General features: G+C 57.3%; 70 protein-coding genes and 1 other annotated feature (1 of these 71 only partly in view). Of the genes, 66 read left to right on the top strand and 4 right to left on the bottom strand.

From position 1 onward, the window contains the following. From cysS to tuf, 21 genes are all read left to right on the top strand, one after another. Window positions 1–1332, top strand: the 3' portion of a protein-coding gene (gene cysS, locus G485_RS0107270) for a cysteine--tRNA ligase (protein ID WP_027092021.1). Its footprint begins 78 nt before the window's first position; the window shows 1332 of its 1410 coding nt (coding positions 79–1410); its start codon lies off the left edge, out of view; the stop codon is at window positions 1330–1332. After that, complete coding sequence (locus tag G485_RS0107265) at window positions 1329–1772, top strand: Mini-ribonuclease 3 (RefSeq protein WP_051318088.1); 444 nt, start codon at window positions 1329–1331, stop codon at window positions 1770–1772. The genes cysS and G485_RS0107265 overlap by 4 nt, the downstream gene beginning before the upstream one ends. A gap of 16 nt (window positions 1773–1788) precedes the next feature. Next, complete coding sequence (gene rlmB / locus G485_RS25475) at window positions 1789–2742, top strand: 23S rRNA (guanosine(2251)-2'-O)-methyltransferase RlmB (protein WP_084423180.1); 954 nt, start codon at window positions 1789–1791, stop codon at window positions 2740–2742. Continuing rightward, window positions 2729–3271, top strand: coding sequence for an NYN domain-containing protein (locus G485_RS0107255; RefSeq protein ID WP_027092019.1), 543 nt, complete (start codon window positions 2729–2731; stop codon window positions 3269–3271). Before rlmB ends, G485_RS0107255 begins: the two co-directional genes overlap by 14 nt. A gap of 146 nt (window positions 3272–3417) precedes the next feature. After that, the gene (sigH, locus tag G485_RS0107250) at window positions 3418–4068 is read left to right on the top strand and encodes an RNA polymerase sporulation sigma factor SigH (protein ID WP_027092018.1); all 651 of its coding nucleotides are present in this window, start codon (window positions 3418–3420) and stop codon (window positions 4066–4068) included. Window positions 4069–4511: 443 nt separating this feature from the next. Beyond that, the gene (gene rpmG / locus G485_RS0107245) at window positions 4512–4661 is read left to right on the top strand and encodes a 50S ribosomal protein L33 (protein ID WP_027092017.1); all 150 of its coding nucleotides are present in this window, start codon (window positions 4512–4514) and stop codon (window positions 4659–4661) included. A gap of 18 nt (window positions 4662–4679) precedes the next feature. Further along, entirely contained in the window at window positions 4680–4889 is a 210-nt protein-coding gene (secE, locus tag G485_RS0107240; protein WP_027092016.1) for a preprotein translocase subunit SecE, read from the top strand. A 25-nt stretch (window positions 4890–4914) separates the two neighbouring features. Continuing rightward, window positions 4915–5448: a transcription termination/antitermination protein NusG gene (nusG, locus tag G485_RS0107235; protein ID WP_027092015.1), complete on the top strand. Its 534-nt coding sequence runs from the start codon at window positions 4915–4917 to the stop codon at window positions 5446–5448. A 75-nt stretch (window positions 5449–5523) separates the two neighbouring features. Next, entirely contained in the window at window positions 5524–5949 is a 426-nt protein-coding gene (gene rplK, locus G485_RS0107230) for a 50S ribosomal protein L11 (RefSeq protein WP_027092014.1), read from the top strand. 100 nt (window positions 5950–6049) lie between these two features. After that, window positions 6050–6742: a 50S ribosomal protein L1 gene (gene rplA / locus G485_RS0107225; RefSeq protein ID WP_027092013.1), complete on the top strand. Its 693-nt coding sequence runs from the start codon at window positions 6050–6052 to the stop codon at window positions 6740–6742. A gap of 56 nt (window positions 6743–6798) precedes the next feature. Beyond that, window positions 6799–6954 (top strand) — a sequence feature (ribosomal protein L10 leader region). Window positions 6955–7008: 54 nt separating this feature from the next. Beyond that, window positions 7009–7512, top strand: coding sequence for a 50S ribosomal protein L10 (gene rplJ / locus G485_RS0107220; protein WP_027092012.1), 504 nt, complete (start codon window positions 7009–7011; stop codon window positions 7510–7512). A 74-nt stretch (window positions 7513–7586) separates the two neighbouring features. After that, window positions 7587–7949 (top strand): 50S ribosomal protein L7/L12, encoded by a 363-nt coding sequence (rplL, locus tag G485_RS0107215; RefSeq protein WP_027092011.1) that lies wholly within the window; start codon window positions 7587–7589, stop codon window positions 7947–7949. Window positions 7950–8028: 79 nt separating this feature from the next. After that, on the top strand, window positions 8029–8634 hold the full coding sequence (locus G485_RS0107210) for a class I SAM-dependent methyltransferase (RefSeq protein ID WP_027092010.1): 606 nt from the start codon (window positions 8029–8031) through the stop codon (window positions 8632–8634). Between the two features lie 342 nt (window positions 8635–8976). Then, complete coding sequence (gene rpoB, locus G485_RS0107205) at window positions 8977–12522, top strand: DNA-directed RNA polymerase subunit beta (RefSeq protein WP_027092009.1); 3546 nt, start codon at window positions 8977–8979, stop codon at window positions 12520–12522. Window positions 12523–12665: 143 nt separating this feature from the next. Further along, on the top strand, window positions 12666–16256 hold the full coding sequence (gene rpoC / locus G485_RS0107200) for a DNA-directed RNA polymerase subunit beta' (RefSeq protein ID WP_420805732.1): 3591 nt from the start codon (window positions 12666–12668) through the stop codon (window positions 16254–16256). Window positions 16257–16671: 415 nt separating this feature from the next. Next, the gene (locus G485_RS31415) at window positions 16672–16953 is read left to right on the top strand and encodes an ATP-binding cassette domain-containing protein (protein WP_084423179.1); all 282 of its coding nucleotides are present in this window, start codon (window positions 16672–16674) and stop codon (window positions 16951–16953) included. A gap of 60 nt (window positions 16954–17013) precedes the next feature. Next, the gene (locus G485_RS0107190) at window positions 17014–17265 is read left to right on the top strand and encodes a ribosomal L7Ae/L30e/S12e/Gadd45 family protein (RefSeq protein WP_027092007.1); all 252 of its coding nucleotides are present in this window, start codon (window positions 17014–17016) and stop codon (window positions 17263–17265) included. A gap of 154 nt (window positions 17266–17419) precedes the next feature. Next, window positions 17420–17839, top strand: coding sequence for a 30S ribosomal protein S12 (gene rpsL / locus G485_RS0107185; RefSeq protein WP_027092006.1), 420 nt, complete (start codon window positions 17420–17422; stop codon window positions 17837–17839). Between the two features lie 64 nt (window positions 17840–17903). Continuing rightward, window positions 17904–18374, top strand: a complete 471-nt coding sequence (rpsG, locus tag G485_RS0107180) for a 30S ribosomal protein S7 (protein ID WP_027092005.1) — start codon at window positions 17904–17906, stop codon at window positions 18372–18374. A gap of 45 nt (window positions 18375–18419) precedes the next feature. After that, window positions 18420–20495: an elongation factor G gene (gene fusA, locus G485_RS0107175; RefSeq protein ID WP_027092004.1), complete on the top strand. Its 2076-nt coding sequence runs from the start codon at window positions 18420–18422 to the stop codon at window positions 20493–20495. 98 nt (window positions 20496–20593) lie between these two features. Beyond that, window positions 20594–21784, top strand: coding sequence for an elongation factor Tu (gene tuf, locus G485_RS0107170; RefSeq protein ID WP_027092003.1), 1191 nt, complete (start codon window positions 20594–20596; stop codon window positions 21782–21784). Between the two features lie 81 nt (window positions 21785–21865). Here the strand turns inward: tuf and G485_RS0107165 are convergent, their stop codons facing one another. Continuing rightward, the gene (locus tag G485_RS0107165) at window positions 21866–22558 is read right to left on the bottom strand and encodes a peptidylprolyl isomerase (protein ID WP_027092002.1); all 693 of its coding nucleotides are present in this window, start codon (window positions 22556–22558) and stop codon (window positions 21866–21868) included. Between the two features lie 125 nt (window positions 22559–22683). Then, a complete protein-coding gene (locus G485_RS0107160) occupies window positions 22684–23637 on the bottom strand; it encodes an aldo/keto reductase family protein (RefSeq protein ID WP_027092001.1) in 954 nt (317 codons plus the stop codon). 354 nt (window positions 23638–23991) lie between these two features. Between G485_RS0107160 and rpsJ the strand changes: the two genes are divergently transcribed. The 38 genes from rpsJ to G485_RS0106975 all read left to right on the top strand — a co-directional run bounded on the left by rpsJ (window position 23992) and on the right by G485_RS0106975 (window position 45466). Further along, window positions 23992–24300 (top strand): 30S ribosomal protein S10, encoded by a 309-nt coding sequence (gene rpsJ / locus G485_RS0107155; protein WP_027092000.1) that lies wholly within the window; start codon window positions 23992–23994, stop codon window positions 24298–24300. A gap of 49 nt (window positions 24301–24349) precedes the next feature. Further along, on the top strand, window positions 24350–24967 hold the full coding sequence (gene rplC, locus G485_RS0107150) for a 50S ribosomal protein L3 (RefSeq protein WP_027091999.1): 618 nt from the start codon (window positions 24350–24352) through the stop codon (window positions 24965–24967). A gap of 29 nt (window positions 24968–24996) precedes the next feature. Beyond that, complete coding sequence (gene rplD, locus G485_RS0107145; protein WP_027091998.1) at window positions 24997–25620, top strand: 50S ribosomal protein L4; 624 nt, start codon at window positions 24997–24999, stop codon at window positions 25618–25620. Beyond that, the gene (rplW, locus tag G485_RS0107140) at window positions 25620–25913 is read left to right on the top strand and encodes a 50S ribosomal protein L23 (protein WP_027091997.1); all 294 of its coding nucleotides are present in this window, start codon (window positions 25620–25622) and stop codon (window positions 25911–25913) included. Before rplD ends, rplW begins: the two co-directional genes overlap by 1 nt. A 30-nt stretch (window positions 25914–25943) precedes the next feature. Further along, window positions 25944–26771, top strand: a complete 828-nt coding sequence (rplB, locus tag G485_RS0107135) for a 50S ribosomal protein L2 (protein ID WP_027091996.1) — start codon at window positions 25944–25946, stop codon at window positions 26769–26771. Window positions 26772–26822: 51 nt separating this feature from the next. Then, window positions 26823–27104: a 30S ribosomal protein S19 gene (gene rpsS / locus G485_RS0107130; RefSeq protein ID WP_027091995.1), complete on the top strand. Its 282-nt coding sequence runs from the start codon at window positions 26823–26825 to the stop codon at window positions 27102–27104. 51 nt (window positions 27105–27155) lie between these two features. After that, the gene (rplV, locus tag G485_RS0107125; RefSeq protein WP_027091994.1) at window positions 27156–27494 is read left to right on the top strand and encodes a 50S ribosomal protein L22; all 339 of its coding nucleotides are present in this window, start codon (window positions 27156–27158) and stop codon (window positions 27492–27494) included. Between the two features lie 13 nt (window positions 27495–27507). Continuing rightward, window positions 27508–28173 carry a 30S ribosomal protein S3 gene (gene rpsC / locus G485_RS0107120; RefSeq protein WP_027091993.1) on the top strand — a complete coding sequence of 222 codons (666 nt, stop codon included), beginning with the start codon at window positions 27508–27510 and terminating at the stop codon, window positions 28171–28173. 3 nt (window positions 28174–28176) lie between these two features. Further along, a complete protein-coding gene (gene rplP / locus G485_RS0107115; protein WP_027091992.1) occupies window positions 28177–28614 on the top strand; it encodes a 50S ribosomal protein L16 in 438 nt (145 codons plus the stop codon). Beyond that, window positions 28601–28798 (top strand): 50S ribosomal protein L29, encoded by a 198-nt coding sequence (gene rpmC / locus G485_RS0107110; RefSeq protein WP_027091991.1) that lies wholly within the window; start codon window positions 28601–28603, stop codon window positions 28796–28798. The genes rplP and rpmC overlap by 14 nt, the downstream gene beginning before the upstream one ends. 45 nt (window positions 28799–28843) lie before the next feature. Then, window positions 28844–29107 carry a 30S ribosomal protein S17 gene (rpsQ, locus tag G485_RS0107105; protein ID WP_027091990.1) on the top strand — a complete coding sequence of 88 codons (264 nt, stop codon included), beginning with the start codon at window positions 28844–28846 and terminating at the stop codon, window positions 29105–29107. Window positions 29108–29143: 36 nt separating this feature from the next. Beyond that, the gene (rplN, locus tag G485_RS0107100; RefSeq protein WP_027091989.1) at window positions 29144–29512 is read left to right on the top strand and encodes a 50S ribosomal protein L14; all 369 of its coding nucleotides are present in this window, start codon (window positions 29144–29146) and stop codon (window positions 29510–29512) included. 42 nt (window positions 29513–29554) lie between these two features. Continuing rightward, entirely contained in the window at window positions 29555–29908 is a 354-nt protein-coding gene (rplX, locus tag G485_RS0107095; RefSeq protein WP_084423178.1) for a 50S ribosomal protein L24, read from the top strand. 34 nt (window positions 29909–29942) lie between these two features. After that, window positions 29943–30485, top strand: a complete 543-nt coding sequence (rplE, locus tag G485_RS0107090; protein ID WP_027091987.1) for a 50S ribosomal protein L5 — start codon at window positions 29943–29945, stop codon at window positions 30483–30485. Window positions 30486–30539: 54 nt separating this feature from the next. Beyond that, window positions 30540–30725, top strand: coding sequence for a type Z 30S ribosomal protein S14 (locus G485_RS28850; protein WP_010348808.1), 186 nt, complete (start codon window positions 30540–30542; stop codon window positions 30723–30725). Between the two features lie 30 nt (window positions 30726–30755). After that, window positions 30756–31154, top strand: a complete 399-nt coding sequence (gene rpsH, locus G485_RS0107085) for a 30S ribosomal protein S8 (RefSeq protein ID WP_027091986.1) — start codon at window positions 30756–30758, stop codon at window positions 31152–31154. 30 nt (window positions 31155–31184) lie between these two features. Further along, the gene (rplF, locus tag G485_RS0107080) at window positions 31185–31727 is read left to right on the top strand and encodes a 50S ribosomal protein L6 (RefSeq protein WP_027091985.1); all 543 of its coding nucleotides are present in this window, start codon (window positions 31185–31187) and stop codon (window positions 31725–31727) included. Between the two features lie 139 nt (window positions 31728–31866). Beyond that, complete coding sequence (gene rplR, locus G485_RS0107075) at window positions 31867–32235, top strand: 50S ribosomal protein L18 (RefSeq protein ID WP_027091984.1); 369 nt, start codon at window positions 31867–31869, stop codon at window positions 32233–32235. A 33-nt stretch (window positions 32236–32268) separates the two neighbouring features. Then, window positions 32269–32766 (top strand): 30S ribosomal protein S5, encoded by a 498-nt coding sequence (gene rpsE / locus G485_RS0107070; protein WP_027091983.1) that lies wholly within the window; start codon window positions 32269–32271, stop codon window positions 32764–32766. A gap of 13 nt (window positions 32767–32779) precedes the next feature. Further along, on the top strand, window positions 32780–32959 hold the full coding sequence (rpmD, locus tag G485_RS0107065; RefSeq protein WP_027091982.1) for a 50S ribosomal protein L30: 180 nt from the start codon (window positions 32780–32782) through the stop codon (window positions 32957–32959). A gap of 44 nt (window positions 32960–33003) precedes the next feature. Beyond that, the gene (gene rplO, locus G485_RS0107060; RefSeq protein ID WP_027091981.1) at window positions 33004–33447 is read left to right on the top strand and encodes a 50S ribosomal protein L15; all 444 of its coding nucleotides are present in this window, start codon (window positions 33004–33006) and stop codon (window positions 33445–33447) included. Continuing rightward, window positions 33447–34748 carry a preprotein translocase subunit SecY gene (gene secY / locus G485_RS0107055; RefSeq protein WP_027091980.1) on the top strand — a complete coding sequence of 434 codons (1302 nt, stop codon included), beginning with the start codon at window positions 33447–33449 and terminating at the stop codon, window positions 34746–34748. The genes rplO and secY overlap by 1 nt, the downstream gene beginning before the upstream one ends. Before the next feature lie 22 nt (window positions 34749–34770). Continuing rightward, window positions 34771–35415, top strand: coding sequence for an adenylate kinase (locus G485_RS0107050; protein ID WP_027091979.1), 645 nt, complete (start codon window positions 34771–34773; stop codon window positions 35413–35415). Window positions 35416–35421: 6 nt separating this feature from the next. After that, window positions 35422–36174 carry a type I methionyl aminopeptidase gene (gene map, locus G485_RS0107045; protein WP_027091978.1) on the top strand — a complete coding sequence of 251 codons (753 nt, stop codon included), beginning with the start codon at window positions 35422–35424 and terminating at the stop codon, window positions 36172–36174. Between the two features lie 11 nt (window positions 36175–36185). After that, window positions 36186–36494, top strand: a complete 309-nt coding sequence (locus G485_RS0107040; protein WP_027091977.1) for a KOW domain-containing RNA-binding protein — start codon at window positions 36186–36188, stop codon at window positions 36492–36494. A gap of 2 nt (window positions 36495–36496) precedes the next feature. After that, entirely contained in the window at window positions 36497–36712 is a 216-nt protein-coding gene (gene infA / locus G485_RS0107035) for a translation initiation factor IF-1 (RefSeq protein WP_015253312.1), read from the top strand. Between the two features lie 89 nt (window positions 36713–36801). Then, window positions 36802–36915 carry a 50S ribosomal protein L36 gene (gene rpmJ / locus G485_RS0107030; RefSeq protein ID WP_003333770.1) on the top strand — a complete coding sequence of 38 codons (114 nt, stop codon included), beginning with the start codon at window positions 36802–36804 and terminating at the stop codon, window positions 36913–36915. Between the two features lie 18 nt (window positions 36916–36933). Next, the gene (gene rpsM / locus G485_RS0107025) at window positions 36934–37302 is read left to right on the top strand and encodes a 30S ribosomal protein S13 (RefSeq protein WP_027091976.1); all 369 of its coding nucleotides are present in this window, start codon (window positions 36934–36936) and stop codon (window positions 37300–37302) included. An 18-nt stretch (window positions 37303–37320) separates the two neighbouring features. After that, complete coding sequence (gene rpsK / locus G485_RS0107020; RefSeq protein WP_027091975.1) at window positions 37321–37719, top strand: 30S ribosomal protein S11; 399 nt, start codon at window positions 37321–37323, stop codon at window positions 37717–37719. A gap of 190 nt (window positions 37720–37909) precedes the next feature. Beyond that, complete coding sequence (locus G485_RS0107015; RefSeq protein WP_027091974.1) at window positions 37910–38854, top strand: DNA-directed RNA polymerase subunit alpha; 945 nt, start codon at window positions 37910–37912, stop codon at window positions 38852–38854. A 33-nt stretch (window positions 38855–38887) separates the two neighbouring features. Beyond that, window positions 38888–39253: a 50S ribosomal protein L17 gene (rplQ, locus tag G485_RS0107010; protein WP_027091973.1), complete on the top strand. Its 366-nt coding sequence runs from the start codon at window positions 38888–38890 to the stop codon at window positions 39251–39253. Between the two features lie 109 nt (window positions 39254–39362). After that, window positions 39363–40175: a tRNA pseudouridine(38-40) synthase TruA gene (truA, locus tag G485_RS0107005; RefSeq protein ID WP_027091972.1), complete on the top strand. Its 813-nt coding sequence runs from the start codon at window positions 39363–39365 to the stop codon at window positions 40173–40175. A gap of 249 nt (window positions 40176–40424) precedes the next feature. After that, the gene (gene rplM, locus G485_RS0107000; RefSeq protein ID WP_027091971.1) at window positions 40425–40862 is read left to right on the top strand and encodes a 50S ribosomal protein L13; all 438 of its coding nucleotides are present in this window, start codon (window positions 40425–40427) and stop codon (window positions 40860–40862) included. A gap of 20 nt (window positions 40863–40882) precedes the next feature. Further along, window positions 40883–41275, top strand: coding sequence for a 30S ribosomal protein S9 (rpsI, locus tag G485_RS0106995; RefSeq protein ID WP_027091970.1), 393 nt, complete (start codon window positions 40883–40885; stop codon window positions 41273–41275). A gap of 190 nt (window positions 41276–41465) precedes the next feature. After that, window positions 41466–42158: a phosphoadenylyl-sulfate reductase gene (locus G485_RS0106990; protein ID WP_027091969.1), complete on the top strand. Its 693-nt coding sequence runs from the start codon at window positions 41466–41468 to the stop codon at window positions 42156–42158. Between the two features lie 27 nt (window positions 42159–42185). Beyond that, window positions 42186–43364, top strand: a complete 1179-nt coding sequence (gene sat, locus G485_RS0106985; protein ID WP_027091968.1) for a sulfate adenylyltransferase — start codon at window positions 42186–42188, stop codon at window positions 43362–43364. A gap of 106 nt (window positions 43365–43470) precedes the next feature. Beyond that, window positions 43471–44268 carry an N-acetylmuramoyl-L-alanine amidase CwlD gene (gene cwlD, locus G485_RS0106980; protein WP_035155156.1) on the top strand — a complete coding sequence of 266 codons (798 nt, stop codon included), beginning with the start codon at window positions 43471–43473 and terminating at the stop codon, window positions 44266–44268. A 61-nt stretch (window positions 44269–44329) separates the two neighbouring features. Then, entirely contained in the window at window positions 44330–45466 is a 1137-nt protein-coding gene (locus G485_RS0106975) for a P-loop NTPase (protein WP_027091966.1), read from the top strand. Between the two features lie 40 nt (window positions 45467–45506). Here the strand turns inward: G485_RS0106975 and gerD are convergent, their stop codons facing one another. Further along, the gene (gerD, locus tag G485_RS0106970; RefSeq protein WP_027091965.1) at window positions 45507–46187 is read right to left on the bottom strand and encodes a spore germination lipoprotein GerD; all 681 of its coding nucleotides are present in this window, start codon (window positions 46185–46187) and stop codon (window positions 45507–45509) included. 133 nt (window positions 46188–46320) lie between these two features. Here gerD and G485_RS0106965 point away from each other — a divergent pair, with 133 nt between their 5' ends. Further along, window positions 46321–46944, top strand: a complete 624-nt coding sequence (locus G485_RS0106965) for a KinB-signaling pathway activation protein (RefSeq protein WP_027091964.1) — start codon at window positions 46321–46323, stop codon at window positions 46942–46944. Here G485_RS0106965 and pdaB read toward each other — a convergent pair. Beyond that, complete coding sequence (gene pdaB, locus G485_RS0106960) at window positions 46936–47727, bottom strand: polysaccharide deacetylase family sporulation protein PdaB (RefSeq protein WP_027091963.1); 792 nt, start codon at window positions 47725–47727, stop codon at window positions 46936–46938. The genes G485_RS0106965 and pdaB overlap by 9 nt on opposite strands. A 122-nt stretch (window positions 47728–47849) precedes the next feature. Between pdaB and G485_RS0106955 the strand changes: the two genes are divergently transcribed. The 6 genes from G485_RS0106955 (at window position 47850) to G485_RS0106930 (ending at window position 54688) form a co-directional block, all read left to right on the top strand. After that, window positions 47850–48461: a stage II sporulation protein M gene (locus G485_RS0106955; RefSeq protein ID WP_051318087.1), complete on the top strand. Its 612-nt coding sequence runs from the start codon at window positions 47850–47852 to the stop codon at window positions 48459–48461. Window positions 48462–48611: 150 nt separating this feature from the next. Beyond that, on the top strand, window positions 48612–48833 hold the full coding sequence (locus tag G485_RS0106950; protein WP_027091961.1) for a hypothetical protein: 222 nt from the start codon (window positions 48612–48614) through the stop codon (window positions 48831–48833). A 400-nt stretch (window positions 48834–49233) separates the two neighbouring features. Continuing rightward, window positions 49234–50928 carry a sensor histidine kinase gene (locus tag G485_RS25470; RefSeq protein ID WP_051318086.1) on the top strand — a complete coding sequence of 565 codons (1695 nt, stop codon included), beginning with the start codon at window positions 49234–49236 and terminating at the stop codon, window positions 50926–50928. After that, a complete protein-coding gene (locus G485_RS0106940; RefSeq protein WP_027091960.1) occupies window positions 50925–51593 on the top strand; it encodes a response regulator in 669 nt (222 codons plus the stop codon). The genes G485_RS25470 and G485_RS0106940 overlap by 4 nt, the downstream gene beginning before the upstream one ends. Before the next feature lie 323 nt (window positions 51594–51916). Next, window positions 51917–53245, top strand: a complete 1329-nt coding sequence (locus tag G485_RS0106935; RefSeq protein ID WP_027091959.1) for a UDP-glucose dehydrogenase family protein — start codon at window positions 51917–51919, stop codon at window positions 53243–53245. Window positions 53246–53317: 72 nt separating this feature from the next. Further along, complete coding sequence (locus G485_RS0106930; protein ID WP_027091958.1) at window positions 53318–54688, top strand: sugar phosphate nucleotidyltransferase; 1371 nt, start codon at window positions 53318–53320, stop codon at window positions 54686–54688. The last annotated feature ends 344 nt before the right edge of the window (window positions 54689–55032 follow it).

Below are 55032 nucleotides of genomic sequence, written 5' to 3'. Positions count from 1 at the left end.
TACGTGTGCGGCCCGACCGTGTACGACTACATCCATATCGGGAACGCGCGGCCCGTCATTTTTTTCGACGTCGTCCGCCGTTATCTCGAATCCGTCGGCTACAAGGTCAACTACGTCGTCAATTTTACCGACGTCGACGACAAGATGATCCGCCGGGCGGGCGAGCTCGGCGTGACCGTTCCGGAGCTGGCGGAGCGCTTCATCGCCGGCTTCAACGAAGACCGCGAAGGGCTGGGCGTGCGTCCCGCCTCGATTAACCCGCGGGTGACCGAGAACATGCCGGAGATCGTCTCGTTTATCGAGACGCTCGTCGACAAAGGCTATGCGTACGAGAGCGGCGGAGACGTTTACTTCCGGACGTCCGCCTTCCCGGAATACGGCAAGCTGTCGCACAAAAATCTCGACGAACTGCAATACGGCATTCGCGTCGAGGTCGACGAGCGCAAGGAGAATCCGCAGGATTTCGTGCTGTGGAAGGCCGCGAAGCCGGGCGAAATTCATTGGCCCAGCCCTTGGGGGGACGGCCGTCCGGGCTGGCACATCGAATGCTCCGCGATGGCCCGCAAATACGCCGGCGAGACGCTGGACATTCACGGCGGCGGCCACGACCTGCAGTTCCCGCACCACGAATGCGAGATCGCGCAGTCGGAATCGCTGACGGGCAAGCCGCTGGCCCGCTACTGGATGCATAACGGCTTCGTCAACATCAATAACGAGAAAATGTCCAAGTCGCTCGGCAACGGGATAAACCCGCGGGAGCTGCTCAAGCGGACGAGCGCGCAGGCGATCCGGTACGTCATGTTGACGACGCATTACCGCAGCCCGCTCAACTTCAGCGAAGAGACGCTGCGGCAGGCGGAGAACAGCGTGGCGCGGCTGACGACGAACCGGGACAACATCAAGCACCGCCTGGCGAGCGCGGACGCGGGATCTTCGGCGGGACCGGATGCCGGGCTGCAAGCCAGGCTGGAGAAGCTGAAGGAAGAGTTCCGGGCGAAAATGAACGACGACTTCAACACGGCGGATGCCGTCACCGTCTGGTTCCAGCTCGTGTCCGAGACGAACGCGTATTTGCAGCGGGAGACGGTCGAGGCGGCGAGCTTGAAGCTCATTCTCGAACTCATCGGGGAGCTGGACGACGTGTTCGGACTGCTGCTGCCGGAAGCCGGCGAGGAGCTGCTCGACGCGGAGATCGAAGGGCTGATCGCCGAGCGGACGGAGGCGCGCAAGAACCGGAACTTCGCCCGCGCGGACGAGATTCGCGATCTGCTCGCGGCGAGAGGCATCCTGCTCGAGGATACGCCGCAGGGCATCCGCTGGCGGCGCGCATGAGCGGGGCGCCGTTGGAACCGGCGGCGCCCGTCATCGCGCCGCTTCTGCCGGCGGGCGTCCCCGTCGGCCAAATCTCGCCGATCGTGCTCGCCTACATCGGGGATGCGGTTTATGAGGTCTATGTGCGGCAGCGGCTGATCGCGAGCGTCGTGCGCAAGCCGCACGAGCTCCATCGCGCGGCGACGCGCTACGTGTCGGCGGGAGCGCAGGCCCGGCTGCTGCAGCGCTGGGTGCCGCTCCTGACCGAGGAGGAGGCGGACGTCGTCCGCCGCGGCCGCAACGCCAAATCCGGGCAGCCTCCCAAAAACGCCGATCCGGCGGAATACCGCCTCGCCACCGGGCTCGAATGCCTGGTCGGCTATCTTTATTACCGCGGGGAGCGGGACAGGCTCGAACAGTTGATCGCTCTTGCCTTTGCCGACGATCCGACGAACGCGTGAGAAAGGAACAACCACCATGAACAATCGTAACCGTCCCCGCCCGTCGTCCGGCCAGGCGCGGCATCCCGCGTCCCGGGGAAGCGAAGCGCGGCGCGGGCCTAAAGAGCGCCCTCCGGTCCGGGAACGCGAGGCGGACCGCCAGCCCGGCTTCGAGCAGGAGGAGGAAGCGGGCGCCTCCGAGCAATATTTGGCCGGCAAGCACCCGGTGCTCGAAGCGCTCAAGGCGGGCCGTGCCCTCAACAAAATCTGGCTGTCCAATCAGGCGCAGCGGAGCCTCGTTCAGCCGATTCTCGAGGAGGCCAAGTCGCGCGGCGTCGTCGTGCAGTTCGCCGATAAGAAGAAGCTGGACGCCCTCGCGCCGGACGTGCCGCACCAAGGTGTCGTCGCTCAGGCGGCGGCCGTCTCATACGCCGAGGTGGACGACCTGCTCGCCCGCGCGGAGGAGCTCGGCGAAGCGCCGCTGCTCGTTCTGCTGGACGAAGTGGAAGACCCGCACAATCTCGGCTCCATTCTGCGTACGGCCGATTGCACGGGGGCTCACGGCGTCGTCGTGCCGAAGCGCCGGAGCGCCGGCCTGACCGCGGTCGTCGCCAAGACTTCCGCCGGAGCGGTCGAATACGTGCCGGTCGCCCGGGTGGCGAATCTGGCGCAGACAATCGACAAGCTGAAGGAAGCGGGCGTATGGATCGCGGGCGCGGACGCCGCCGCGACGCAAGACGTGTACAAGGCGAACCTGACCGGTCCGCTGGCGATCGTCATCGGAAGCGAGGGCAGGGGCATCTCCCGGCTGGTGAAGGACAAATGCGACTTCCTGATCTCGCTGCCGATGTTCGGCAAGATCAACTCCCTGAACGCCTCCGTGGCGGCGGGAGTCATTCTGTACGAGAGCGTCCGCCAGCGCCGGGCGGCGCAAGCTGCGCAAACCGAAGCCGTTCTCCCCGGGCAAGGAGACGGGCATGCTTCGCCGTGAAGACGTCCTGATCGTCGACGGCTACAACATGATCGGAGCGTGGCCCGAACTGGAGAAGCTGAAGCGGGACCGGCTCGAGGACGCCCGCGACCGGCTGCTCGATTTGCTCGCGAATTATCAAAGCTACGCCGGCGTGTCCGTCTCCGTCGTGTTCGACGCCTTCCGGGTTCCCGGCCTGGGCGCCGCCTTCAAGCAGCACCGGGTGAACGTCGTGTTCACCCGGGAGAAGGAGACGGCGGACGAATGCATCGAGCGGCTGGTCGGTGAGACGACGTCGGTCAAGCGCAACGTCTACGTGGCCACGTCGGACCAGACCGAGCAGAGGGTCGCCTTCGGCCGGGGGGCGCTCCGGCTGTCCGCCAGGGAGCTTCGGCTCGCCGTCGAGGAGAGCCGGCGGGAGATCGAGCGGACGATCCGGAAGGAGCCGCCGCCGAAGCGCAATCCGCTCGGGAGCGTGCTCGCCCCCGACATCCAGCTCCGCCTCGAGCGGATGAGGCGAGGGCAAGGAACCGTAGACGGGAACGAATAACCCCCGCATCGTTTGTCGAATCCTGATAATCCGCGTCAAATCAAGTCTTATCGGTTGACGCTGCGGGTATCATCAAGTATATTGGTAGTAGTTTGGTAGATTGAGAGCAGGAAATCCAACACGCCTTGGGGTCGGAGGGATGATTCGTGAGCGTTGACGTGAATGAGCTGGCAACACACGAATACGACTTCAAGACCGACGAGGACATTGTCGAAGCCGTTCGGCTGGGCGATTCCGGGGCGCTGGAGTACTTGATCAACAAATACCGGAACTTCGTCAGGGCGAAGGCCCGGTCTTATTTCCTGATCGGCGCCGAGCGGGAAGATATCGTGCAGGAGGGCATGATCGGCCTGTACAAGTCGATCCGCGACTTCAAGGGAGACAAGCTGGCTTCGTTCAAGGCGTTTGCCGAGCTTTGCGTCACCCGGCAGATCATTACGGCGATCAAGACCGCGACCCGCCAGAAGCACATTCCCCTCAACTCCTACGTTTCGTTGGATAAACCCATTTACGACGAAGATTCCGACCGCACGCTGCTGGACGTCATTTGCGGCTCCCGGGTTTGCGATCCGGAAGAGATGATTATCAACCAGGAAGAGTTTTTCGGCCTTGAGGACAAGATGTCCGAGATTCTGAGCGATCTGGAGCGGAAAGTACTGATGCTTTATCTGGACGGCCGCTCGTACCAGGAGATCGCCGTCGATCTCGACCGGCACGTGAAGTCGATCGACAACGCGCTGCAGCGGGTGAAGCGCAAGCTGGAGAGGTACTTGGAAGTGCGCGATGTCGGCGGTTGAAAGTGAAGCTCGTACATAACGAAGCGGATAACGGCAGGCAGCCCGGGCGGGCTGCTTTTTGACGCTTTGAGCGCGGTGCGCCGGTGCTGTAAGCCGACAATAGCGGCTTACAAGCGGCACTGTCCCATTGCCGCCTGCCGCAGCGTTCTCGAGACCACGTCCCATTTTCGCGAAATCCGAAGGGTTAAATCTTTGAAAATAGAGAAACAATGATGCTAGGCTCTGAGGCTGGGGGCCGCCTCCAAAATCCTTCCAACCGATATTTCGTTGACATCGAATAGGCCGTGTGATAAATTATTTTAGTAACCTTAAGGTGGAGTTGTATGCACTGGCCTTGGATCTCGAGCGAAACGCCAGGATTCGTTGTCGTGATGCGACGGATCGGCCGTTTGCGCTTGGATTCAATATGTTTATGAAGTTGGCAAGCCCGGGAGGTGGAACACATGCGGGTTATCATTACGCTCGCTTGCACGAGCTGCAAGCAACGGAACTACACGACGAGCAAGAACAAACGGACTCACTCCGATCGCATTGAGCTGAAGAAGTTCTGCAAGTTCTGCAACGCTCATCTTCCTCATCGCGAGACCCGGTAAGTCGTAGGAGGTTTGGACGTGACTTTCCTAGCCAAAATGAAACAGAGCTTTGGGTCCTTTTTCTCGTTCTTCAGCGACAGTTGGGGCGAATTGAAGAAGGTCCGCTGGCCCAAGCGGAAAGAGCTCGTCAGCTACACGATCGTCGTTGTCGTGACCGTGCTGCTGGTGACCGTCTACTTCTGGGTGCTGGACATTATCATTTCGCGCCTCGTCGATCTCGTCATTTGACGCGGGAACCAAAGGTGGCATTTCGATGGAGAAAAGATGGTACGTTGTCCACACGTACTCCGGTTACGAGAACAAGGTAAAGACGAACCTGGAGAAACGCGTGGAATCGATGGGTATGCAGGACAAGATCTTCCGCGTGCTCGTGCCTATGGAAGAGGAGATCGTGAACAAGGACGGCAAGAAGAAGACGGTGATGCGCAAAGTGTATCCCGGCTACGTTCTTGTGGAAATGATCCAGACCGACGACTCCTGGTACGTAGTCCGCAACACGCCCGGCGTTACCGGGTTTGTCGGATCTACGGGCTCCGGATCGAAGCCGACGGCGCTTCTTCCCGAGGAAGCGGAGCAAATTCTCCGCCATATGGGCATGGAAGACCCGAAGCCGGTGATCGATTTCGAGCTCAAGGAGAACGTCCGCGTCAAGGTCGGACCCTTCGCCAATTTTGTCGGCACGGTCGAAGAGATCATGCACGACAAGAGCAAGCTGAAAGTTCACGTCAACATGTTTGGTAGGGAAACCCCGCTGGAGTTGGATTACACTCAAGTGGAAAAGATATAATATCCGGTTTCTATGCAAGAGCGGGAGGGGCTCGTGTCCCGTTGAACCGCATTATGGGGCAAGGAGGTGTGCATCATGGCAAAAAAAGTCATCAAGCTTGTTAAGCTTCAAGTTCCCGCCGGCAAAGCGAACCCTGCGCCGCCTATCGGTCCTGCGCTCGGTCAAGCGGGCGTGAACATCATGGCTTTCTGTAAGGAATTCAACGCCCGTACGGCCGATCAAGCCGGTCTGATCATTCCGGTTGTCATCACCGTATTCGAGGACCGTTCCTTCACGTTCGAGACGAAGACGCCGCCGGCTGCCGTATTGCTGCGCGTTGCCGCCGGAATCCAGAAAGGTTCCGGAGAGCCGAACAAGAAGAAAGTCGCAACCGTTAAACGCGCGAAAGTACGCGAGATCGCCGAGCAGAAGCTGGTCGACCTGAACGCGGCTTCCGTCGAAGCGGCTATGCGCATGATCGAGGGTACCGCCCGCAGCATGGGCGTTGTCGTCGAAGACTAATCCGGACGGCGAACGATCGCCGAACCGGACGCGCCGGACGCTTAAGTCCGGAGCATGTGGGAGGAGACTTCCGTTACTACCACGCAAGGAGGAGAACAACATGGCCAAACACGGCAAGAAATACGCAGAAGCCGCAAAGCTGATCGACCGTGACGCTACCTACGAAGCGTTGGAAGCCATCGAGCTCGTGAAGAAAGCGGCCACGGCCAAATTCGACGAATCCGTCGAAGTTGCCGTCCGTCTCGGCGTCGATCCGAGGAAGCAAGACCAGAACGTCCGCGGCGTCGTTGTTCTGCCGCACGGCACGGGCAAGACGAAGCGCGTGCTCGTATTCGCCAAAGGCGACAAGCTCAAGGAAGCGGAAGCGGCCGGAGCGGACTACGTCGGCGATACGGACCTCATCAACAAGATCCAGCAAGGCTGGTTCGAGTTCGACGTGTGCGTCGCCACTCCGGACATGATGAGCGAAGTTGGTAAACTCGGTCGTATTCTCGGCGGTAAAGGCTTGATGCCGAACCCCAAAGCCGGCACGGTAACGAACGACGTTGCCAAAGCCGTGCAAGAGATCAAAGCCGGTAAGATCGAATACCGTCTGGACAAAGCCGGACAAATTCACGCTCCGATCGGCAAGGTATCGTTCGACGCCGAGAAGCTGAACGAGAACCTGAAGGCGCTGATCGACGCGTTGAACCGCGCGAAGCCGGCGGCTGCCAAAGGCGTCTACCTGAAGAACATCTCGATCTCTTCGACGATGGGACCGGGCGTGCGTCTGAACGTAGCTTCTTACCGTTAATACTAGCGGGTCTCGTACCTGCGATTGACAGGCTTTGTACGATCGTGGTAAGCTCTCAAAGTTGAATATGGATACCGTAGACCGTAGGTGCCGAGAGGCTTAATTTCCTACCGAGGTGTGTGCATAGAATCGCGAAGTTCCCGAGAGGGTCTTCGTTTCGATCGAACACGTCATGCCTCCGTAGAATCTGCGGAGGCATTGCTTATGTTTCCGCCGATTCTGCGCGATTCCGATACGGTTGAATCATGATTCAGGAGGTGTACGAAATGGCAAATGCGAAAATTATCGAAGCGAAGCAGCGGGAAGTGGAAGCGATCGCGACGAAGCTGCGCGAGAGCGCGAGCTCGGTCGTGGCCGACTACCGCGGACTGAACGTGGCTCAAGTGACCGAGCTGCGCAAAGCGCTTCGCGAAGCCGGCGTGGAATTCCAAGTGCTGAAGAACTCCTTGGTCAGCCGCGCTGCAGCCAGCATCGAACTTTCCGAACTCGACTCCGTTCTGACCGGACCGACGGCGGTTGCTTTCAGCAAGAACGACGCCGTTGCTGCCGCGAAGATTCTGAGCGATTTCGCGAAGAAGAACGAGGCGCTCAAGCTGAAAGGCGGCGTCGTCGAAGGCCGCTTCGTCGACAGCGCGCAAGTGAAGGCTCTGGCCGAACTGCCGTCCCGCGAAGGCTTGCTCTCCATGCTGCTCAGCGTCCTGCAAGCTCCGATCCGCAACCTGGCGCTCGCGGTCAAAGCGGTTGCCGAGAAGAACGAAGCAAGCGCGTAACTCGTACGTGTTATATCTGCAAGCAACGGCCTGACGGCCGAACCAACTTAAATTATATTGGAGGGTAACATTCCATGAGCAAAGAGCAAATCTTGGAAGCCATCAAAGGCATGAGCGTTCTGGAACTGAACGATCTCGTCAAAGCAATCGAAGAAGAATTCGGCGTAACCGCTGCAGCTCCGGTTGCAGTTGTCGCTGGCGGCGCTGCTCCGGAAGCGGCTGAACAAACGGAATTCGACGTCGTCCTCGTTGACGCCGGCGCTTCCAAAATCAACGTTATCAAAGTCGTTCGCGAAATTACGGGTCTCGGCCTGAAAGAAGCGAAAGACGTTGTCGACAACGCTCCGAAGGCACTCAAAGAGAAAGTGTCCAAGGAAGAAGCCGAAGCTGTTAAAGCTAAGCTCGAAGAAGCAGGCGCTAAAGTCGAAGTTAAGTAATCGGACCGCATAGGTGCAAACCCCTTGAAGATGCTTTTTTCTTCGAGGGGTTTGTTCATGAAGGCAAGGAGGAACGCCGTTGAGCGAGCATTATTATTCGAAAAAGCCGCAAACCGCAAGCGATCGGCGGACGATCGAGGCCGAGCTGAGAGGCTATCGCTTTCGTCTTACCTCCGACGCCGGCGTGTTCTCGCGGGACGGGGTGGACTACGGAAGCCGCGTGTTGATCGGAATGATGGAATTCGCCGAAGATGCCGAAGTGCTCGATCTGGGATGCGGATACGGCCCGATCGGACTGGCCGCAGCCCGCCTTGCGCCGCGAGGACATGTGACCATGCTGGACATTAACGAACGCGCGGTGGCGCTGGCCCGCGAGAATGCGGCCGCGAACGGCATCGTCAACGCGACCGTGAAGCAAAGCGATCTCTACGAGGCCGTAGCCGGAAGGCGGTTCGACGTCATTTTGTCCAATCCGCCGATTCGCGCGGGCAAAGCCGTCGTGCATCGGATTTTGTCGGAAGCAAGAGACCATTTGCGGCCGGGAGGCGCGCTCTGGATCGTGATCCAGAACAAGCAAGGGGCTCCTTCGGCCAAAGCGAAGCTGCAAGAAGTGTTCGGCGAGGACGCGGTCGCGGAAATCGGGAAGGACAAAGGCTACCGGATTTATCGCGCAGAAATGGTTTGACTTGACTTTCACTATGTGATATTATTGAAAAATGTCAGTATTAAGATGGGCTCATTGTCTTTAGTGGACTAAAAAGTCAAGCCCAATTCGCGGTTTTCGCGAATAAGTTTTGGCCAAATGGCGTATAATGGGTTTGTTTTGGGCAAATGACTGGATAACGGGTGCCATTGTGCCGCCTACCGGCGCATAAGGGCTTTTCTTTATTTGCGCTATCCGGCCGTTTGCCTTGCGATTTGGCTTGCTTACGAGCGCGTACGCCCGCGGAACGGCTGCCTCTGCTAGTGCTGGAGAGAGGATCTCGTTCTCGCTTGCATTGAAGTAGACTGAAGGGGTGAGGTTAAGTTGGCAGGACATCTTGTTCAGTATGGCCGCCGCTCGCGGCGCAGCTACGCCCGCATTAACGAGGTGCTGGAAGTTCCGAACCTGATCGAAATCCAACAGCAGTCTTATCAGAAGTTTCTTGATGAAGGACTGCGCGAGATTTTCCAAGACATCTCGCCAATCACGGATTTCACGGGCAATCTGGTGCTGGAGTTTATCGACTACAGTCTCGGAGAGCCAAAGTATTCCGTCGACGAGTCGAAGGAGCGCGACGTCACGTACGCGGCTCCGCTTCGCGTCAAAGTCAGACTGCTTAACAAGGAAACCGGCGAAGTCAAGGAACAGGAAGTGTTCATGGGCGATTTCCCGCTTATGACGGAGACCGGCACTTTCATTATCAACGGCGCGGAACGGGTTATCGTCAGCCAGTTGGTCCGTTCGCCAAGCGTATATTACAGCACGAAGGTAGACAAGAACGGCAAGAAAACTTATACCGCCACCGTCATCCCGAACCGCGGCGCCTGGCTGGAGCTGGAGACGGACGCGAAGGATATCGTGTACGTGCGGATTGACCGGACCCGCAAAATTCCGGTCACCGTTCTGCTCCGCGCGCTCGGATTCGGCACAGACGCCGAAATTCTCGACTTGCTCGGACACGACGAATTTATCCGCAACACGCTTGAGAAAGACAATACCGATTCGACCGAGAAGGCGCTCATCGAGATTTACGAGCGTCTGCGTCCGGGCGAACCGCCGACGCTGGAGAACGCGCGGAGTTTGCTCATCGCCCGCTTCTTCGATCCGAAGCGCTACGACCTTGCGAACGTAGGCCGCTACAAGATTAACAAGAAGCTGCATATCAAGAACCGCTTATTCAACCAGCGCCTGGCCGAGACGCTTGTCGATCCTTCCACGGGCGAAATTATCGCCGAAGCCGGACAGATGATCGACCGCCGTCTGCTCGACCAGATTCTTCCGGCACTCGAGAAGAATGTCGGGTTCAAAACGTACCGTGTGACGGGTGGAGTGAACGAGTCCGAGGATATTCCGCTGCAAAGCATAAACGTCTATTCCCCGGACGAAGACGGCAAAGTCGTCAAAGTCATCTCCAACGGCATTATCGACAAGTCGGTGAAGCATATCACACCAGCGGATATTATCGCCGCAATCAATTATTTTATGAATCTGCTGCACAACATCGGCAGCACGGACGATATCGACCATCTGGGCAACCGCCGTCTGCGTTCCGTAGGCGAGCTGCTGCAGAATCAGTTCCGCATCGGCCTGTCGCGGATGGAACGAGTCGTTCGCGAACGGATGTCCATTCAGGACCAGAATGCGATCACGCCGCAAGCGCTGATCAACATCCGTCCGGTGATCGCCGCGATCAAGGAGTTTTTCGGCTCCTCGCAGCTGTCCCAGTTCATGGACCAGACGAACCCGCTTGCCGAGCTTACGCACAAGCGCCGTCTGTCCGCGCTCGGGCCGGGCGGTCTGACGCGGGAACGCGCGGGCATGGAAGTGCGGGACGTGCATCCGTCCCACTACGGACGGATGTGCCCGATCGAGACGCCGGAAGGTCCGAACATCGGCTTGATCAACTCGCTGTCGACCTACGCTCGGATCAACGAGTACGGCTTCATCGAAGCGCCTTACCGCAAGGTCGACCACACGACCGGGCGCGTAACGGACGAGGTCGTCTACATGACGGCCGACGAGGAAGACAACTACATCATCGCCCAGGCGAACGCAAAGCTCAATCCGGACAACACGTTCGCCGAAGACATGGTCATCGTCCGCTATAACAAGCAGGCCGACAACATCCTGACCATGCCTTCCGACCGGGTCGACTTTATGGACGTCTCGCCGAAGCAGGTCGTGTCCGTCGCTACCGCGATGATTCCGTTCCTCGAGAACGACGACTCCAACCGCGCGCTCATGGGATCGAACATGCAGCGGCAGGCCGTTCCGCTGCTCGTTCCGGACGCCCCGTATGTCGGCACCGGCATGGAGCACAAGGCGGCCAAGGATTCCGGGGTCTGCATCGTCTCCAAGTACGACGGCGTGATCGAGCGCGTAACCGCCAACGAAATTTGGCTGCGCCGCACGGAAGTCATCGACGGCAAAGAGGTCAAGGGCGACCTTGTCAAATATAAATTGCAGAAGTTCATGCGTTCCAACCAAGGAACGTGCATTAACCAGCGTCCGCTCGCCCGCAAGGGAGATATCGTCAAGAAGGGCGACATCCTGGCGGACGGACCCTCCACGGAGAACGGCGAATTGGCGCTCGGACGCAACGTCGTCGTCGCGTTCATGACTTGGGAAGGCTACAACTACGAGGATGCGATTCTGCTGTCCGAGAAGCTCGTCCGCGAAGACGTGTACACTTCGATTCACATCGAGGAATACGAGTCCGAAGCGCGCGACACGAAGCTCGGGCCGGAAGAGATTACGCGCGACATCCCGAACGTCGGGGAAGACGCGCTGCGCAATCTCGACGAGCGCGGCATCATCCGCGTAGGCGCCGAGATCGGCGCCGGCGACATTCTCGTCGGCAAAGTTACGCCGAAGGGCGTTACCGAGCTGACGGCGGAAGAGCGGCTGCTGCACGCGATCTTCGGCGAGAAGGCGCGCGAAGTGCGCGACACGAGCTTGCGCGTGCCGCACGGCACCGACGGCATCGTCGTCGACGTCAAGGTGTTCACCCGCGAGAACGGAGACGAGCTCCCGCCGGGCGTCAACCAGCTGGTGCGCGTCTACATCGCGCAGAAGCGGAAAATTTCCGAAGGCGACAAGATGGCCGGACGCCACGGCAACAAAGGGGTCGTCGCCCGCATCCTTCCGGAGGAAGATATGCCGTTCCTGCCGGACGGCACGCCGGTTGAGGTTGTTCTGAACCCGCTGGGCGTTCCTTCCCGGATGAACATCGGCCAGGTGCTTGAAGTGCATCTGGGCATGGCTTGCAAATACCTCGGTATTCGCGCGGCTACCCCGGTATTCGACGGGGCGCACGAGAACGACGTTTTCGATACGATGGAAGAAGCCGGCATGCAGCGCAACGGCAAAACGATTCTGTACGACGGCCGGACGGGCGAACCGTTCGAACGGGAAATTACCGTCGGCGTCATGTACATGATCAAGCTGGCGCACATGGTCGACGACAAGATTCACGCCCGTTCCACCGGTCCGTACTCGCTCGTTACGCAGCAGCCGCTGGGCGGTAAAGCCCAGTTCGGCGGCCAGCGCTTCGGGGAGATGGAAGTGTGGGCGCTCGAAGCTTACGGCGCTGCCTACACGCTGCAAGAAATTTTGACCGTCAAATCCGACGACGTCGTCGGACGCGTCAAAACGTACGAGTCGATCGTCAAGGGTGAGAACGTGCCGGAACCGGGCGTTCCCGAATCGTTCAAAGTTTTGATCAAAGAACTGCAAAGTCTCGGCATGGACGTCAAGATCCTTGCGGGAGACGAGCGGGAGATCGAAATGAAAGAAATGGACGACGAAGACGACGCTGCCGGCGACAAGTTGAACTTGAATCTCGAAGGCTCCGAAGTGGGAGCCGAGTAAGGCGGCGGGGCGATAGCGGCGATTGGGCCGCTATCCCCCTCTTGCGTCCGTCCGATCGTAGAAAAATCGTCTTTCCCGTTCCGAAATCCCAGCAACGATGAAGGAGGGTTTGCTCCTTGTTAGACGTTAACAATTTCGAGTTTATGAAAATCGGTTTGGCTTCTCCGGACAAAATCCGCTCGTGGTCGAGAGGCGAAGTGAAAAAGCCGGAGACGATCAACTACCGTACGCTCAAGCCGGAGAAGGAAGGCCTGTTCTGCGAGAAAATTTTCGGTCCGACGAAGGACTGGGAATGTCATTGCGGCAAATATAAACGCGTTCGCTACAAAGGCGTCGTGTGCGATCGCTGCGGCGTCGAAGTGACCCGCGCGAAAGTGCGCCGCGAACGGATGGGCCACATCGAGCTGGCTGCTCCCGTCTCGCATATCTGGTACTTCAAGGGCATTCCGAGCCGCATGGGTCTCGCGCTCGACATGTCTCCCCGTTCGCTCGAAGAGATCATTTACTTCGCATCGTACGTTGTGACGGATCCGGGCGACACGCCGCTGGAGAAGAAGCAACTGCTGTCCGAGAAGGAATACCGCAGCTACCGCGAGAAGTATGGCTATGCCTTCCAGGCGAGCATGGGCGCCGAAGCGGTCAAGAAGCTGCTGCAGGATATCGATCTGGACCGCGAGCTGGAAGTGCTCAAGGAAGAGCTTCGCACGGCGCAAGGCCAACGCCGCAACCGCGCGATCAAGCGGCTCGAAGTGATCGAATCGTTCCGCAACTCCGGCAACATGCCGGAGTGGATGATTCTCGACGTGCTGCCGGTCATTCCGCCCGAACTGCGCCCGATGGTCCAGCTGGACGGCGGCCGCTTTGCGACGAGCGACTTGAACGACCTGTACCGCCGCGTCATTAACCGGAACAACCGCCTCAAACGGCTGCTCGATCTGGGCGCGCCGGACATCATCGTCCAGAACGAGAAGCGGATGCTTCAGGAAGCGGTGGACGCGCTGATCGACAACGGCCGCCGCGGCCGTCCCGTCACGGGTCCCGGCAACCGTCCGTTGAAGTCCCTCAGTCATATGCTCAAAGGGAAGCAAGGACGTTTCCGTCAGAACCTGCTCGGTAAACGGGTCGACTATTCCGGCCGTTCCGTTATCGTCGTAGGTCCGAGCCTGAAGATGTATCAATGCGGCCTGCCGAAGGAAATGGCGCTTGAGCTGTTCAAGCCTTTCGTCATGAAGGAGCTCGTGCAGAAAGGGCTCGCCCACAATATCAAGAGCGCAAAGCGCAAAGTCGAACGCGTCAGCTCCGAAGTGTGGGACGTGCTCGAAGACGTCATCAAGGAGCATCCCGTTCTGCTGAACCGTGCGCCGACGCTTCACCGTCTCGGGATTCAAGCCTTCGAACCGATTCTGGTCGAAGGCCGCGCGATCAAGCTGCACCCGCTCGTCTGTACGGCGTACAACGCCGACTTCGACGGTGACCAAATGGCCGTGCACGTTCCGCTGTCTTCCGAAGCGCAAGCGGAAGCGCGCCTGCTGATGCTGGCGTCGGGCAACATCCTGAACCCGAAGGACGGCAAGCCTGTCGTTACGCCTTCGCAGGACATGGTTCTCGGCTGTTACTACTTGACGATGGACAACAAGGACGCCAAGGGCTCCGGACTTCGGCTGTCGGAGATCAACGAAGCGGTGTCCGCTTACCATCGCGGCATAGCCGATCTTCACGCGCGCGTCGTCATTCCCGCCAAAGCGCTGAAGAAGAAGTCGTTCACGCCTGAGCAACAAAATGCGCTGCTCGTGACGACCATCGGCAAAATCATTTTCAACGAGATTTTCCCGGATACGTTCCCGTACATCAACGAGCCGACGAAGGAAAATCTGCTGAAGGGTACGCCGGATAAATACTTCATCTACGACAAAGGCGCGGACGTCGACAAGATTATTCAGGAAGTGCCGACGCCGGGCGCGGTAGGCAAGGAGTATCTGGGCCAAATTATCGGCGAGTGCTTCAACCGCTACCAGACGATGATGACTTCCGTCATCCTCGACGACATCAAGCAGCTCGGCTTCACGTACTCGACGCGCGCGGGGATTACCGTCGCCGTGGCCGACGTCATGATTCCGCCGCAAAAGGCGGAAATTCTGAAACGGTCCGACGAGAGCGTCAAGACGATTACGACGCAATACCGCCGCGGCTTGATCACGGACGAAGAACGCTACGACCGCGTCATCGAGATCTGGTCGAAGACGAAGGACGAAATTACGGACGTCCTCATGAAATCGATGGACCGCTACAACTCCATCATGCTCATGGTCGATTCCAAGGCGCGGGGCAACAAATCGCAGATTACGCAGCTCGGCGGCATGCGGGGCCTGATGGCCACCCCGTCCGGCCGAATCTTCGAATTGCCGATCAAATCGAACTTCCGCGAAGGTCTGACCGTCCTGGAGTACTTCATCTCCACCCACGGTGCGCGTAAAGGTCTTGCCGATACCGCGCTGCGGACCGCCGACTCGGGTTACTTGACCCGCCGTCTCGTCGACGTCGCCCAAGACGTCATCGTTCGCGAAGAAGACTGCGGAACCGACAAGGGCATCGTCGTCAGCCGGATCGAAGACGGCAAGGAAATTATCGAGGACCTGTACGACCGGATCGAAGGCCGCTACGCGTTCGAGACAATCCGCCATCCGGAGACGGGCGAGATCATCGTCGGCCGCAACGACCTGATCGATTCCGTCAAAGCGGAGCAGATCGTCCGCGCCGGCGTGCAGAAGCTGCAAATTCGTTCCGTTCTCAGCTGCCGCGCCCGTCATGGCGTGTGCAAGATGTGCTACGGACGCAACCTGGCAACCGGCAAAAAAGTCGAAATCGGCGAAGCCGTCGGCATCATCGCGGCTCAGTCGATCGGCGAACCGGGTACCCAGCTGACGATGCGTACGTTCCACACCGGCGGCGTCGCCGGAGACGACATCACGCAAGGTTTGCCGCGGATCCAGGAGCTGTTCGAAGCCCGGAACCCGAAAGGCCAGGCGGTCATCTCCGAGATCGACGGCGTCGTCAAGGAAATCCGCGAAACGAAGGATCGCCGCGAGATCGAAGTGCAAGGCGACGCCGAGACGAAAGTTTACGCCGTCACCTACGGATCGCGCATCCGCGTTTATGAAGGCCAGCATATCGAAGCCGGCGACGAGCTGACCGACGGCTCCATCGATCCGAAGGAAATTCTCCGGATCAAGGGCGTCCGCGGCGTGCAGAACTACATTCTGCAGGAAGTTCAGCGCGTTTACCGGAATCAGGGCGTTGAAATCAACGACAAGCACATCGAAGTTATGATCAAGCAGATGCTGCGCAAAATCCGGATCGTCGATCCGGGCGATACGAAGCTGCTGCCGGGCTCTTTCGTCGACGTGCACGAATACGAAGCGGCGAACCGCGAAGCGATCATGGCCGGCCTGGAGCCTGCCGTAGCGCGTCCGGTCCTGCTCGGGATTACGAAAGCTTCGCTCGAAACCGACTCCTTCCTGTCGGCCGCGTCGTTCCAAGAGACGACCCGCGTCCTCACCGACGCCGCCATCAAAGGCAAGGTCGACCGTCTGCTCGGCCTGAAGGAGAATGTCATTATCGGCAAGCTCATTCCGGCAGGAACGGGGATGTCCCGTTACCGCAACATCAAGGTCGTCTCTCCTCTGGACGAACCGGAAGACGAGCAAGTCGATCTGGAAGCCGTCACCGTCGAGTAATCGGCAGGCTTCTCTATCTAACCGAGAAGCGGTCCCGTCAGGGGCCGCTTCTTTTTTACCATCGTCTTTGCCTATGGCCAACCGCTCACCCGCAAACTGGCCAGTGCCTGGACGTTACTCGAAAACATCGAACATCTCCTTCCCACGCCGCATAAATCCACATGCGCCTTCGACGTTACTCACATGTGACCAATTCCATTCGGCGGTTCGTTGAGCGGCAACCACGTATCCACATGTGCCTAAATCTCTTTAAGCAACGCCATCAACAATTAAACCCGATAATTATTCACAGTATTTTTAATTTTTCCACAATTATCTGTTGACAGCTGCCGAAGTTATCCCAAATCGCACGAGACACCCTGGCTCGCCTGAACCAATTTGTGGACAATCGCCGGCTGAAAAGGCTTATTAACATGTGACTAACCCAAAAGCAATCGACCGCCGCTCAAAGTCTCAATGGCCCGGTGATTATTCCAATGTGAATAAATCAGTACGACACGAAACTTTACTTCGCAAAGCAGGTATAAATGATCAATGCTTCTGCGTGAGGAGTTCCCGGGACGTGCTTCGGGAGCTTACGCTGGACATTCGGCGGGGCGAACTGGCGGCCGTCATGGGGCCCAACGGTTCGGGGAAAAGCACGGCGAAGCGGCTGCTTTTCTGTGGCGCGATTCTTGACACTGCCCGGTCCAGATGATAAAATATCCTAGTGTGTGCCCGAAGTGCTGAATTTTATGCTGCCGGAGGTCGGATGTCCATGGATTCGCTCGGACGATTACAACCGGGAAGCGTGAAGGTCGGCACCAAGCAGACGACCAAGATGGTGGAGCAAGGCAAAGCCACGATGGTCTATGTGGCGCAAGACGCAGATTCACGCCTGGTCAGCCGTATTGTGCATTTATGCAAGCAACATGACGTAGAAGTCACGTTCGTGGATACGATGCGAAGCTTGGGCAAAGCGTGCGGAATTGATGTCGGCACGGCGGCAGCCGTTGTCGTCGGGGAATAAGAATTTTGGGTTCTAGCCGTTTTCTTCGAGGAAGGAATCGGTCAGACCCTTTCGCATTTCTCAAAATGAACCGCCTGGATCTGTGGGCTTCGCTCCGCCCGGACCGATTGCCGTTATCTTATTAGTTCTGACTCTATGGGAAGGGGGTGGCAACATGCCAACAATCAATCAGCTCGTACGTAAAGGACGCGAACCGAAGGTGGTCAAATCGAAATCCCCTGCTCTGCAGAAGGGCTTCAACGCCTTGAAGCGCGTCGAGACCGATCTGAGCGCCCCGCAGAAGCGCGGCGTATGCACTCGTGTAGGCACGATGACGCCGAAGAAACCGAACTCCGCACTTCGTAAATATGCGCGGGTACGTCTGACGAACCGCGTTGAGGTGACGGCGTACATTCCGGGTATCGGTCACAACCTGCAAGAGCACAGCGTCGTTCTGATCCGCGGCGGCCGGGTTAAAGACCTTCCGGGTGTCCGTTATCACATCGTTCGCGGCGCTCTGGATACCGCAGGCGTCAACAACCGGAAGCAAGGCCGTTCCAAATACGGAACGAAACGCGCGAAAGCGAAGAAATAAGCCGCTCCGCCTAGGTATAGGCTCGGCTAGTTGCAACCAAGAATGAGAAAGGAGGAATTTACCGATGCCACGTAAAGGACCAGTACCGAAGCGGGATGTTCTCCCGGATCCGGTGTACAACAGCAAGCTGGTTACACGGCTCGTTAACCGGATCATGATCGACGGGAAGAAAGGCGTTGCCCAGCAATTGCTGTACAATGCTTTCAACATCATTCGTGAACGTTCCGGCAAAGATCCTATGGAAGTTTTCGAGGCGGCATTGAAGAACATCATGCCGGTTCTCGAAGTTAAAGCCCGTCGCGTCGGCGGCGCCAACTACCAAGTTCCGATCGAAGTCAAACCGGAACGCCGCACGTCCCTTGGACTGCGTTGGCTCGTCAACTACTCCCGCACCCGCGGCGAGAAGACGATGGAAGAGCGTCTCGCAGCCGAGATTCTGGACGCATCCAACAATACGGGAGCTGCCGTGAAGAAGCGCGAAGATACGCACAAAATGGCGGAAGCCAACAAAGCATTCGCTCACTACCGCTGGTAATTTTGCGGATCTGAGGAAGCGAAAAGGTCGAAAGGAGACAAATGCATGGCAAGGGAGTTCTCCTTACAGAACACGCGCAATATCGGCATCATGGCGCATATTGACGCGGGTAAGACGACGACCACCGAACGGATCCTGTTCTATACCGGGCGCGTTCACAAGATCGGCGAAGTGCATGAAGGCGCCGCTACGATGGACTGGATGGAGCAAGAACAAGAACGCGGCATCACGATTACGTCGGCCGCGACGACCGCTCAGTGGAAGGGTCACCGCATCAATATTATCGACACTCCGGGTCACGTTGACTTCACGGTAGAGGTCGAGCGCTCCTTGCGCGTATTGGACGGAGCAGTAGGCGTATTCAGCGCCAAAGAAGGCGTAGAGCCGCAGTCCGAGACGGTATGGCGCCAAGCCGACCGCTACGGGGTTCCGCGTATCGCTTACGTCAACAAGATGGACATCATCGGTGCAGACTTCCTGCAAGTCGTCGAAGACATGCGTACCCGTCTGCAAGCCAATGCTGTCGCGATTCAATTGCCGATCGGCGCCGAGAACGACTTCGTCGGTATGATCGACCTGATCGAACGGGTCGCATATATCTACAAAGACGATCTGGGCAAAGAGCCGATCAAATCCGAAATTCCGGCGGAGCTGGCCGACAAGGCCGAAGAGCTGCGTCTGGAATTGGTTGAGAAGGTAGCCGAGCTTGACGAAGAGCTGATGATGAAGTACCTCGAAGGCGAAGAGCTGACGGTGGACGAAATCAAGAAAGCTCTGCGCAAAGGCGTCTGCGAAGTGAAAATCTTCCCGGTCGTCTGCGGCTCCTCCTACCGCAACAAAGGCGTTCAGCCGATGCTGGACGCGGTCGTCGATTACCTGCCGGCTCCGACGGACGTTCCGGACATCAAGGGGCATCTCGAGGACGGCACGGAGACGACGCGCAAATCCGGCGACGATCAACCGTTTGCCGCGCTTGCGTTCAAGATTATGACCGACCCGTTCGTAGGGAAGCTGACGTTCTTCCGCGTATATTCCGGCGTATTGAGCTCCGGTTCTTACGTCCTGAATGCCACGAAAGGCAAGCGCGAGCGGATCGGCCGCATTCTGCAAATGCACGCGAACAGCCGTCAAGAGATCAGCGAAGTCTACGCGGGCGACATCGCCGCTGCCGTCGGTCTCAAAGACACGACGACGGGCGACACGCTGTGCGACGAGAAGAATCCGGTTATTCTCGAGTCGATGAACTTCCCGGAACCGGTTATCCAGCTTGCGGTCGAGCCGAAAACCAAAGCCGACCAAGACAAGATGGCGATCGCTCTGCAGAAGCTCGCCGAAGAGGATCCGACCTTCCGCGCGCACACCGACGAAGAGACCGGACAGACGATCATTGCCGGCATGGGCGAGCTTCACTTGGAAATTCTCGTTGACCGTATGCTTCGCGAATTCAAGGTCGAGACGAACGTCGGCAAGCCGCAAGTCGCTTACCGCGAGACGTTCCGTCAATCCGCGAAGGTCGAAGGCAAATTCGTTCGCCAATCCGGCGGACGCGGACAATACGGCCACGTCTGGATCGAATTCGAACCGCTCGAACCGGGTTCGGGCTTCGTATTCGAGAACAAGATTGTCGGCGGCGTCGTACCGCGCGAATACATCGCGCCGGTACAAGCGGGTATCGAAGAAGCGATGAAGAACGGCGTCCTCGCGGGCTACCCGATCGTGGACATCAAAGCCACCATCTTCGACGGATCGTACCACGACGTCGACTCCTCCGAAATGGCGTTCAAAATTGCGGGCTCCATGGCGCTCAAAGCGGCGAAGGACAAATGTAATCCCGTGCTGCTCGAGCCGATCATGAAAGTCGAAGTTACCGTTCCCGAGGAATACATGGGCGACGTTATGGGCATGATCAGCTCCCGTCGCGGACGCATCGAAGGAAGCGACTCGCGCCACGGCGCGGTCATCGTTCGGGCGAAAGTGCCGCTGGCTGAAATGTTCGGCTACTCGACCGTTCTTCGTTCCGGTACGCAAGGACGCGGCGTGTTCTCCATGGAACTGTCGCACTACGAAGAAGTGCCGAAATCGATTCAGGACGAGATCGTCTCCAAGAACAAAGGCGCTTAATAAGGTTTGGATTCGGACGGGCCCGGACGGAGGCGCGAGCCTCCGCCGGCCTCTCCACCTCATAAAATTTCCTTTACCTATAAGGAGGAGAACATTCAATGGCAAAGGCTAAGTTTGAACGTACGAAACCGCACGTTAACATCGGCACGATCGGTCACGTCGACCATGGCAAAACGACGCTGACGGCTGCCATCACGACCGTTCTGGCCAAGAAATACGGCGGCGCTGCCGTCGCATTCGACCAAATCGACAAAGCTCCGGAAGAACGCGAACGCGGCATCACGATTTCCACCGCACACGTCGAATACGAAACCCCGAACCGTCACTATGCACACGTTGACTGCCCGGGACACGCCGACTATGTTAAAAACATGATCACCGGCGCCGCTCAAATGGACGGAGCGATCCTGGTCGTATCCGCAGCTGACGGCCCGATGCCGCAAACGCGCGAGCATATCCTGCTCTCCCGCCAAGTAGGCGTTCCTTACATCGTCGTATTCCTGAACAAATGCGACATGGTTGAAGACGAAGAGCTGCTTGAACTGGTCGAAATGGAAGTTCGCGACCTGCTGAACGAGTACGAGTTCCCGGGCGACGACACTCCGATCATCCGTGGCGCCGCTCGCGAAGCTCTGCAAAATCCGGACGGCCCTTGGGCTGACAAGATCGTAGAACTGTTCGAGCAAATCGACAGCTACATCCCGACGCCGGAACGCGACGTATCCAAGCCGTTCCTGATGCCGGTCGAAGACGTGTTCACGATCACGGGCCGCGGTACCGTTGCTACGGGCCGTGTAGAACGCGGTACGGTTAAAGTCGGCGACGAAGTCGAGATCATCGGTCTGCAAGAAGACACCAAGAAATCCGTCGTTACCGGCGTTGAAATGTTCCGCAAGCTGCTCGACTCCGCTCAAGCCGGCGACAACATCGGCGCCCTGCTTCGCGGTATCGACCGCAAAGAAATCGAGCGCGGCCAAGTATTGGCTAAACCGGGTTCCGTTAAGCCTCACACGGAATTCACCGCTCAAATCTACGTCCTGACCAAAGAAGAAGGCGGCCGTCATAAGCCTTTCTTCACGGGCTACCGTCCGCAGTTCTACTTCCGTACGACGGACGTTACGGGCGTTATCAACCTGCCGGAAGGCACGGAAATGGTTATGCCTGGCGACAACATCACCGTTACGGTTCAACTGATCGCTCCGATCGCCGTTGAAGAAGGAACCCGCTTCTCCATCCGCGAAGGCGGCCGTACGGTTGGCGCCGGCGCCGTAGCTTCCATCCTGAAGTAAGATCGTCCCCTATTGAAAAGACCTTGACCGATTGCCGGTCAAGGTCTTTTTACACTTTCGAGAAGCTCATGGATTGGTTGGTTACTGCGTTCCCGTTTTCTGCGGTTCCGGGTAATCGACACCGAGCGTGTCGACCGTTACCTTCTTCATCACCGGCGGCGATTTGGGACGATCGTTCTCATCTCTCGGCAGCTTGACGATCTGGTCGACCGTGTTCATGCCTTCGATCACTTGCCCGAACGCGGCGTATTGGCCGTCCAGGGAAGGGGCATCCGCCACCATGATGAAAAATTGCGAGCCGGCGGAGTTCGGATCCTGCGTCCGTGCCATGGATAGGATACCGCGCGTATGCTTCAAATTATTCGTGAAGCCGTTCGCCGTAAATTCGCCCGGTATGCTGTAGCCCGGTCCGCCCGTACCGTTTCCGTCCGGGTCGCCTCCCTGGATCATAAAGCCGGGGATGACGCGGTGGAAAATCGTTCCGTCGTAAAATCCTTTCTTGACGAGCGAGATAAAATTGTTGACGGTGTTCGGGGCGACTTCCGGATAAAGCTCCAGCTTGATCGTTTGGCCGCTGTCCATCTCAATCGTGACGATCGGGTGCTTGGCGGACGGATCGATGCCCGAAGGGGGCTCCGATGCGCTGGCCGCCGGGGAACTCGCGGCGTTCGCCGCGCCTCCGGCCGATTCGTTCTTGGCCCCGCAGGCCGTAGCGATTAGCATAAGCAATGCCAACACGATCCAAACCGGGAACTTGCTTGCAGTCCTCGACATTGATGGGGTTCCTCCTTGTGCGATGCTTGCGGCGTTTTTTGCTTGCCGCAAAAATCATAGCACAAGGAAGGAGGGCATATCCAATCGGGGGAACTCGGATGTTTTTCTTCTATTATATATAGGGGTTAAGCTTCGTTCAGGATTTGGTCGATGCGGGCGAGAAGCTCTTCATTCAGTTCCACGCCGGAAGCTTTGACGTTCTCCTCGATCTGCTCGGGGGTGCTGGCGCCGACGATGGCGCTGGCGACGTTGCCGAGTCTCAGCGTCCAGCCCAAGGCAAGCTGCGAGGGAGTCAGTCCCCATTCGTTGGCCGTCTGGTGAAGCTTACGGGATTTGAGCAGATAATTCTCGCGCAGCCAGGACCGAACCGCCTGTCCGCCTTCCTTGTCCGAGGCCCGGCTCGCCTGGGGAACCCGGTCGACGTCGGCATACTTGCCCGCCAGCAAGCCCTGGGCAAGAGGGGAGTAAACGACCTGACCGATTCCCAGCTTTTCGCACAGAGGAACGACCTCTTGCTCGATCTCTCTTGCAAACATATTGTACAAGGGCTGATTCGCCACGATCGGATGAAGCCCGTACCGTTCGCTGACGGCTGCCGCCTCCGCAATCTGCCCTGCGCTCACGTTGCTGATCCCGACATACAGCACTTTGCCTTGCCGCACCAGATCGTCCATCGCCCGGAGCGTCTCTTCGATCGGCGTATCGGGATCGGGATAATGGCAGTAGTACAAATCGATGTATTCGACGCCCAGACGGCGAAGGCTGGCTTCGCACTGCTCGATAATATGTTTGCGGGACAATCCCTGGTCGTTCGGCAATTCGCCCATCGGACCTCTGACTTTGGTGGCCAGCACGTAGGAGGAACGGGGATAACGGGACAGCGCTTCGCCGACGATCTGTTCGGCTTCGCCTTGACGGTACACGTTGGCCGTATCAAAAAAATTGACTCCCAGCCGGTAAGCCCGGTCGATCGTATCCAATGCGCTTTGCTTGCTCACGTAGCCGCCGTACGTCAACCAGCTCCCCAAGCTGATCTCGCTCACTTTCAAACCCGAATGGCCAAGTCTCCGATAACGCAAGTTCATCCATCCTTCCAGCATATGATCGATTTCATTCCCATTGTATTTCTCCGGTTTGTTTGTATGCTTCCGGAGAAGGGCCCATATAAAATTACCTCCGGAACGGCTCGTTAAAACGAAGAAATCGACTTGTCAAGCGCGAAATGGAAAGACCGGCGCATAAAATTAAATTTTTGTTGCTTTTGCTTGGGCCGATCGCTATAATAGTGAATGTTGGTCTGTGACTGTGCGATGATGTGGGAGGTTGCCGACACACCCGGCCCCTTTGCCATAGAGAGGGCACACGGGCGCTGTCGGGGTATTCTCGCGGAGTATGTCCGATTCCAAAATTGGGCGAATGAAGGAGGGAATTCTATGGCAAAGCAAAAAATCCGTATCCGTTTGAAAGCCTACGATCACCGTATCCTGGATCAATCCGCGGAGAAGATCGTAGAAACGGCAAAGCGCACGGGCGCCGGCGTGTCCGGTCCGATTCCGTTGCCGACCGAGAAGCAGGTCATCACGATCCTGCGCGCGGTTCACAAGTACAAGGACTCGCGCGAGCAATTCGAGATGCGTACGCACAAGCGTTTGATTGACATCGTCAATCCTACGCCGCAAACGGTAGACGCGCTGATGCGTTTGGATCTGCCGTCCGGCGTTGATATCGAAATCAAGCTTTAATATTGCAGGACCACAACAGTTGCATTAGGAAAGGAAAAGAGGTGTCAACATGAAAGGAATCTTGGGACGCAAAATCGGAATGACTCAAGTGTTCGCCGCAGACGGAAGCGTCGTGCCGGTAACCGTAGTCGAAGCAACTCCGAACGTCGTACTGCAAGTTAAGACTGTGGATAACGACGGATACGAAGCGATTCAGCTCGGCTTCGCCGATAAACGCGAGAAACTCGCGACCAAGCCGGCCATCGGCCATGCGAAGAAGGCAGGCACGACCCCCAAGCGCTTCATTCGCGAAATCAGCGGTTCCGGCGCCGAAGTAGGCTCGGAAGTCAAAGTTGACGTATTTGCTGAGGGAGAGTTTGTTGACGTAACGGGGATTTCCAAAGGTAAAGGAACGGCCGGCGCCATCAAGCGTTGGGGCTTCCAACGCGGCAAAATGACGCACGGTTCGAAATACCATCGCGGCAACGGTTCGCTCGCTACCATTCGCGACGCCAATCGCGTGCCGAAAGGCAAGAAAATGCACGGCCGTCTTGGCGGCGAAACGGTTACGGTGCAAAACCTCGAAGTCGTCAAAGTGGACGTCGAGCGCAACGTGCTGCTGATCAAAGGCTCCGTACCGGGCGCCCGCAACAGTTACCTCAAAATCCGCTCGTCGGTGAAGAAATAATCATCATCGTTTAGAAAGGAGGACCACACATGCCTAAAGTGAATGTATACAACGTTAGCGGCAGCCAAGTCGGAGAGATCGAGCTGGCGGACGGCGTGTTCGGCGTCAACCCGAATACCCACGTTCTGCATAGCGCCGTCGTTCTCCAACAAGCTTCCGTACGACAAGGCACGCACAAAACGAAAGGCCGTTCCGAAGTTCGCGGCGGCGGCCGCAAACCTTGGAAACAGAAAGGCACCGGCCGCGCCCGTCAAGGCTCGATCCGCGCGCCGCAATGGAAGGGCGGCGGCACCGTTTTCGGACCGACTCCGCGCAGCTACGGCTTCAAACTTCCGCGTAAAGTTCGCCGTCTGGCGATCAAATCGGCTTTGTCCAGCAAGGTGATCGGGGGCGAAATTATCGTTCTGGATCAATTGAGCCTGGCTCAACCGAAGACGAAAGAATTCGCAACGATCCTGAACAACCTCAAAGTCGAGCGCAAAGCGCTGGTCGTAACCGCCGACTTCGACAACAACGTGGCATTGTCCGCGCGCAATATTCCAGGCGTCAAATTCGTCTCCGCTACGGGGATCAACGTGCTCGACATCATGGTGCATGACAAGCTTATTATCACCAAGGATGCGGTCGCCAAAGTCGAGGAGGTGTTCGCGTAATGAAAAACCCTCGCGATATTATCAAGCGTCCGGTCATTACCGAGCGTACGAGTGAATCCATCGATCAGCTGAAATACGTGTTCGAGGTCGATCTCAAAGCCAACAAGACGGAAATCAAACAAGCGATCGAGCAGATCTTCAAAGTGAAGGTCGTCAAGGTCAACACGCTTCGCATGCCGGCCAAGCCGCGCCGCTACGGACGCCACGCAGGCTACACTTCCGAATGGAAGAAAGCGATCGTGCAACTGGCCGAAGGCAGCAAGCCGCTTGAATTCTTCGAAGCATCGGTCTAACCAAGTCTGTGAAGCAAGGAGGGAAATCTAGTGGCAGTCAAAAAGTTTAAACCGACATCGCCTAGCCGTCGTCAAATGACGGTCTCCACGTTCGAAGAAGTTACCACTTCGACGCCGGAGAAATCGTTGCTCGCTCCTCTGCCGAAGCGCGGCGGACGCAACAATCAAGGCAAAATTACGGTTCGTCACCAAGGTGGCGGCCATAAGCGCAAATATCGGATCATCGACTTCAAGCGCAACAAGGACGGCGTTCCGGGACGCGTCGCTTCGATCGAATACGATCCGAACCGTACGTCTTACATCGCGCTGATCAACTACCTGGACGGCGAGAAACGTTACATCGTCGCTCCCAAAGGGCTGAAAGTCGGAGACGAGATCGTATCCGGCCCCGACGCCGACATCAAAGTGGGCAACGCCCTTCCGCTGGAGAACATCCCGGTCGGTACGGTTATCCACAACATCGAGCTGAAGCCTGGCAAAGGCGGCCAACTGGTTCGCGCAGCCGGCACGGAAGCTCAATTGCTCGGCAAGGAAGAAGCTTACGTCACGATTCGCCTGGCATCCGGCGAGATCCGCAAGGTTCTGAAGCAATGCCGCGCTACGGTCGGCTCCGTTGGCAACCAAGACCACGAGCTGATCAATATCGGTAAAGCCGGACGCTCCCGGAACATGGGCAAACGCCCGGTCGTTCGCGGTGTCGTCATGAACCCGGTCGATCACCCGCACGGTGGTGGCGAAGGCCGCGCTCCGATCGGACGCAAATCCCCGATGTCTCCTTGGGGCAAGCCGACGCTCGGTTACAAAACCCGCAAGAAGAAAAAAGCTTCAAGCCAATATATTGTTCGCCGCCGCAAGTAAGGGCCGCGATAACGGCCAACCCTTATCTCGGGTTGAAGGGAGGATTTTACCATGGGTCGCAGCTTGAAAAAAGGACCTTTCGTCGACGATTACTTGCTTAAGAAAGTGGACGCCCTGAACGAGTCCAACAAGAAAGTCGTTATCAAAACGTGGTCCCGCCGTTCGACGATTTTCCCGCAGTTCGTCGGCCATACGTTCGCCGTATACGACGGCCGCAAGCATGTGCCGGTCTACGTGACGGAAGACATGGTCGGTCACAAGCTCGGGGAATTCGCTCCGACGCGTACGTTCAAAGGACACACCGACGACGACAAGAAAACGGGCAAACGATAAACGATAAAGCCGGGCAACCGGCTCGCGTAACGTAGGGAAGGAGGTACATCGATGGCACAAGAAGCGAAAGCCGTTGCGAGATACATTCGCATTCCGGCCCGCAAAGTCCGACTGGTCGTTGACCTGATCCGCGGCAAGAAGGTTGGCGAAGCGATCGCCATTTTGCGCCACACGCCGCGTTCGGCTTCCCCCGTTCTGGAGAAGTTGCTGAACTCTGCCGTGGCCAACGCTGAACACAACTACCAATTGGACGTGAACAAGCTGGTGATCACCGAAGCTTACGTCAATGAAGGTCCGACCCTGAAACGGTTCCAACCTCGTTCGCAGGGGCGCGCGTTCAGCATCTTCAAGCGGACCAGCCACATTACGCTGGTCGTATCCGAAAAATAAGGAGGGACAACGTGTGGGTCAAAAGGTAAATCCGGTAGGTCTTCGCATCGGCATCATCCGTGACTGGGAATCCAAATGGTATGCCGACAAAGATTTCGGCGCTCTTCTCATGGAAGACGTCAAAATCCGCGAATTCCTCAAAAATAAATTGAAAGACGCGGCGGTATCGCGTTTCGAAATCGAGCGCGCGGCCAATCGCGTCAACGTTACCATCCATACGGCGAAGCCGGGCATGGTAATCGGCAAGGGCGGCGCGGAAGTGGAAGTGATCCGCGGCGAACTGACCAAGCTGACGAACGGCAAGAAGGTTCACATCAACATCTCCGAGATCAAGAACCCGGAATTGGACGCCATCCTCGTGGCCGAGAGCATCGCTCAACAGCTGGAGCGCCGCATCGCGTTCCGCCGCGCCATGAAGCAAGCCATCCAACGCACGCTCCGCGCAGGCGCGAAGGGCATCAAGACTTCGGTCAGCGGACGTCTCGGCGGCGCCGAAATCGCGCGTACGGAAGGTTACAGCGAAGGAACGGTTCCGCTCCATACGCTGCGTGCGGATATCGACTACGGTACGGCGGAAGCTCATACCACTTACGGCCGTATCGGCGTTAAAGTATGGATCTATCGCGGCGAAGTCCTTCCGGCGAAGAAGAAGAAAGCTGCTCAGGAAGGAGGCAACTAAACCATGTTGGTCCCTAAACGCGTCAAACACCGCAAACAGCACCGCGGTAAAATGAAAGGCCGCGCGAAAGGCGGCACGACGGTAAGCTTCGGCGAATTCGGCCTGCAAGCCCAAGAGCCTGCATGGGTTACGAACCGCCAAATCGAGGCTGCCCGTATCGCCATGACCCGTTATATCAAACGGGGCGGTAAAGTTTGGATCAAGATTTTCCCGTCGAAACCGATCACCCAAAAGCCTCTCGAAGTTCGGATGGGTAGCGGTAAAGGTAACGTAGAGAAATGGGTTGCCGTCGTCAAACCGGGCAAGGTTCTGTTTGAACTCGCCGGCGTATCCGAGGAAGTTGCACGTGAAGCGATGCGTCTTGCGGCTCACAAGCTGCCGATCAAGACGAAGTTTGTGAAACGTGAAGAACTGGGTGGTGAAGCAAATGAAGGGCAGTGAGTTCCGTAACTTGACAACCGTCGAGATCGAACAGAAAGTCGCCGGCTTCAAGGAAGAACTGTTTAACCTCCGTTTCCAACTGGCCACCGGCCAACTGGACAACCCGCACCGCATCAGCGAGTTGCGCAAAGAGATTGCCCGGGCCAAAACCATTTTGCGCGAGCGTGAACTCGGCATCGGCTAACACCGACCATAACCCCGAAAACCGCTTCCGGGAAGGAGGATTTCAATGAGCGACCGCAACAACCGCAAGGTTCAGATCGGCAAAGTCGTCAGCGACAAGATGGATAAAACGATCGTGGTAGCTGTCGAAACGTACAAGAAGCACAGCTTGTATCACAAGCGCATCAAGTACACGAAGAAATTCAAAGCGCACGACGAGAACAACGAAGCGAAAATCGGCGATACCGTGAAAATCATGGAGACTCGCCCGCTGTCCAAGGACAAGAACTGGCGCCTCGTCGAAATTACCGAGAAAGCCGTTATTCTGTAACGCGACCTCATCTGCAGCTGAAAGGAGGACCCAGCGATGATTCAACCGTTTACGAGACTGGCCGTGGCCGACAACTCGGGAGCGAAGGAACTGATGTGCATTCGCGTGCTCGGAGGCACGGGACGTCGCGTAGGACACATCGGCGATCTGATCGTTGCTTCCGTCAAACAAGCAACACCAGGCGGCGTTGTCAAGAAAGGCGATGTCGTGAAATGCGTTATCGTCCGCACCAAACGTCCGGTACGCCGTAAGGATGGTTCCTATATCGCGTTCGACGAGAACGCGGCCGTTATCGTCAAGGAAGACAAGAGCCCGCGCGGAACGCGTATTTTCGGACCGGTAGCCCGCGAGCTTCGCGAACGTGATTACATGAAAATCATTTCTCTGGCGCCGGAAGTTCTGTAAGCCGAATATCGGCCATCGAGAGACACGCAAGGAGGTGTACCCATGCCCCGTTTGAAAAAAGTGCTCGAGTCGCACAACAATAAGCTGCACGTGAAGAAAGACGATACCGTTATCGTCATCACCGGCAAAGATAAAGGCAAGAAGGGTCGCGTCATCGCCGCTTATCCTCGCGAGAACCGCGTTTTGGTCGAAGGCGTCAATATGGTGAAGAAGCATACCCGCCCGAGCGTGAACAACCAACAAGGCGGAATCATCGAGCAAGAAGCTCCGATCCATGCTTCCAACGTTATGCACGTCGATCCGAAGAGCGGCAAGCCGACCCGTATCGGTTACAAAGTATTGGAGAACGGCAAGAAAGTCCGGATTGCCAAGCGTTCCGGCCAAGAGATCGATTAATCGGATTTAAGCGGAAAGGAGGTCACTGTGGCAAATGGCAGCTAGATTGAAAGAACGTTTCCTGAACGAGATCACTCCTGCTCTGATGCAGAAGTTTAGCTACAAATCGGTTATGCAAGTGCCGAAAATCGAGAAAGTTGTTATTAACATGGGTGTCGGCGACGCGGTTCAAAATTCCAAGGTATTGGATTCCGCCGTCGAAGATCTGCAGAAGATCGCAGGTCAGAAGCCGGTCGTTACTCGTGCGAAGAAGTCCATCGCAGGCTTCCGCCTTCGCGAGAACGCGCCGATCGGAGCGAAGGTTACGCTGCGGGGCGACCGCATGTATTACTTCCTCGACAAGCTGTTCAACATCTCGCTTCCGCGCGTACGCGACTTCCGCGGCGTCTCCACCAAGGCGTTCGACGGCCGCGGCAACTACACGCTCGGCGTGAAGGAACAGCTCATCTTCCCCGAGATCGAGTACGACAAAGTCGACAAGGTCCGCGGGATGGACATCGTAATCGTGACGACGGCAAAATCGGACGAAGAAGCACGCGAACTGCTGGCCCAACTGGGTATGCCTTTCGCGAAGTGACGACGCCCACCTGGCCTATGAGCCAAGGGATCCTTTGGGAGGTGTGAAAGCAAAGTGGCAAAAACGTCGATGAAAGTCAAGCAGCAACGTGCGCCGAAGTTTAAGGTCCGTGCTTACACGCGGTGCGAACGTTGCGGACGTCCGCATTCCGTGCTGCAAAAGTTCAAAATTTGCCGGATTTGTTTCCGTGAGTTGGCATACAAAGGCCAGATTCCTGGCGTCAAAAAAGCGAGCTGGTAATCAGCCTAGTTCGGGAAGGAGGTTTACCCCATGGTTATGTCTGATCCCATTGCAGATATGCTGACGCGCATTCGCAACGCGAATCTGGTGCGCCACGAGACGGTGGAATTGCCCGCGTCCAAAGTGAAAAAGCAAATCGCAGAAATCCTCAAACGGGAAGGCTTCATCCGTGACGCCGAGTACATTGAGGATAACAAGCAAGGGCTGATCCGTATTTTCTTGAAATACGGACCGAACAACGAACGCGTCATCACCGGGCTCAAGCGCATTAGCAAGCCGGGCCTGCGCGTATATACGAAATCCAACGAAGTACCTCGTGTGCTGGGCGGCCTCGGCATCGCGATCATCTCGACGTCCAAAGGCATCGTCACCGACAAGGAAGCCCGTCAAGGGAAATCCGGCGGCGAAGTGCTCTGCTACGTTTGGTAATACAATCCGTACAAGATTGGAGGTGTACCCATGTCCCGTATCGGACGCAAACCGATCCAGGTGCCTAACGGCGTGAACGTGAACCTGGACAACAACGTCATTACCGTCAAAGGACCGAAAGGCACTTTGTCCCGCGAATTGCACAAAGACATGAAGGTTACGGTCGATTCGAACGTCATTACGATCGAACGTCCTTCCGACGAGAAGCTTCACCGTTCGCTGCACGGCACGACCCGCAGCATCGTAGCGAACATGGTGAACGGCGTAACCGAAGGTTACTCCAAGAGCCTTGAGCTTGTCGGCGTAGGTTACCGTGCCAACAAATCCGGCGAGAAGCTCGTTCTGAACGTAGGGTACTCCCATCCGGTCGAATTCGTTCCGGAGAAAGGCATCGAATTCGAAGTTCCGGCTCAGAACAAGATCGTCATCAAGGGCATCGACAAGGAAGCCGTCGGTTCCATCGCCGCGAAAGTGCGCGCCGTTCGTCCGCCGGAGCCTTACAAAGGCAAGGGCATCAAGTACGAAGGCGAACGCATCCTCCGCAAGGAAGGCAAAGCCGGCAAGAAGAAATAACGGTCGCGCGGCTTGAGGCCGCGTAAAGCTATGCAAATAACCGACCGCAACGGCGTTGCTACGGCGGTTGCAGTTACCGGACAACCTACCGCGCAGACGCCGCGGTAACGGATGCAGTTAGAAGGGAGTGAACCTCGGAATGATCACCAAAGGCGATAAAAACAAAGCCCGTTTGAAGCGTCACCTTCGCGTGCGCAAGAAAATCAACGGTACGAACGAACGTCCCCGCCTCTCCGTGTTCCGTTCTTCGAAGCATATTTACGCTCAATTGATCGACGACGTCAAAGGCGTTACGCTGGCTTCGGCCTCGACGCTCGACAAGGAGCTGGCTCCGCAAATCGGCAACGGCGGCAACGTCGAGTCCGCTCGCAAAGTGGGCGAACTGATCGCGAAGCGCGCGAAAGACAAAGGCTACGAGAAAGTCGTGTTCGATCGCGGCGGCTACCTGTATCACGGACGTATTCAAGCGCTGGCGGACGCAGCTCGCGAAGCCGGTCTTCAGTTCTAAAAAACAAAATTGGTCACAAGGAGGGTAAACGACTTGCGTGTAGATCCAAATACGTTGGAACTTACTGAAAAAATGGTCCAGATCAACCGCGTTGCCAAAGTCGTCAAAGGCGGACGCCGCTTCAGCTTCAGCGCGCTCGTCGTTGTCGGCGACGGCAAAGGTTGGGTCGGCGCCGGGATCGGCAAAGCGGGCGAAGTTCCGGATGCGATCCGCAAAGGCGTTGAGGACGCCAAGAAAAATCTGATTTACGTTCCGCTGGTTGGCACGACGATTCCGCACGCCGTTACGGGTGAGTTCGGCGCCGGCAAAGTGCTGTTGAAACCGGCCGCGGAAGGTACGGGCGTTATCGCGGGCGGGCCGGTCCGCGCGGTGCTCGAGCTGGCCGGAGTCGGCGACATTTTGACGAAATCGCTCGGTTCCTCCAACTCCATCAACATGGTCAATGCGACGTTGGAAGGACTGTCCCGACTGAAACGCGCCGAAGACGTAGCGAAGCTCCGCGGCAAAACCGTGGAAGAGCTGTTGGGTTAAGGAGGGGAACAAGATGGCAAAACTGCAAATCACCCTCAAGCGCAGCTTGATCGGCCGTCCGGGGAACCAGCGCGCCACGATTCAATCCCTGGGACTCACCAAAGTGAATTCCACTGTCGTCAAAGAAGACAACGCGGCCATCCGCGGCATGGTGAACCAAGTCAGCCATTTGGTCGAAGTCAAAGAAGTGTAAGATAGATCCTTATTGGCAAAACATTTAAGGAGGTGCGACGAACGATGAAATTGCATGAACTTTCTCCTGCAGAAGGGTCCAAGTTCAGCCGCAAGCGCGTCGGTCGCGGCATCGGCAGCGGTATGGGCAAAACGTCCACCCGCGGTCACAAAGGTCAAAACGCACGTTCCGGCGGCGGAGTTCGTCCCGGATTCGAAGGCGGCCAGAACCCTCTGTACCGCAGGCTGCCGAAACGCGGCTTCAACAACGATCGCTTCGCGACTGAATTCGCGATCGTAAACCTGGATCAACTGAACGGATTTGCGGCAGGCACGGAAGTAACGCCGGAACTGCTGCTTTCTCAAGGCATCGTGAAAAACCCGAAAGACGGGATCAAGATCCTGGGCAATGGCGAACTGAGCGTGCAACTGACGGTTAAAGCTCACAAGTTCTCGAAATCCGCAGTAGAAAAAATCCAGGCCGCCGGCGGTAAAACCGAGGTGATCTAATGTTCGCTACCGTCTCCAACATTTGGAAAGTTGAGGACCTTCGCAAGAGGATCCTGTTTACCCTATTCATCCTGCTTGTCTATCGCGTAGGTTCCTTCATTCCGGTTCCGAACATTGATAAGAGCGTGCTTGAGATGGTCAACGAACAAGGCAACGAGTTGTTCGGCCTTCTGAACACGTTCTCCGGCGGCGCTCTGTTCCAGTTCTCGATTTTTGCGCTGGGGATCATGCCTTACATCACGGCTTCGATCATCGTGCAGTTGCTGTCGATGGACGTCATTCCGAAGTTCTCGGAGTGGCAAAAAGAAGGCGAGATCGGCAAACGGAAACTGGCGCAGATCACACGGTACGGAACAGTCGTGTTGGGGCTCATTCAAGCGTTCGCTACCGCGATCGGCTTTAACCGGATCTATAGCAGCCGGATGGTGCTCGATCCGTCGGCAGCCACCTACATTATGATTGCCATCGTATTGACGGCAGGTACGGCTTTCCTGATGTGGCTCGGCGAGCAGATCAACGAGAAGGGCATCGGCAACGGGATTTCCATCCTGATGTTCGCGGCGATCGTGTCCCGCATTCCGACCTATGCGCAGGACATTTACAAATCGCAATTCGCGAACAACTCCGATCAGTTGTTCTGGAGCATTCTCAAAATCGTGATTATCGCCATTATGGTCCTGTTGATCATCGTTGGCGTAATCTTCGTGCAGCAAGGCGTGCGCAAGATTCCGGTTCAATACGCCAAGCGCGTCGTCGGGCAGAAGATGTACGGCGGCCAATCGACGCACATTCCGCTCAAGGTTAACGGCGCGGGCGTTATCCCGGTCATCTTCGCTTCCTCGCTGTTGATGTTCCCGGTTACGATCGCCAACTTCTGGTCCGATCACCAGTGGGCTAGATGGATTATCAACCATTTGTACTACGACAAGCCGCTTGGCATGGTGTTGTACATTTTGCTCATCGTCGGATTCACCTTCTTCTACACGTTCGTCCAGTTCAACCCGCAACAGCTCGCGGACAACATGAAGAAGAACGGCGGATACATTCCCGGCATCCGTCCGGGCAAACCGACCGCAGGCTATCTGATGCGCGTCATAACCCGCATCACCCTGGCCGGCGCGATCTTCCTCGCCGTCATCTCCATTCTTCCGGTCATTTTCGGACCGGCGTTCGGACTTCCCCGAACGGTGCAGCTTGGCGGCACATCGCTTCTCATCGTCGTCGGCGTCGCGCTGGAGACGATGAAGCAGGTAGAGAGCAACTTGATCAAACGCCATTACAAAGGGTTTATCAATAAGTAACAACGCCATGGGAGGAACAGCAATGAACATCCTGTTTATGGGGCCTCCTGGCGCCGGCAAGGGCACGCAGGCCGAACGAATCGTCGCAGAGTTCGGCGTACCGCACATCTCGACGGGAGACGCGTTCCGCCTGGCGATGAAGGAAAACACGCCGCTCGGACAGAAGGCCAAGGAGTACGTCGATCAAGGCCTTCTCGTGCCGGACGAAGTGACGAACGGAATCGTGCGCGATCGTCTGTCCCTGCCGGACTGCGAAGCCGGGTTTCTGCTCGACGGATTCCCGCGTACGCTCGCTCAAGCCGAAGCGCTCGACCAAATGCTCGCCGACATGGGACGCAAAATCGATCACGTTATCAACCTGAAGGTCGACCGCAGCCTGCTGCTGGCGCGCCTGACGGGACGGCGGATTTGCAAGTCGTGCGGATCGACTTACCATGTGTTGTTCAATCCGCCGAAGCAAGAGGCGGTTTGCGACAAGTGCGGCGGAGAGCTTTACCAGCGCTCCGACGATACGGAAGAGAAAGTCGGCACGCGGCTCGACGAGTACACGAGCAAGACAGCGCCGTTGCTCGAGTATTACCGCAATAAAGGATTGCTCCGTGAAGTGGACGGGGAGAAGGATATCGACGCGGTCACGGCCGACATCGGTTCCCTCCTGAGAGGGTAACCAGCCATGATCGTGTGCAAATCCGAATCGGAATTGAAGTTGATGCGGGAGGCCGGCCGGATCGTCGCCGAGACGCATCGCCTGATGAAGCAGGCGATCGCTCCGGGGATTACGACGGCGGAGCTGGATCGGATTGCCGACGAGTATATCCGCAGTCAAGGTGCCGTACCTTCCTTCAAAGGCTATAACGGATTCCCGTCCAGCATATGCGCTTCCGTCAACGAAGAACTCGTTCACGGGTTCCCCGGTCCGCGGAAGCTCGTAGAGGGCGATATCATCAGCATCGACATCGGCGCGCAGTACAAAGGTTATCACGGAGATTCGGCTTGGACCTACGGTGTCGGGAAGATCAGCGAAGAAGCGCAGAGGCTCCTGGATGTAACGGAAGCGTCGTTGTACGCAGGCCTTGAGCTCGTTCGGCCCGGCGTCCGTTTGTTTACGATCTCCCACCGCATCCAGCAAGTGATCGAAGAGGCCGGATTCTCGGTCGTTCGCGAATACGTCGGACACGGCGTAGGCGCCGAATTGCACGAAGAACCGCAAATTCCGAACTACGGCGTGCCCGATCGGGGGCCGCGGCTCAAGCCGGGCATGACGCTCGCGATCGAGCCGATGGTGAACGTCGGCGAACGCTACGTTCGGACGCTCTCCGACAACTGGACGGTCGTAACCGTGGACGGCTCCCTGTGTGCGCATTTCGAACATACGATTGCCGTGACTGAAGATGGGTACGAAATCTTAACCCGAACGGAAGCTTAGGTGAATCGAACGTGACGGAACACGCAAGGTTGTCGCCCGGAGACGTCGTGAGGAACCGGCGTGGCAAAGACGAGGGCGAGCTGACGGTCGTCATCGCTCTCGAGGGCGAACGATTCGCGCTTGTGGCCGACGGCAACAAGCGCCGATTCGATCGGCCCAAACGCAAAAACGTGCTGCATCTCGAACCTACCGGGTTCGCCAGCGACGAAGTCGCGAGCAGTCTGCGAGAGACCGGACGCGTCACCAACGGGAAGCTCCGGTTTGCCATCGCCCACGCTTTGCGGCGGCTCGAAGCTCATGCTGAAGAGAAAGGAGATTGACCGTGGCCAAAGAGGATGTCATTGAGGTGGAAGGAACGGTCATCGAACCGCTGCCGAACGCAATGTTCAGAGTCGAACTCGAGAACGGACACCAAATTCTGGCGCACGTCTCCGGCAAGCTGCGGATGCATTTCATCCGCATCCTGACGGGAGACAAAGTGGTTATCCAGCTGTCGCCTTACGATCTGACGCGGGGACGGATCACCTACCGCAAATAAACTTGCCGATCTTCCGCACCACTCGTGACGATCGGACGCGCGCGCCGCGCGCTACTTAGAACGATCGCACATTGAAGGAGGTTATTATCATGAAGGTGAGACCCTCGGTCAAACCGATTTGCGAGAAATGCAAAGTCATTCGCCGCAAAGGCAACGTGATGGTTATTTGCGAAAACCCGAAGCATAAACAAAAACAAGGTTAAGAGGAGGTGCTGTAAAGCATGGCACGTATTGCTGGTGTTGACCTTCCCCGCGACAAGCGGGTGGAAATCGCCCTGACGTACATCTTCGGAATCGGCAAAACGACTTCCCAGAAGCTGCTCGCAACGGCCGGCATCAACCCCGACACGCGCGTTCGCGATCTGACGGAAGACGAATTGGCCCGCATTCGCGAAGCGATCGACAAGACCCAAAAGGTCGAGGGCGATCTTCGCCGCGAAATCGCTCTGAATATCAAGCGCCTGATCGAAATCGGCTGCTACCGCGGAGTACGCCATCGTCGCGGCCTGCCGGTTCGCGGTCAACGTACGAAAACGAATGCCCGCACGCGCAAAGGCCCGCGTCGTACGGTAGCTAACAAGAAGAAATAATAAGGGGGGATAATGCACATGGCACCAAAAGGCAAGAAAGTCGTTCGAACCAAGCGTCGTGACCGGAAGAACATCGACTCCGGCGTAGCGCATATCCGCTCGACGTTCAACAATACGATCGTGACGATCACGGACCCGCACGGCAACGCGATCTCCTGGGCTAGCTCCGGCAACCTCGGCTTCAAGGGCTCGCGGAAGAGCACACCGTTCGCGGCGCAAATGGCGGCCGAATCCGCAGCTCGCGCAGCGATGGAGCATGGCATGCGCACCGTTGAAGTCATGGTTAAAGGTCCGGGCGCCGGACGCGAAGCGGCGATTCGTTCCCTGCAAGCGGCCGGTCTGGAAGTCAGCATGATCAAAGACGTTACGCCGATCCCTCACAACGGCTGCCGTCCTCCGAAACGTCGTCGCGTGTAATCAAAGCCGCTGTGGTATCAAACAAGAACAACTTGTGAATAATGGTTGTAATGGTTAGGCATACTACAAGGTTTACCCTTTGGGCTTGCGTCAAGCGAGCGTGGCACAGCACGAATCGGCAGCTGTACGGTCAGGGTAAGCAATCGGCAACGTCAGCATCGCAGCGACGTTTTGAAGGAGGGGTATGGTTGTGATTGTGATCGAGAAGCCGAAAATCGAGTCCGTGGAGATCCAGGAAGACAAGAGGTACGGACGTTTCGTCGTGGAGCCGCTCGAACGCGGCTACGGGATGACGTTGGGCAATTCCCTCCGCCGCATTCTGCTGTCGTCCTTGCCGGGCGCCGCCGTCAATTCGGTGCAGATCGACGGAGTTCTTCACGAGTTCTCCACCGTTCCGGGCGTCATTGAGGATGTGACCGAAATTATCCTCAATCTGAAGCGCCTTTCGCTGAAGATTCATTCCGACGAGGAGAAAGTGCTCGAGATTGATGCTGAAGGCGAAGGCGTCGTGACGGCCGGCGACATTCGAGCGGACAGCGATGTGGAAATTCTTAACCCGGATTTGCATATCGCGACTCTGGCTTCCGGTGCGCGCCTTCATATGCGCATTTTTGCCAGACAGGGACGTGGTTACGTCCCGGCGGATCGCAACAAGAAGGAAGATCAGCCGATCGGGGTCATTCCCGTCGACTCGATCTACACGCCTATTACCCGCGTTAACTATAAAGTCGAAAACACCCGTGTCGGCCAAGTGACCAACTATGACAAGCTCACGCTCGAAGTGTGGACGGACGGCAGTATTCGACCGGAAGAAGCGGTCAGTTTGGGCGCGAAGATCCTGACGGATCACTTGTCGTTGTTCGTCGGACTAACGGACGAAGCCAAGGACACCGAGACGATGAAGGAGAAGGAAGAGGACAAGAAAGAGAAAGTGCTCGAGATGACGATCGAAGAGCTCGATCTGTCCGTCCGCTCCTACAACTGCCTCAAACGCGCCGGCATCAACACGGTGCAAGAGCTGATCACCAAATCCGAAGAAGACATGATGAAGGTCCGCAACCTGGGACGCAAGTCGCTGGAGGAAGTGCAAGAGAAGCTCGAGGAGCTCGGTCTCGGATTGCGTGTCGAAGAATAAGCTAGGCAGAATAAGCAGCAAGGAGGGAAAACGATGGCTTACCAAAAACTGAGTCGCGACTCCAGCTCCCGGAAGGCGCTCTTCCGCGATCTGGTAACCGACCTGTTCCTTTATGAACGCATCCAAACGACCGAGGCGAAAGCCAAGGAAGTGCGTTCCATCGCCGAGAAATTGATTACGCTGGCCAAGCGCGGCGATCTTCATGCCCGCCGTCAGGCAGCGGCATTCGTGCGTCGGGAATCCCTGAACGGCGATCAAGACGCCATCCAGAAGTTGTTCTCCGATTTGGCGACGCGTTATGCGGAACGTCCGGGCGGATACACTCGCATCTTGAAGCTTGGGCCCCGTCGCGGCGATTCCGCCCCGATGGTGTACCTCGAGCTCGTCGATCGCGCGTAAGACCGGAACAAGAAAGGATGGACCGAACTCGTATTCGGATCATCCTTTTTTTGTGCCGATCGGCGCGGTCGCGCTCATCGCATTCGATGGAGCGGAGGGGCAGCAGCGCATGCAAAATATTTGCTTGCTCGTAAGCTATGACGGAACGGGCTATCAGGGGTTTCAAAGCCAGCCGGGAGGCCGGACGATCCAGGACAAGCTGGAGGCGGCGATCCGGATTCTGACGGGCGAGAGCTTGAAAATCCACGGCTCCGGGCGCACGGACGCCGGCGTTCACGCGCGGGGGCAAGTCGTTCATTTCCGCACCGCTTCGTCCATTCCGGTGGACCGCTGGGCGCTGGCGCTGAACAGCCGCCTCCCCGACGACATCGTCGTCCGGGCGGCCGTGAGCGTGCCGGACACGTTCCACGCCCGTCTATCCGCCATCCGCAAAACTTACAAATATACGATCAACAGCTGCCGTTTTCCCGACGTGTTCGAACGCAAGTACGTGTTCCATCATCCGACCCCGCTTCGCTTTGACGCCATGCGGGAAGGGCTTGTCCATTTGCTCGGCGAGCACGACTTCACTTCGTTCGCGTCGCCTCACTCCACGCAGCCGAACCACGTACGTACGCTCTACGAGGCGAAGCTGACGGTGGAGCCGGGCGGAGACGGGTCGGTGGCGGACGGGCGGGGGAAGGCAAGCCTCTTCGTCACCGGCAACGGTTTCCTCTACAACATGGTGAGAATCATCGCCGGCACGTTGATTCAGGTCGGAGAAGGCAAGCGGCAGCCCGAAGACATTCCGAAGATTCTGGCGGCCAAGGACCGCAGCAAGGCGGGACCGACCGCCGTCGCCCACGGTCTGACGCTCATGAACGTAGAGTACGGACCGGAGTGGGGAATTGATTGGGAAGCGGCGATGAATCGCAGAAGATAACGCTTGTAAAGCGAAGATTTGCTTGCGAAACCAGGGCTTATGCTGTACAATAAATTTTGTGCTTTCTTCATGGCTATCCCACGGCCCCGGTGAAGATAAGCCGCCTTTTGACATGCGTCCGCTGGGCCTTCCATCCCGAAGACGGCAAGGATCCGGACAATCGGACGAAGTCATTCCCAACCGATGATAATGAACGAATATGTCGATGGACATATAACGGAATACAATGAATTAGAAGGAGGATCACCCATGCGTACAACTTATATGGCGAAGCCGAACGAAGTCGAACGCAAATGGTACGTCATCGACGCTGCGGGCCAAACCCTCGGCCGTCTCGCTACCGAAGCCGCATCCCTGATCCGCGGCAAACATAAACCGGAATTCACTCCTCATGTCGATACCGGCGATTTCGTCGTCATTATCAACGCGGAGAAGATCGTTCTGACCGGCAAGAAGCTGCAACAGAAGAAATACTACACGCACTCCCACTATCCGGGCGGACTCAAGACGACGACGGCCGGCGATATGCTCGCCAAGAGACCGGAACGTCTGATCGAACTGGCGGTTCACGGCATGCTGCCGAAGAACAAGCTCGGCCATCAGCTGAAGACGAAGTTGAAAGTATACGCTGGCGCGGAGCATCCGCACCAAGCCCAACAACCTGAAGTTTACGAACTTCGCGGTTAATCGAAAGGGAGGACCTACCAATGGCTCAAGCGAATTATATTGGAACAGGCCGACGGAAGCATTCGGTTGCGCGCGTTCGTCTCGTACCGGGTGAAGGCCGTATCACGATCAACAAACGCGACATCAACGATTATTTCGGTCTGGACACGCTCAAGCTGATCGTCAAGCAACCGCTTGTCCTGACGGAAACCGACGGCAAATACGACGTTATCGTATTGGCCAACGGCGGCGGCATTTCCGGCCAAGCCGGCGCCATCCGCCACGGCATTTCCCGCGCGCTGCTCAAAGCCGATCCGGAGCTTCGCTCCACGCTGAAGAAAGCCGGCTTCCTGACCCGCGATCCGCGGATGAAGGAACGGAAGAAATACGGTCTCAAAGCGGCTCGCCGCGCGCCTCAGTTCTCCAAACGTTAAGAGGCTATACCCATGCCTTCCCGCTGTCTGTCGACGGCTGGAAGGCATTTTTGCATCCTCCAGGATCTTGCTTTTTTAGCCAAATGATGGCCAACGAAAGAAATGGTCGAATACATTGTATAATCCGATAAGATAACGTATAATTTTGATGCTATGTTGTGTACCTACTTGTCAACAGGGGGTTATTCGGATGAATTTGTTGGAGAAGGAAGCGCTCATCCGCGAGAAAGCGGAGGAATTCGAGAATGCGTCCGCAGAGACGGTCATCAAGTGGGCCGTCGAGACGTTCCCGAACATTACGTTCGCATGCAGCTTCGGCGCCGAAGACGTTGTGCTGGTCGATATGATTCAGAAAATTAGACGTTCCACGGACATCTTCTATTTGGATACGGACTTTCACTTCAAGGAAACGTACGAAACGCGCGACCGGCTGAGCGAGAAATACGGCTTGACGTTCGTTCAGGTGAAGCCGAAGCTGACGCCGGAAGAGCAGGCGGCCCAGCATGGCGAGGAGCTGTGGAAGAGAGACCCGAACGCCTGCTGCAACATTCGCAAAGTCGAGCCGCTGACGCGGATTCTCGGCCAGTACGATGCCTGGATTACGGGCATTCGCCGCGATCAGGCCCCGACCCGGGCCAACGCGAAGAAAGTGGAGTACGATACCAAATTCGGACTGGTGAAGTTCAATCCGCTGGCCAGCTGGACGTCCGACGACGTATGGGATTACATCCGCGCCAACGACATCATTTACAACCCGCTGCACGATCAGAACTACCCGAGCATCGGCTGCGAACATTGCACGCGCCCTGTTATGCCGGGCGAAGATCCGCGGGCGGGACGCTGGTCCGGCTTCGAGAAGACCGAGTGCGGCTTGCACAAATAATGACGGCAGAGGAGAATCGACAAGAACATGAGCGCGATTAAGCCGCATGGCGGAACGTTGGTGAACCGGATTGTCGAGGGAGCGGAGCGCGAGGCGTTGCTTCAAGCTGCGGCCGGACTCCCGCAAATCCCGGTCAACGCTTGGACCGTATCGGATTTGGACCTGATCGGCGTCGGGGCGTTCAGCCCGCTCGCCGGATTTATGAACAAGGAAGATTACGACTCCGTCGTGAACGGCATGCGCCTGGCCGACGGAACCGTCTGGAGCATTCCGATTACGCTCACCGTTACGAACGATCAGGCGGCGGCTTTGGCCGTTGGGAAGCAAGCGGCGCTGGTCGGCGAGACGGATGGAGTCGTCTACGGCGTCATCGACGTCGAGAGCATCTACACGCCGGATAAGCGGCACGAAGCGGTCCAGGTGTTCAAGACGGACGATATCGAGCACCCGGGCGTACGCAAGCTGTTCGACCGTCCGGACGTGTACGTCGGCGGACCGGTTCGCGTGCTGAACCGTCCGCAGCCGGAGAAGTTCAACGAGTACTACTTCGACCCGGCGGAAACCCGCCGCATTTTCGCGGAGAAGGGTTGGAGAACGGTCGTCGGGTTCCAGACCCGGAATCCGGTCCACCGCGCCCACGAGTACATCCAGAAGGCTGCGATGGAGATCGTCGACGCGCTGTTCCTCAACCCGCTCGTCGGCGAGACGAAGTCGGACGATGTGCCGGCGAACGTCCGGATGAAGAGCTATGTTGCGCTGCTGGAAAATTATTATCCGAAAGATCGCGTCTTCCTGGGCGTTTTCCCGGCCGCCATGCGCTATGCGGGCCCGCGGGAAGCGATCTTCCACGCGATCGTGCGCAAGAACTACGGCTGCACCCACTTCATCGTCGGCCGCGACCACGCGGGCGTAGGCGACTATTACGGAACGTATGAAGCGCAAGATTTGCTTCGCACGTTTACGGCCGAAGAGCTGGGCATTACGCCGCTGTACTTCGAGCACAGCTTCTTCTGCACGAAATGCGGCAACATGGCTTCGAGCAAGACGTGCCCGCACGGCAAGGAAGACCATCTGACGCTGTCCGGCACGAAGGTTCGCGCGATGCTGCGCGACGGCATCTGCCCGCCGCCGGAGTTTTCCCGCCCCGAAGTGGCGAAAATTTTGATCGAAGGCATGGCCGAACAAAGCAAAACCTACGCCATCTAACGACCGAATGCTTGACTGGCGGCGGTCCGACGATCGCTCCATACGAATATTTGTCCACCTTGTCCCATATGATGTAGCGTATTTCCCCGGGACGAGGTGGATTTTTGTGTTCAATGACGATCGCAAGAACGGTCATAAGCCGCAAGGACGGCGTTACGGATTGGTCGTATGGATCACCCGAAGCGGATGGCTGCGGCTGCTGTCGGTCGCGGCGCTGCTTGTGCTGGCGGGCGCGGTTCTGTCCACCGAGATGCCTTCGGCCAAAACGTGGACGTTCTGGACGACGCCGCTGACGGGCAAAGTGATCGCGCTCGACGCCGGCCACGGGGGAGCGGACGGCGGGGCGGTGAGCCGCGACGGCGTGATCGAGAAGGACATCAACCTGGCCATCGCGCTCTATTTGCGGGACTACCTGCAGCAAGCGGGGGCCCTTGTCATTCTTACGCGGGAAGGCGATTACGACCTGGCGGAGGAAGGCGTCAAGGGCTATTCGAAGCGGAAGACGGAGGATTTGAAAAGAAGAGTGCAGACGATTCAGGAACGCAAAGCGGATCTGGCGGTCAGCATCCATCTGAACAGCGTGCCTTCGTCGAAATGGTCGGGCGCTCAGACTTTCTATTCTCCGAACGTGCCTGACAGCGCCCGGCTCGCCACGGTCATTCAGGGAGAAATCAAGGAGACGCTTGGCAATACGAACCGGACGGCGCTTACGAACAGCACGGTTTATTTGCTCAAATCGCTCCCGATGCCGGCGGCTCTGGTGGAGATCGGCTTCTTGTCCAATCCCGGGGAAGCCCGGATGCTGGCCGACGAGAACTACCAGAAGAAGGTCGCCGCCGCCTTGTATCGCGGAATTCTCCGGTATAGCGCCGGGGAGGGCCCGCCCCCGAAGACGCGGCAGTAAGGGGGGCTCCCGTGTGCTATAATGGAGGAGACAATGCTTATACAAGCGAGGGCTGGAACTGATGATTACTAGGGATAACGTATTGGAAGCGTTAAAATCGGTTGTCGAGCCTACGCTGAAGCAACCGCTCGTCGCGCTCGGCCTCGTCAGGGATGTCGTCGTTCGGGAAGGCGCCGTCTCCCTGACGGCCGTTCTCCATCCCGACAGCCTGGACAAGTCCGCCAAGCTCGAGGAGGAGCTCGCCGCGGCGCTCGGCACCCTCCATGCCGACGACCCGCACATCCGCGTCCGGCCGATGACCGAGCACGAGAAGGCGGAGACGCTGTCGAAGCTGAAGGGACCGGCGCAAGGGCAACCCTCCGCTCCTTCCGGCAACCCGTCCGCCCAAGGAGCCGCGCCCGTGAAGGGACATTCGGCCGGTCTGGAGGCAAGTCCCTTGCTTCGCCCGGACAGCAAGACGCAATTCATTGCGATCGCGAGCGGCAAAGGCGGGGTCGGCAAGTCGACAGTGACGGTCAATTTGGCCGCGGCCCTGGCGCGGTGCGGCAAGCGGGTCGGGTTGATGGATTGCGATATTTACGGTTTCAGCGTTCCCGACATGATGGGAATCGAAGAGCGTCCGCAGCAGGTGGGCAACAAGATCAAGCCGGTCGAGCGGTTCGGCGTCAAAGTCATCTCGATGGGCTTCTTCGTCGAAGACAACAGCCCGGTCGTCTGGCGGGGGCCGATGCTGGGCCGGATGCTGCGCAACTTCTTCCTCGAGATCGACTGGGGCGAGTTGGACTACGTTCTGCTTGATCTGCCGCCGGGCACCGGGGACGTCGCGCTGGACGTCCATCAGATTCTCCCGCACAGCAAGGAGATCATCGTGACGACTCCGCACGCCACGGCGGCGTTCGTTGCCGCCAGGGCTGGCGCTATGGCCATCAAGACAAACCACGAGGTGCTGGGCGTCGTCGAGAATATGTCCTGGTACGAGAGCAAGAGCGGCGAACGGGAGTATGTATTCGGGCGGGGAGGCGGAGGGAAGCTGGCCGAGACGCTCCATACCGATCTGCTCGCCCAATTCCCGCTCGGAGCGCCCGACAACCATCCGCTCGAGCCCAACTTCTCCCCCTCCGTGTACAAGGCGGACACGGCGATCGGACAGGAGTATACCGAGCTTGCGAGGAAGATCATCGCCCGCTGCGAAAAATGACGAGCGACGAGAAAAACCGGCCGAGGCCGGTTTTTCTTCGTTAGGAGCCGCCGCCTCCGGAGCCTTGGTCGCCTTGATCTCCCTGATCGCCGCCGCCTTCGGATTCTCCGCCCGAATTGCCGCCTTCCGACGATTTCTTCGGAGTCGGCGTAAGCTGCTCTTTCACGACGCTCTGCAGCATTTTCATAATCTCCAGCTTGAAGATCGGATTCTGCACCGCTTCCTGCACGGCGCTCATCATCTGCGTCCGGTATTCGCTCGTCTTCATCGCTTCGAGCATCACCGTCTGCATATCCTTGCTCTTCAAGACGCTGACCAATTCTTTCTGATACGAAGGATCCTTGAGCAAATCCCTATGGATCTGCTTGTTGTCCTTGCTGACCGCCTTGGCGAATTCGCCCGCGAATTTGGGATCCGTCATAATGCCCCGAAGCACTCTGTCGTATTCCGAAGAAGTCAGCACGTCCTTGACGGCAATCCGAATTTGCTCCTGATCCGCCGGCGTGATGCTCTGCATATGCAGACTGCTCGTCCCGTATTTGGCTGCCGAAGCCTTCTCAAGCGCTTGCTGGGCTTCGCTCGAACCGAGAATGTCGATAACCATCGACTTTACGTCTTTGTAACTCATTTGCTCGCCGCCGCTGCTCGACTCCGTTCCGCAGGAAGTCAGCATGACGGCAAGTCCGAGCATGGCGCTAAGCCATGGCAAACGATGGCGCATTCCCGACTACTCCCTTCGTGGGGCTTTCTGTGAGTAGTATGCGACGCGCCTGGGGCGAATATAAGGGGGCTTTCATGGCTTTTTGGCATGATCGTGGTAAAATGGAGGAGGACTGACAGAGGAGGAATAGCACTTGAATTTGCGCAAATGGATGACTTTGTTCGGCACTACGATTTTGATCGGGGGTGCGGCGTCCCTCGTCACGGGAATCGTTATGCTTCTGTGCGATTCGTCATTCCGAGTGGTGAAGACGGGGGATGACTGGCTTTTTAACGTCATCATGATGGCGCTGGCCGGCTTGACGTACGGCGCCTTTGCCCATATGGGCTTTTTTGCGTATTTAATGTTGAATTACATAGCCAGGAGCATCTTCAAAAGACCGTACCTGTGGGTAGCGCTGCAGGGCTTTATCGCTTTTTTTGTCCTGGCTGAAATCGCCTATTGGACCTATGACAGCAAATTCCCCGCGGCTACGTTCTGGGCCGTCCCGCTCGCGCTCGGCGCGGGAGCCGTCGCGGTCGCCTGGTGGAAGGTCAAGGAGACGACCGCGGGCGCATGGCTGCCGACGCTGTTCTACATGATCGCGGTGACGGCGATCGAAGCGGTGCCGGGGTTTCAATCGGGCAAATTGTCGTCGCTCGTCTTCAGTCTTATCCCGCTGTTCGTGTGCAACGGATATCAAATTATGCGGCTTCACCGCGTGCTGGAGAAACCGAATGCCGCTTCCGCCCCGGTCGGAGCGAATGCGTCAAGGTAAAGCCATCCGGCTCCAGGAAGGCTTGTCTTCCACCGTATGGCCTTGCGTTTCGGTCTGGCTGAGCAGTTGGGAGACCGTTACGAATTCGTAGCCTTTGGCCCGGAGCTGGTCGATGATGATGGGCAGGGCTTCATGCGTCTGCTTGCTGGAATCGCTGGCATGGAGAAGGATAATGTCGCCGGGGTGCGCCTTGGTGACGACGCGCGATACGATCGTATCGACGCCGGGATTTTTCCAATCGAGCGAATCGGTATCCCATTGAATGACTTTGTAGTTCAAGCTTTCCGCGATGCGCAGCACCCTTTTGTCAAAATCTCCGTTAGGCAACCGAATGAGCGTGGGCGAGCGGCCGGTCAGTTCGGACAATATGCCGTCGGCGGTCGCAATTTGATTGCGGATTTCCTCGTCTGTGTAGCGGCTGTAATAATCGTGCTTGTGCCCGTGGCTGCCGATCTCGTAGCCGCTGTCCACGATTTTTTTGACGATTTCGGGATGCGTCTTGCTCCAGGGAGAAGACAGGAAAAAGGTGACATTTTTTACGCCCTTGTTTTTTAGAATGTCCAGAATCGGTTCGGCTCGCTTGTCTCCCCAACTGATATCGAACGTAAGGGCGACCACCTTGCGGTCAGTCGGCACGCTGTAGACCGCCGCCGGCGGATGGGGAGAAAACACGCTGATGTTGTCCTTCTCGGCCCATACGACTCCCGCGGAGAATACCGCTGCCAGCAAAAGAAAAAGAAACCGTTTGATGTTTCTTGCGTTATAAACGAAGAAGTGATTCATGGGAACTTCCGCTCCTTTCCGTCATTTTTTGTTCATGGGGACCGGCTCAGGCTTGGTCAATACCAATGTATGCTTGACCAAGTCCAAGTTATTCGCGCGTTCGGCGCAAACGGGGGGATAGTTTGTTCAGACGCGAAGCATTGCGCAGCAATTGGAGAACCGTAAAGCCTTATTTCATCTTCGCCGTCATTTTGTTTTTCGCCAGCGCCGTTGTCGGCGCGGCTTCCCACGATCCGATCGATTGGCTCGATCAGGCGATTCTGAGCATCCGGGATATATCTGAGTCGGCCGCGACGTCCGCTACGCCCGAGAGAACACTGTTCACCGCCATTTTGTTCAACAATATCTATAGCTCCCTGATGGCCTTGTATTTAGGCATTCTGGCCGGCGTTATGCCGATTGTCACGCTTATCGTGAACGGGATGCTGATGGGGTACTTGCTCGGCAATCTCGCCGATGCCGGGAGCAACGTATGGGTGTTGATCGTCAAAGGCATTCTGCCGCACGGCATCCTGGAAATTCCGGCGCTGCTTCTCGCTTGCGGATACGGCGTCCGGCTCGGCTTCTCGCTCGTCAGGGGAATTTTCGCGGCGCTGATCGGCAAGACGCAGCCGTGGAGCGGGTTCGCGGCGGCGCTCAAAGGTTCCGTGCCGGCGGCTGTTCTGATCGTCCTGCTTCTGCTTGCCGCGGCGGTTGTGGAGAGCACCGTCACCTATTGGCTCATGAAGCCCTGAATTTTTCTTTGTTCGGGGAACATCGACCAGTCGGTCATAATCGTGGCAGAAATGGAGCATAACAGTAAAACGAAATTCCGAATCCCGCTCCAAGGCGACTGCGGGAAGGCGGATGACGCTGCCAATCGACAGGAGGCTTAGGGCATGCAGATGCTCGGGATGATGTTTACGGATAAGGAATGCAGGGAGTTCGATTACTTGCTTCGCAAGGAAATGGACGAAATGCTTATGGAAATGAGCGATCGCCGCCTGGACGGTCCCGTTAAAGAGGCCATCACCAAACGTTATAAAATCATTTTCCGCATGTACGCGCGCATCGCCCCGCCTCGCGAGCTGTCGCGGTACGCGCTCGGGTTGAAGTCGAACCGATAAGCTTCTCCAAGCCATTCGTCCGCCACGGAAGGCGCCCCTAACGGGGCGTCTTTTGTTGCTTTCTGTCGTTCCTCCTCCGACTTTGGATGGACGCTGAAGGAATTAGAAGGCGCGGATGGCGACTAGTCAAATATGTACGGTCCGGGAGGTACAACGGTTCAAGGAAGAGGAACGGAGTGTGGTTCTTCCCGCACGAAGCGATTGGGTCTATTCGTTCAAATATAGGGTTTTTCTGCTATTTTCCGATAGGGGAGGGTTGATTTTATGGCCAATGAATAAGAAACTATTACATCATTGGGACAGGAGTGGTGTAATTATCAGAAAATTCAACATTAATCCGAAAGGACGGAATGATTGACGAGAAGGCTAGATCATTAGGTCGAAGGGATTGGGAATCCGCATGAAAAGCAAAAGCCGGGTCGTCGAACGGACGCTTGTCTTCTACCGTTACGCTTCGCTCTCCCTGACCTCGCTCGTTTACCTTGCGCAAAAAAACGAGCTGCCGTTATCCCTTAAGGTTGAAATCGTGCTGGCTGCCTTTTGCCTGGCCGGATGGGCGACTTGGGTTTACCGGCGCTATCCGGCCTCGCGCTTCAAATTCAGAGCCGCCCTCGCAGCGGAGACGGCGGGAATCGTGTGGCTGGTTGTCATGAACGGGGGATTGAAGAGCTCCTTCCTCTGGTGCTTGCTGAATCCCGCCCTCATCGCGGCCGTCGGCTATTCGCCCGCGGCATGTTGGTCCTTGCTGGCAAGCGGGCTCGCCGTTATCGTTGGCGTCACTTCCGTATTGCAGCCGTGGCGGCCCGAACCGATCCACCGCTTGCTGGCGGACGCCATTCCGTTTCTGATGCTCGTATTTCTGATCGCGCTCGCCTTGCAATTGTTCGCCAAGATCAACCGGGATTCGGCTCACGCCAGAGCGCGCATGGACGAATCGATGGAGCATCTGAAGCTGCTCTACAGGATCGTCGAGACGGCGACCCGAACCGAGACCGACAACATGGCCCGGGTGTTCGCCGAGTTTGCGCTCAAGCTGACCAAATCGGACTTGGCTTTTTTCTGGGACGGGTCCGAAGCGGGCGGTGCGAATCTCACGGTGCGGGGAGAAGCGGATGAAGCTACGCGAGAAGCTTTGCGGCGTGCGGTCGAATCGAATCTGGACCATCTTCGCAGGATGAGCAATGCAAGCATGCTCAACCTGACCCCGCACGGGGTGTTTCTGGCGACGGCCGTCAAGTCGACCGCCCGGTTTCGGGGCGTCATGGGTGTCCGGATCGGAGGGATGAATCCGTCCGAGGGCAGACGTTGGTACGCCCAGCAGTTGTCTTTCCTGTCCGAGCTGTGCGCGGTCATTGTGGAGAGGCACCACCTGAACCAGGCGGAGAACCAACTGATGATCATCGAAGAACAGAACCGCATCGCAGACGAGATGCACGACAGCGTCTCCCAGCATTTGTTCGGCATCGTGTACGCCATTCAATCGCTGATACGCCAATGGCCATCCGTTCCCGAATCGCAAGCCAAGGAGCAGCTTCGGCTCATTCAGGTGTCCGCCCAGAAAGCATCGCAGGAGCTTCGCTCCACCATCTACAGCCTAAGTTCCCGCAAGAATAACGGGACAACGTGGATCGAAGCCATCGGGTCCTATTTGGATCGACTCTCGAAGCTCCATGCCATCGACATTCGCTTCGACGTATCGGGCGACAATAACCGGCTTCCGGTTCAACACCAGAAGGCGCTGTACCGGATCGTCTCGGAAGCGGCAGGCAACGCCATTCGCCACGGACTGAGCAGTCGAATCGAAGTCGATCTCCGAATGGACGCCGACAGCGTGCTGCTGATCGTCGAGGACAACGGCACAGGGTTCCAGGTGAACGAGAGAAGGCAGCCTTCCAAAATGTCGGGGCTTGGACTCGGTAATATTCAATATTTGGTTTATTCCATGGGGGGATGCTTCGACATCTCCAGCAGCAAGGGCAACGGTACCCGAATCGCGGTGCGTCTTCCGATCGTTCCTCTTCTTTCGACGCCGGCCGATGCCGATGCGGCAGGCCAGGCGCCAATTCATACGATGAAAGCGGGTGTGCGAGGATGAAAATCGTGATTGTAGACGACCATCCCTTGGTTCGAAAAGGTTTGTCCGCCGTGTTGTCTCTCGAGCAAAATATCGAAATATCGGGAGAGTCGGAGACGGTGGAGGATGCGATGTGCCTCATCGAATCGGCCCGTCCCGATCTGGCCATCGTCGATATCCGGCTGGGCAATCGCTCGGGGTTCGAAGTGCTGGAGGGGATGCAGGGCCAGGCGGTTTGCCGCTTTATGATGCTGACCTCTTCCATGACCGCGGCGGACGTACGCAGAGCGGAACGGTCCGGCGCGCACGGTTTTGTGCTCAAAGAGGCGATGCCGGAGGAGCTTCTGCTCGCCGTCAAGCTGATTGGCAGGGGTAAAAAGTACTACGACCCCGGGTTAATGGAGATGCTGATGGGCCGCGAAGACGACGAGGCGCTTGGCAAGCTCACCCCCAAGGAGCGGGAAGTTCTGATCGGGCTGGGCGAGGGCTTGTCCAATCAAGGCATTGCGAACAAGTTTTTTATTTCCGAGTTTACCGTCAAGAAGCACGTCAGCCAAATTTTGAACAAGCTCGGCCTCAACGACCGGACCCAGGCCGCGCTGTATGCGCAATCCAAGGGCTTGGTGAGCTTCACGCCCCATTCGCCGGCCGAGTCCGATATGGTACCAAAGTATACCGCCAGGTAAACTTCAGAGGCCATTCCCCTCGTCCGATCGGTCCGGCAAAAATGCCAACATCGCGTCATTTCCTATTGCCAAACGATGCTCTAACATGGAATTACAAAGCGACGAACGATTCGAACGGAGATGGATCTTATGGAGAGAACGGACGCAGGTTGCCTGCGTCTGTTCCATGCAAGGCTTGGGCCTATGCGAGTCCGGAGCGTCCTTCGGCCGGATCGTTTCCCTCCTTGCGGACGGCCATCCCCACAAGCGGATTCGGCCATAAAAGACCGAATATTCAGTTATTTATCTTCTGTCAGGCAAATTCAGAGAGGAACGGTGAGACGATGGAGATTGCGGTAATCGGAACCGGATATGTCGGCTTGGTGTCGGGAGTTTGCTTCGCGGAGCAGGGCCATCGCGTCATCTGCGTCGACTTGGACGAGAGCAAGGTCGCGATGCTGCGGCGGGGGAAATCGCCGATTTACGAACCGGGAATCGAGTCGTTCCTGACCCGCAACCTCGAGGAAGGACGGCTTGCGTTCACCTCCAATCTGTCTTGGGCGGTCCATCGGTCCAGGCTGATCATTCTGGCCGTCGGCACGCCTTCGCTTCCGAACGGAGAGGCCGACTTGCAGTACATTCAGCAAGCGGCCAAGGCAATCGGCCGGGCGATGAATGGATACAAGATTATTATGACGAAAAGTACCGTCCCCGTCGGCACCAACGAGAAGATTCGGCGGATCGTGAACGGAGAGAGCGACGAGCCGTTCGATATTGCTTCCGTTCCGGAGTTTCTTCGCGAAGGATCGGCGCTCCAGGATACGCTTCACCCGGACCGGATCGTCATCGGCCTCGACAACCCGGAGCTTGCGAAAGAGCTGACCGAGCTGCATCGCCCCTTTACCCCGAACATCTTCGTGACGGACATCCGCAGCGCGGAGATGATCAAATACGCGTCCAACGCTTTTCTCGCGACCAAAATATCGTTCATTAACGAAATCTCCAACATCTGCGAGAAAGTCGACGCAGACGTCACCGAAGTGGCGCTCGGGATGGGCATGGATCCCCGCATCGGTCCGTCATTCCTGAACGCGGGCATCGGATACGGCGGCTCCTGCTTCCCGAAGGACACGAAGGCGCTCGTTCAGCTGGCGGGCAACGTCAACTACGAGTTTCACCTGCTCAAGTCCGTCATCGAGGTGAACCAAGGGCAGCGTTTAAAAGTCGTCGCCAAGCTCGAAGAAGCGCTCGGTTCGATTCGCGGTTCGGTGATCGGCATCTGGGGCCTCTCGTTCAAGCCGAACACCGACGATATCCGCGACGCTCCGTCGCTCGACATTATCGAGGCGCTCATCCGGGCGGGCGCGCGGCTCAAGCTGTACGATCCCGTGGCTATGCCCAAGATGCAGGAGCACTTCGACCATCCGGCAATCGAATGGTGCGGAAGCGCGATGGAGGCGGCGGCCGCCGCGGACGCGGTATGCTTGCTGACGGACTGGCCGGAATTCAAGGCGATTAATCTAAAGCATATGTACTTGGTCATGAACAAACTGAATTTAATCGACGGCAGGAACGCCTATACCGAGGAACAGATCAGGGGCACGGGCCTGAATTACTACCCGGTGGGACGGCCGAGACTGGGGCGGAATTTTCGCTCCGAGGTCCGGGTTTAGCGAGGGGAAGGAGGCTGCGGGGAGAAGAGAAGGTGTGAACTTTCTACAACTATAGAAAAGGAGTGGTTTATCGTGAAACTGGTGCTTCTATCCGGAGGTTCGGGAAAACGATTGTGGCCGTTGTCCAACGATTCGCGGTCCAAACAGTTTCTGCGGGTGCTCGAGGGGCAAGACGGAGCGGCGGAGTCGATGGTAGAGCGGGTATGGCGCCAGCTTGGCTCGGCCGGACTTCGGGAGTCGGCGTACGTGGCCACCAACCGGGCGCAGCGGGAGATGATCGCCAGCCAGCTCGGACCGGACGTGCCGGTCATCGTAGAGCCCGAGCGCCGGGATACGTTCCCCGCGATGGCGCTGGCCGCCTCCTACTTGTACTCGGAGGAGAACGTCTCTTTGGATACCGTTGTCGCCGTCATGCCAGTCGATCCTTACGTGGACGACGCCTTTTTCGGACATGTCCGGAAGCTGGAGAACGTTCTGCGGGAGACGGGAGCCAACCTGGCTTTGATCGGGGTTGTGCCGAGCCTGCCGTCCGAGAAATACGGTTACATCGTGCCGTCCGGCTCCGCAGCTTCCTCGGCGGAAGCGCTCAGAGTCGGGCATTTCCGCGAGAAGCCCAGCCGTGAGGCTGCCGAAGCGCTCATGGCGGAAGGAGCTCTTTGGAACTGCGGCGTGTTCGCGTTCCGGCTCGGCTACCTGATCGGGCTTCTGTCGGATAAAGGCTATCCGATCCGATACGGGAAGCTCTTGGAGTCTTACGCGGAGCTGCCGAAAATCAGCTTCGACTACGAGGTGGTCGAGCGCGAGACGAAGACGGTCGTTCTACCGTACGACGGCTACTGGAAAGATCTCGGCACATGGAACACGCTGACCGAGGAAATCGGCAGTCCGATCATCGGCCGCGGACTCGTCGCCGAAGATGCGGAGAATACCCACTTGATCAACGAACTGGACATCCCCGTGGCGGTTCTCGGAGCCCGCGATTTGGTCGTGGCCGCGAGTCCCGACGGCATTCTCGTTACGACCAAGGACGCCAGTCCGCGCATCAAGGACGTTCTCGGGGGCGACAATCCGCGTCCGATGTTCGAAGAGCGCCGCTGGGGGCAGTACAAGGTGGTCGATTACGTGAAGTACCCCGAAGGATATGAAGTGCTCACGAAGCGGATTCACATCCGTTCCGGATGCAATGTCAGCTATCAGCTGCACCGTAAAAGAAACGAAGTATGGACGATCGTCAGCGGCATAGCCGACATCGTGCTCAACGAACGTCCTTATCACGTGAAGCCGGGGGACGTCGTGCGGGTTCCGGAGGGAACCCGGCACAGCATCAAAGGCGTGACGGATGTCGAACTGATCGAGGTGCAGACGGGGCAAGAGCTGATCGAAGAGGATATTGTGCGTTTGTGCATGGAGTGGGACGAAATTCCATTCCACCAGTTTATCTGAAATGTTCAACATGCATAATATTTTGGCCTTCGGAGGCGCATACCAGGAGTGGAGGCCTGGAGTGCGGCTCCTTCGCCGCTATTTACGGGAATTCAACCGAGTCGACAAAAAGTCCGTTTAGGGCTTGACTCCATGTAGGCGCATGTGATAAATTAACTTTCGCCCCTCTTGGAGAGGCACACGGAAAGTGAGTCGGCAACAGGCGATAAGGATTTGAAAGAAATTACCTGTTGCAAACGATTAGCTGACTGTGATATATTATGAAGGTCGCTGTTACGGCGACGAACGCAACAAACTTGTTCCTTGAAAACTGAACATCGAGCGTAATACGGACCCTGTCACTC

The organism is Cohnella thermotolerans DSM 17683 (assembly GCF_000429825.1).
Classification (GTDB): domain Bacteria; phylum Bacillota; class Bacilli; order Paenibacillales; family Paenibacillaceae; genus Cohnella; species Cohnella thermotolerans.
The sequence above is the reverse complement of the archived record's forward strand: the minus strand, read 5'-3'. Positions and strand labels throughout refer to the sequence as shown.

What these genes read in the sequence shown, in the direction of transcription:
- map (WP_027091978.1), top strand. Translation starts at nt 35,422, where the DNA reads ATGATCGTGTGCAAATCCGAATCGGAATTGAAGTTGATGCGGGAGGCC.
- gerD (WP_027091965.1), bottom strand. Translation starts at nt 46,187, where the DNA reads ATGCGCCATCGTTTGCCATGGCTTAGCGCCATGCTCGGACTTGCCGTC.
- tuf (WP_027092003.1), top strand. Translation starts at nt 20,594, where the DNA reads ATGGCAAAGGCTAAGTTTGAACGTACGAAACCGCACGTTAACATCGGC.
- rplA (WP_027092013.1), top strand. Translation starts at nt 6,050, where the DNA reads ATGGCCAAACACGGCAAGAAATACGCAGAAGCCGCAAAGCTGATCGAC.
- G485_RS0107255 (WP_027092019.1), top strand. Translation starts at nt 2,729, where the DNA reads ATGCTTCGCCGTGAAGACGTCCTGATCGTCGACGGCTACAACATGATC.
- sat (WP_027091968.1), top strand. Translation starts at nt 42,186, where the DNA reads ATGAGCGCGATTAAGCCGCATGGCGGAACGTTGGTGAACCGGATTGTC.
- G485_RS0107165 (WP_027092002.1), bottom strand. Translation starts at nt 22,558, where the DNA reads ATGTCGAGGACTGCAAGCAAGTTCCCGGTTTGGATCGTGTTGGCATTG.
- rpsH (WP_027091986.1), top strand. Translation starts at nt 30,756, where the DNA reads ATGGTTATGTCTGATCCCATTGCAGATATGCTGACGCGCATTCGCAAC.
- G485_RS0106975 (WP_027091966.1), top strand. Translation starts at nt 44,330, where the DNA reads ATGATTACTAGGGATAACGTATTGGAAGCGTTAAAATCGGTTGTCGAG.
- rpmD (WP_027091982.1), top strand. Translation starts at nt 32,780, where the DNA reads ATGGCAAAACTGCAAATCACCCTCAAGCGCAGCTTGATCGGCCGTCCG.
- rpsJ (WP_027092000.1), top strand. Translation starts at nt 23,992, where the DNA reads ATGGCAAAGCAAAAAATCCGTATCCGTTTGAAAGCCTACGATCACCGT.
- fusA (WP_027092004.1), top strand. Translation starts at nt 18,420, where the DNA reads ATGGCAAGGGAGTTCTCCTTACAGAACACGCGCAATATCGGCATCATG.
- G485_RS0106950 (WP_027091961.1), top strand. Translation starts at nt 48,612, where the DNA reads ATGCTCGGGATGATGTTTACGGATAAGGAATGCAGGGAGTTCGATTAC.
- rpsI (WP_027091970.1), top strand. Translation starts at nt 40,883, where the DNA reads ATGGCTCAAGCGAATTATATTGGAACAGGCCGACGGAAGCATTCGGTT.
- G485_RS0106990 (WP_027091969.1), top strand. Translation starts at nt 41,466, where the DNA reads ATGAATTTGTTGGAGAAGGAAGCGCTCATCCGCGAGAAAGCGGAGGAA.
- rpsM (WP_027091976.1), top strand. Translation starts at nt 36,934, where the DNA reads ATGGCACGTATTGCTGGTGTTGACCTTCCCCGCGACAAGCGGGTGGAA.
- rplW (WP_027091997.1), top strand. Translation starts at nt 25,620, where the DNA reads ATGAAAAACCCTCGCGATATTATCAAGCGTCCGGTCATTACCGAGCGT.
- rplV (WP_027091994.1), top strand. Translation starts at nt 27,156, where the DNA reads ATGGCACAAGAAGCGAAAGCCGTTGCGAGATACATTCGCATTCCGGCC.
- rplF (WP_027091985.1), top strand. Translation starts at nt 31,185, where the DNA reads ATGTCCCGTATCGGACGCAAACCGATCCAGGTGCCTAACGGCGTGAAC.
- rplD (WP_027091998.1), top strand. Translation starts at nt 24,997, where the DNA reads ATGCCTAAAGTGAATGTATACAACGTTAGCGGCAGCCAAGTCGGAGAG.
- rplE (WP_027091987.1), top strand. Translation starts at nt 29,943, where the DNA reads ATGGCAGCTAGATTGAAAGAACGTTTCCTGAACGAGATCACTCCTGCT.
- rpsL (WP_027092006.1), top strand. Translation starts at nt 17,420, where the DNA reads ATGCCAACAATCAATCAGCTCGTACGTAAAGGACGCGAACCGAAGGTG.
- G485_RS0106935 (WP_027091959.1), top strand. Translation starts at nt 51,917, where the DNA reads ATGGAGATTGCGGTAATCGGAACCGGATATGTCGGCTTGGTGTCGGGA.
- rpsG (WP_027092005.1), top strand. Translation starts at nt 17,904, where the DNA reads ATGCCACGTAAAGGACCAGTACCGAAGCGGGATGTTCTCCCGGATCCG.
- rpmC (WP_027091991.1), top strand. Translation starts at nt 28,601, where the DNA reads ATGAAGGGCAGTGAGTTCCGTAACTTGACAACCGTCGAGATCGAACAG.
- rplR (WP_027091984.1), top strand. Translation starts at nt 31,867, where the DNA reads ATGATCACCAAAGGCGATAAAAACAAAGCCCGTTTGAAGCGTCACCTT.
- rpsS (WP_027091995.1), top strand. Translation starts at nt 26,823, where the DNA reads ATGGGTCGCAGCTTGAAAAAAGGACCTTTCGTCGACGATTACTTGCTT.
- rplX (WP_084423178.1), top strand. Translation starts at nt 29,555, where the DNA reads ATGCCCCGTTTGAAAAAAGTGCTCGAGTCGCACAACAATAAGCTGCAC.
- rplC (WP_027091999.1), top strand. Translation starts at nt 24,350, where the DNA reads ATGAAAGGAATCTTGGGACGCAAAATCGGAATGACTCAAGTGTTCGCC.
- rplQ (WP_027091973.1), top strand. Translation starts at nt 38,888, where the DNA reads ATGGCTTACCAAAAACTGAGTCGCGACTCCAGCTCCCGGAAGGCGCTC.
- secY (WP_027091980.1), top strand. Translation starts at nt 33,447, where the DNA reads ATGTTCGCTACCGTCTCCAACATTTGGAAAGTTGAGGACCTTCGCAAG.
- rpoC (WP_420805732.1), top strand. Translation starts at nt 12,666, where the DNA reads ATGAAAATCGGTTTGGCTTCTCCGGACAAAATCCGCTCGTGGTCGAGA.
- rlmB (WP_084423180.1), top strand. Translation starts at nt 1,789, where the DNA reads ATGAACAATCGTAACCGTCCCCGCCCGTCGTCCGGCCAGGCGCGGCAT.
- rplP (WP_027091992.1), top strand. Translation starts at nt 28,177, where the DNA reads ATGTTGGTCCCTAAACGCGTCAAACACCGCAAACAGCACCGCGGTAAA.
- rpsK (WP_027091975.1), top strand. Translation starts at nt 37,321, where the DNA reads ATGGCACCAAAAGGCAAGAAAGTCGTTCGAACCAAGCGTCGTGACCGG.
- pdaB (WP_027091963.1), bottom strand. Translation starts at nt 47,727, where the DNA reads ATGAATCACTTCTTCGTTTATAACGCAAGAAACATCAAACGGTTTCTT.
- truA (WP_027091972.1), top strand. Translation starts at nt 39,363, where the DNA reads ATGCAAAATATTTGCTTGCTCGTAAGCTATGACGGAACGGGCTATCAG.
- rplM (WP_027091971.1), top strand. Translation starts at nt 40,425, where the DNA reads ATGCGTACAACTTATATGGCGAAGCCGAACGAAGTCGAACGCAAATGG.
- rplJ (WP_027092012.1), top strand. Translation starts at nt 7,009, where the DNA reads ATGGCAAATGCGAAAATTATCGAAGCGAAGCAGCGGGAAGTGGAAGCG.
- rpmG (WP_027092017.1), top strand. Translation starts at nt 4,512, where the DNA reads ATGCGGGTTATCATTACGCTCGCTTGCACGAGCTGCAAGCAACGGAAC.
- rplL (WP_027092011.1), top strand. Translation starts at nt 7,587, where the DNA reads ATGAGCAAAGAGCAAATCTTGGAAGCCATCAAAGGCATGAGCGTTCTG.
- rplK (WP_027092014.1), top strand. Translation starts at nt 5,524, where the DNA reads ATGGCAAAAAAAGTCATCAAGCTTGTTAAGCTTCAAGTTCCCGCCGGC.
- rpmJ (WP_003333770.1), top strand. Translation starts at nt 36,802, where the DNA reads ATGAAGGTGAGACCCTCGGTCAAACCGATTTGCGAGAAATGCAAAGTC.
- G485_RS0107190 (WP_027092007.1), top strand. Translation starts at nt 17,014, where the DNA reads ATGGATTCGCTCGGACGATTACAACCGGGAAGCGTGAAGGTCGGCACC.
- G485_RS25470 (WP_051318086.1), top strand. Translation starts at nt 49,234, where the DNA reads ATGAAAAGCAAAAGCCGGGTCGTCGAACGGACGCTTGTCTTCTACCGT.
- rplO (WP_027091981.1), top strand. Translation starts at nt 33,004, where the DNA reads ATGAAATTGCATGAACTTTCTCCTGCAGAAGGGTCCAAGTTCAGCCGC.
- nusG (WP_027092015.1), top strand. Translation starts at nt 4,915, where the DNA reads ATGGAGAAAAGATGGTACGTTGTCCACACGTACTCCGGTTACGAGAAC.
- rpsQ (WP_027091990.1), top strand. Translation starts at nt 28,844, where the DNA reads ATGAGCGACCGCAACAACCGCAAGGTTCAGATCGGCAAAGTCGTCAGC.
- G485_RS0107265 (WP_051318088.1), top strand. Translation starts at nt 1,329, where the DNA reads ATGAGCGGGGCGCCGTTGGAACCGGCGGCGCCCGTCATCGCGCCGCTT.
- G485_RS0107050 (WP_027091979.1), top strand. Translation starts at nt 34,771, where the DNA reads ATGAACATCCTGTTTATGGGGCCTCCTGGCGCCGGCAAGGGCACGCAG.
- rplN (WP_027091989.1), top strand. Translation starts at nt 29,144, where the DNA reads ATGATTCAACCGTTTACGAGACTGGCCGTGGCCGACAACTCGGGAGCG.
- G485_RS0106940 (WP_027091960.1), top strand. Translation starts at nt 50,925, where the DNA reads ATGAAAATCGTGATTGTAGACGACCATCCCTTGGTTCGAAAAGGTTTG.